Raw genomic sequence first — 55735 nt, 5'->3', positions numbered from 1 at the left:
CCTTTATGGTGGTCGTCATTGAGTAAGTTCTCCATGGCAAATAAAAGATATGTTCCGCCACCGACGCAACAAACAACGACTAACCTGATGGAGTTACGCCACAATGACTTGAATGTTACAATTGTGCAACAGGGTCGGTTGTCAGGAGAGAGGGACCAAGATGAAAAGTTCATTGCCGTTCGCCTTGAACTGTGGTTCCACGCTTGCTGCGGGAAGTCTGCGGAAGTGAATAACCATCCTGAGCCGGTCGGAATGCTCGCCGATGACCACATGCTTGACCGCCCCATCGGACCGGATCACGTTCTTGCCTCTATACTGCCAGTTTCCGCGCAGGTCGATGACCAGCCGTCTGGGATCGGTGAGGTTGAGGTAGGTCGTGTCGCTGATGCTTCCGTCGGCCACGAGCTTCAAGGTGAACCCGAGCGGGGTTTCTTCCAGGCTGATGGACTTGATGTGTCCGCCGGTGTCTCCTGTGGCAGGCTCGGGTGAAGGTTCGGTCTTGTTTTCAGATGTCTCCGGGGGGATTACCTCCGGCGGAACGGTAGATTCTTGGGCTGGTTCCGGAGCAGTGACTACGGGGGTGTCGGGAGGTGTGTCCGAAGGGGTTTGCCCATCGGGCAGGACCATGGGCAGAACCGTGAAGTCCACGGTCATACGCAGTTGGTTGCGCACCTCGTCCTTTGTCGTGCCAAGGGACGCGGACATGGCACTGACCATGAACCCGACCGCAACGCAAGCCGTAATGAAAAGGACCCATTGCTTGAATGTTCGTGACATGTTTACCCCTCGCTCAAAGTAGCCTTTGAGGGGTATACTGGAATCTTTGGCGAATAGCAAAGCCGTTGGGGTCAGAGGGATTCGTAGAAGGTTTCGAGGTGGCGGATGACCCGAGTGTCCGACCAGTGATTCTCCATGAACCTGCGGCTTTTTTCACCAGTCATTTCGCAGTACTTTCGATTCAGGGACAATTCCCTCAGGAGGGAAGTCAATTCTGTCTGGTCGGTTGCGGTGATCCACGGCAGGGCAGTGGTGCCTGCGAATTCCGTGACCTGTTTCCGGTTCCAGTCGTCGAGTCCGGCGATGACGACCAATCCTTGGGAGAGTCCTTCCAGGCTCGATACGCCGTAATACCCCTGCATGTGGTCGAACAGGACATGGTTTCGCCGTTTGCGGGCCAGGCATACATCGTTCGGGACATCGTCGATGAGGTCCACGGAGATGTGGGCCTTGCGCTTGTTCACTTCGCGGATGGCCGCCAAAAACTCGTCGGTATTCTTGAGATCCTTGCGTGTGGGCGAGTGGCAGACCTTGAGTTGGCCCGGATCGTCATAGCGGCCCCACATGGGCTTGAACAGCGGTTCGTCGACGGGTACCAGGTTGGGCTGCCAGCGCGCCTCGGGCAGGAGCTTCATTAGGTCCGGGGTGGAGACGAGCAGGTTGGTCCGTTTGAGCGTGCGGTATTTGTCGCGAAAGGACTTCGGGTCGGAGCGGAAGTCGTGGTGTCCGTGGTGGTGGTGAACGATGGCTTTGCCCTTGAGGCGGTCCGCGGGCCTGAGACCGCCGAAGGACTGGTGTTCGTCGCAGGTCATGTGAAAGTGGAACACGTCCGCTGCGTCCATGAGAATGCTGATTTCCTCCACGCCATCGGGGCCGAGGTCGGGCACATGCAGGTCCTTTTCCCAGGAGTGGGCGTATCGGGTCTCCAGTGTGACCAGCCGGGCCGAGTGGTCGGTGTGCCGGTTCAGTGCCTTGCAGAACTGGATGGCGGTGCCGGCCGGATCGTTGATGGCGAACATGAGAATGCGCATGGTCCAGTGCCTACTTTTTATATATGATATCGACGTGTTCGATATAGTCGCGAACGGATTTGCCCAGCTCCCTGGCAAAGTCCAGCTCCTGGCATCTTCCTGCGCCTTCAATGGCGGCTCCCAGTTCGGTCAGAAAATCGAATCCGTATGAGGCGCCGGTTCCCTTGAGTGTGTGGCCAAGCTCCCGGACAGCATCGCTGTCCCCGGCGTCCAGGGCTGCTTCGAGCTGTTTAAGCTCTTGTCGCCGGATTTCCATGTACCGGGTCATGATGGGTTCAAGCTCCGGGGCAACGGTTACCTGAAATCTGTCCATGGGTGTGGATTATTCCTTCTTGGCAGGTTCCCTTTCCACGGCGTCCAGTTCCTTTTTCTTGTCGCCAGTCAGGTCGAGGGCGTCAAAGGCCTTGGATTGGGGCAGTTTGACCGTGAAGGAGCGCAGTCCGTCCATTCGGGCCGCGGTGGGCTCAAAGGAGCAGTCGAGAACATGTCCGCCGCCGGTCCGGTCCTTGGTCAGGAAGTGCCAATGGAAGCCGGGAACATTGATGCCCTTGACGAACGGCGGCGAGTAGAATCCCACCAGGGTGCCTTCGCCGGTAAACTGCACCACGACCTGATGTTTGACCACCTCTGCCAGAGGGGCATAGGGCGGGTTCTGTTTGGGAATGGCCCGCGCCTTGACATAGTTGAACCGTGTGTCGATGCGGATGGCGTAAAAGGCATTTTGTGTAGGCAGTCCTGCGGTCACGGCCTTGTTCAGTTCTTCCAGGCTCGTGGTCCGTTCCAATTTGAGAATGGCGTCCTCCTCGAAAAAGGAGACAGCGGCAAACGGGGCCTTGGCCGAGTCGGCCGGGATATCCGCGGCGCCTCCGGCGGAAACGTGGTAGGCGGTTCCGTCCAGCACCACCAGTTCGCCGTCCAAGCCGTTCAGTGTTCCCAGTCCGAAATCACCCTTGTGTTTGAGCTCTTCCATGGTCATTTCCCCGTCATAGACCCCTGCCAGCAGTGCGTCGATGGTGGAGTACTGGAACAGCGTGTCGCCGGCGGCAGCTTGGACAACGGTGAACAGGACCAGAATAAGGCTGACTGCCAGGCGCCCTGTTCGTTGAAGGGAGAGTGTCATGATTGCTCCTAGAATTTGTTGCCTTTCAGGGTGTTGTTATCCTGATTGGAGGGTGCGCTCTTGTTCAGTTTTTTGATCCAGATGTTACCGGTGCCGGTGTTGAAGATGAGTTTGCGCCCCTGCGCCCCTCCCACGTCTTCGGCCTGGATGTCCAGTCGGGCGAATTTGAGCAGTTTCTTTGCCATTTCGATGTTGCGCCTGCCGATGTTGTATGAACTGGAAGGCTCTGCATAGTTCACGGCCACGCCGGACCCGCCGCCGAACATCTTGATGACCAGTTCACGCCGGGGAATCCCGATCTTGTCCATGGTTTCCAGCATGTTTTGCAGGGCTGTGTCCACGTACCGGCATATTTGCGGCTCTCCGCCGTGCCGGTGCTTGCCGTCCGAACTGTCGGGCAGAAACGCGTGGCAGATGGTGCCTATGCCCATCTTTGGGGCAAACATGGTCACGGCAAGGCATGAACCGAGTACCGTGTTGACCAATGTAGGCTGTACGCCGATGAAACAGTCGCCTGTCTGCAGAAAAACCTTTGGGAGTTCACGTTCTTTCATCCAAATACCTGCTGGAGAGTTCAAAAGGTCGAGTCGAGAAAATATAGAATAGAGGCTACCATTTTGTAGATTCAAGTCAACCGGCTGATTTCATCTTGCGTATCTGGCCGGGAATCAGTTGTGAAAGGAGCAGTGAAATGAGCGACAGGACCGCCGCCCCGATGAAGACCACCTGGTAGTCGGCTATCCAGATCAGGCCGCCCATGATCGGGATGAACACGGCGGAAATGTGGTTTATGGTGAAGCCCACGGCCATGCCCGAGGCGATGTCGCGAGGGTCCGCGATCTTCTGATAGAAGGTCTTGATGCCTATGGCCAGGTTGAAGACCAGGTTGTCCGCCACGTACAGCGCTGCCGCCAGGAGGCTGCTCTCGGTGAAGGCGTAGCCCAGGAAGACCAGGGTCAGGGTGGTGTATTCCACGGTCAGCAGGGACCGTTCGCCGAATCGGTTGATGGCTTTGCCGATGAGCGGGTTGGCAAAGTAGTTGATGACGTTGTTCAGGACAAAGAGCGTGGTCACTTCCTGGATGGTATAGCCGAATTTTTCCACCAGCAGAAATACGGCAAAGGCCACGAATATCTGACGTCTGGCGCCGCTCATGAAGGTCAGGGCATAATAGAGCCAGTACGCCCGCTTGAAGACCATCTTCTTGAGCTGGGGCGTCAGATCCTGCCTGGACGGGTCGCGGGTCAGGGCCCATATGCCTGCGGCCACGGCCACCCCGCCGAGGATGGCGAACATCTGCGTGTAGCCGAGGTAGCTGGCCAGGAGGTAGATGGCTCCGCCCACGGTGATGTTGGTCAGGGCGTTCATGCTTCGCAGCCGTCCCATGACCACAGGGGCCTCGGTATGATTGAAATACTGTAGGGTGAGGGACTGGTTCATGGTCTCGTAGTAGTGGAATCCGAAGCTCATGAGCAGGGTGGTCAGGATGATGCCTGTCAGCGAAGGCAGCAACCCGGTCAGAACTACGCCCAGGCCGAGAATGACCACGGACAGGGCTGCCAGGCGGTGCTCGCTTATGATCATGATGACGTAAATGGCCAGCAGGGCCAGGAATCCCGGTATCTCACGAACGGATTGAACGATGCCCATGCCCAGACCGTCCAGCCCGGCCACGTCCACGGCAAAGTTGTTGAGCAGGGTGCGCCACCCCTGGAAGGCCACCCCCGAGCCTATTACGAGCACGAGGAGAAAAATGTACATCCGGCGTTTCTTGAGCTGGTCGGTCATTGGGGTTCCTTGTTTGCGGGAAGGAGACAATAGGGCTTTGACTTGTGAAAAATCAAGTATAGAATCCTCACATGAAACATGCACCTATCATCGTTTCCGCCTGCCTGGCGGGCATCTACTGCCGTTACAGCGGCGAGGGCCAATCCTTCGAGCCTGTGGTGGACCTGATCCGACAGGGCCGGGCCATCCCGTTCTGTCCCGAGGTTTTCGGCGGCCTGCCCACGCCGCGTCTGCCTTGCGAAATCCAGGGCGGTTGCGTCGTTGATTCGGATGGAATCGACCGTACCGCCGAATTCAGGCGCGGCGCCGAGGAAGGGCTCAGACTGGCCCGGCTCGCGGGCTGCACCGAAGCCATTCTCAAGGCGTATTCCCCTTCCTGTGGCTCGGGCATCATTTACGATGGCACCTTTTCCTCTACCCGCATTCCGGGTGACGGTTTGTTCGCCGAGCTGCTCAAGAAAAACGGCATCCTGGTCCGCTCCGAGGAGGATGTGTTCGGGTGAAGACGTTTGCAGGTCTGCCCCTGACCGTCAAGGCCAACCCCCGTGCGAAAAGGGTGCTGGTCAAGCTGGTGCCTGGCCAGGGGGTGGAGGTGGTCACGCCCAACGGATTTTCATCGCATCTGGTGCCAGATATCCTTGAAGAAAAGCGGGGGTGGATAGAGCGGACCCGTGACAGGATGGTGGTGAGAGGCACGGACTTGTCCGGCAGGCTGCCTGATCTGCCGGATTCCATCGATTTCAGGGCGTGGGGCAGGACGGTCCGGGTGGACTACCTGGACCGCGGGGACAGGGCAAAGGTTGTGGAAAACGCGGTTCGCCTGCAAATCAGCGGACCTGTCGAGGACCGGGCCGCGATCCTCAAGGCCCTGCAATCCTTTACGCTCAAAAAGGCGCGTCAGGTGCTCCTGCCGTGGCTGGAAGCAGTCAGTGACCGAACCGGCCTGGCCTATTCGGCCCTGCGCGTGCGCCGACAGAAGACCCGCTGGGGCAGTTGCTCGTCCCGGGGAACCATCAGCCTGAACGCCAAACTCCTGTTCCTGCCCCCGGACCTGGTGGAACACCTGCTCCTTCATGAACTCTGCCACACGCGGCATCTCAATCATTCCAATGCGTATTGGGCCTGCGTGGCCCGGTTCCAACCGGACTACCGGCGCCTGGAGGACGAGGTCAGGCGCGGCGGGAAATTCGTGCCGAGCTGGTTTGCCTGAGTTTCGTTTTTTCGGTGTTGACATGGTGCTAAATCGAGAGCAGTGTTCGAAACATGTCGAAGACTGAAAGCGAAAACGGTTCCGGGCCGCTTGCGGAGAGCGAACTGGAACAGATGTCCCGCATGTTCAAGGCGCTGTCCAATCCGCACCGGTTGCGTATCTACCGGCAGCTCTCAGGCAATGGGAGCGGAGCCGTGAGCAAGTCCCCTGAGGAATTCCAGAATTGCCAATGCGGTTTTGCCGAGCGGTTTGGGCTGGCTCCGTCCACGGTGTCGCATCATTTCAAGGAACTGCGAGAGGCCGGGCTCATTCATATGAAAAGAGAGTCAAAGAATGTGCTGGTATGGGTTGACCGCGAAGCAGCCAGAAAGCTCGGCTGTGTGCTGAACGGATAGCGCTCTTTTTTTGCGGTCAGCCTTCGAAGCTTTTCGAATAATAAAACAACAAGGGCAGCTCGATCTGCCCCAAGAGACAGGGGAGTCACCATGAAATTGCTGGCATTCAACGGCAGTCCCAGGAAGAAGAAATGGAATACGGTCACCATGCTGGAGCACGCTCTGGAGGGCGCGCGCGAGGCGGGCGCGGAGACCGAGCTGGTGCACCTCTATGCGCTGGACTTCAAGGGGTGTGCGAGCTGTTTTTCCTGCAAGCGGCATGACCGCACGGCAACGGGCGTGTGCGTGCTCAAGGACGACCTGAAGCCGATCCTGGAGCAGGTCCGCACGGCGGACGCGATCATCCTGGGCAGCCCGGTCTACTATAGCTGCGAGACGGCCTGCGCCCGAGCCTTCCTGGAGCGGTTGCAGTTCCCGTACCTGAACTACGCCAACTACGAGGAGTCGCATTTTCCCCGACACATGCCCACCGGCTTGATCTACACCATGAACGTCCCGGCCGCCCATCACGCGGAGTGGGGCTATGACGTGATCTTCGAGCGCACCCGCAGCATCATGGCCCGCCACTTCGGCTCCTGCGAGCTGGTCATTGCCGACAACACGGTGCAGTACGACGACTACGACAAGTACGAGACCGGCTTCGACAAGAACAAGAAGGCCGCCCACCGCGCCGAGTTCTTCGCCAAACAATGCCAGCAGGCCAAGGAAATGGGCGCCCGCCTGATCACCGGCCAAAAATAGCACCCCGCTGAAGGCGGCACCAAAAAGTTTGGGAAAGGAGAGGGGAAGGGGGGCCGGAGGCATTAACTCTCGGCGTTTTCGAATTTTTCCCGGATGATGGCCGCATCCTGGTCGCGGGCAGCGAGTTCCAGGCCTTTGGACTGGCCGTGGCAGCGGAATCCATCGGGGCCGAAGGAGATGTATCCGGCCGACAGAGCCGTGGTGTAGGGCATCTGTTCGCGCATTTCGTCGAAGTTGATGCGGTTGGGGAATATGACCGGGACGGCAGCACCGGAAAAATCTTCGAACATGATATATTTCATGGGTCGTCTCCTTTGATGGGCTCAGCCTACTGACAAGACGCCCCCAGATCAAGATGTTGCCTGAAATTGTCGGACAAGGTAAACCTAGCGTGATGCAAGAATACAAGAAAATTGCCGTCTGGCAGACCGCGTTTCTGGGTGACGCCGTGCTGACCCTTCCACTGTTGCGGGCGCTCAAGGACCGTTTTCCCGGTGCCGAAATCCATTTCTTTGTCCGTGGCGGGGTCGAATCCGTTTTCCGGGGCCAGCCCGAGATCGTTTCTGTCCGCCCTTTTGCCAAGCGCGGCGCTCAGAAGTCGCTGAACGCAGCGGTCCGGTTCGGCTGGGAACTGGGGCGGGAAGGCTTTGACCTGTGGATTTCCGCCCACACCAGTCTGCGCTCTGCATTGATCGGCGGGGCCACGGGCATCAAGAGGCGCATCGGCTACAATCGACCATGGTTCAACCGTCTGGCCTACACCGAGACCGTGGACAGACGCTTCAGTGAACTGGAAGAGATCGAGCGGCTTATGGAGTTGGTCCGGCCGTTGGGTATTGATGGACCCGCGCCCGAAGCCCGACTGGTGCTTTCCCAAGAGGCGCGTGAGGCGGCGGACTGGTTTTGGCGCACCAAGAATTTCGACCGTCCGGTGCTTGGTATCCATCCCGGGTCCACCTGGCCCACCAAGTGCTGGCCCGTGGAATATTTCAGCGAGATTGTATCCCGGGCGTCTTCCGAAGGCGCGCATGTCCTTGTCTTTGCCGGTCCGGGTGAAGAAGCTGTCGCGGCGCGGGTGCTCGCGGAAGCGCAGGGGGACATTCGGAATGTCACCAACCTTGCAGGGCAGCTCCGGTTGCCGGAATTGGCGGCCTACCTCGGCAAGCTGGACTGCTATCTGACCAACGATTCCGGTCCCATGCATCTGGCCTGGACCCAGGGCACGCCGCTGGTGGCCCTGTTCGGTCCCACGGTCAGGTCTCTGGGCTTTTTTCCGCGCGGGGAGAATGCGACCGTCATGGAGACCGACCTGGATTGCCGCCCCTGCGGCCTGCACGGCCCCAAGGTCTGCCCCAAGGGACACTTCCGATGCATGAAGGAAGTAACCCCGGATCTGGTATGGGGTGAGTTGAAGGCAAAGCTCGGGCTGTAAGCGTCCCGTAGCTCGCTACGCTCGGAGACGGGCTTGTGTTGTCGTTCTTCGTGCCGGTTGGCGATTGGGCGCGGAAAAAAAGGAACCAGCCTTTCTCTTTATTTCGATACAGTCTGCAATATTTTTCCACCCACAACCCTTTTTGTTTCTCCAGAAAGTTTCGCTGAACCCACCTTTCCCCCCAAAAAAACAAGTTAGTTTACCCCGCCGAAGGCGCGATAAAAAGTTCTGAAGGGGGAGTCCAGAGGGGGAACCTCTTTCAAGAGGTTCCCCCTCTGGCCGCCGGAGGCCTTCCCCCCCCAAAGAAAAAGGGCGGTTCCGTGAGGAACCGCCCTTTATTTGTAGGGTGAGGATCAGTTCGATTTAGCAGGTTCCTGCGTTCTGTCCGTTGGACTTGCAGCTGATGCGCGATATGGCGCGCTTCAGAGCAGCCTGGTTGCGGACGGCTTCGAGCTTTTCCTTGGCGGCTGTAGCGCGCTGTTCGGCGCGCTCCTTGGCCTTTTGGGCGCGGGCAACGTCGATCTCGGTGGCCTTTTCAGCAACTTCGGCCAGGATGGTGACCTTGTTGTTGCTGACTTCGGCGAATCCACCGGAAACGAAGACGTAGTGCGCCTTGCCGCTTTGTTTATAATGAAGATTGCCGATTCCCAGTGCGGACAGGAAGGGAACGTGGCTCGGCAGTACACCGAATTCACCCAGGATACCGGGTGCGCCAACGTATTCCACGTCCTCGGAAAGTACTTTCCGATCGGGAGTGACAATTTCAAGTTTCAATGTTGCCATGAATTACCTCGCTTACTGCTTGGCTTTTTCGATAGCTTCCTCGATGCCACCGCACATGTAGAAGGCCTGCTCGGGCAGGTCGTCGTACTTGCCGTCAAGGATGTCGCGGAACGCCTTAACGGTGTCCTCGGTCTTGACGTAGACACCGGAAACACCGGTGAAGGACTCTGCAACGTGGAACGGCTGGGACAGGAAACGCTGGACGCGACGGGCGCGGGCAACGGTCAACTTGTCGTCGTCGGACAGTTCGTCCATACCGAGAATGGCGATGATGTCCTGAAGGTCCTTGTACTTCTGCAGTACGGACTGAACTTCACGGGCCGTTGCGTAGTGCTCTGCACCCAGAACTTCCGGGGAGAGGATACGGGAGGTGGAGTCCAGCGGGTCAACTGCGGGGTAGATACCGAGCTCGGCGATCTGACGGGAGAGAACCAGGGTTCCGTCAAGGTGCGCAAAGGTGGTAGCCGGTGCAGGGTCAGTCAAGTCATCAGCAGGAACGTAAACAGCCTGGACCGAGGTAATGGAACCCTTGTTGGTGGAGGTAATACGCTCCTGGAGGCCACCAAGGTCAGTACCCAGAGTCGGCTGGTAACCAACTGCGGAAGGCATGCGGCCGAGAAGTGCGGAGACCTCTGCGCCTGCCTGGGTGAAGCGGAAGATGTTGTCGATGAAGAGCAGCACGTCCTGGCCTTCGTCGTCACGGAAGTACTCTGCGCAGGTCAGTGCAGTCAGAGCAACACGGGCACGGGCTCCCGGAGGCTCGTTCATCTGGCCGTAGACCAGCACGGCTTTCTCCAGAACGCCTGCGTCCTTCATTTCGTGGTAAAGGTCGTTACCTTCACGGGTACGCTCACCAACACCGGCGAACACGGAGATACCACCATGCTGCTTTGCGATGTTGTTGATCATTTCCATCAGAATAACGGTCTTGCCAACACCGGCGCCGCCGAAGAGGCCCATCTTGCCACCCTTGGGGAAGGGGATGAGCAGGTCAACGACCTTGATGCCGGTTTCGAGCAGTTCAACCTTGGTGGACAACTCGGTGAAGGCGGGAGCTTCACGGTGGATGGGGAGACGCTTTTCGCAAGGAACGGGGCCCAGTTCGTCGCAGGGTTCGCCAATGACGTTCATGATGCGGCCAAGGGAACCCCTGCCCACGGGAACGGTGATGGGAGACTCAAGGTCGACTGCTTCCATGCCGCGGACGAGCCCTTCGGTGGCGTCCATGGCGATGGTGCGAACTACGTTGCTGCCAAGATGCTGGGCGGTCTCGCAGATGAGGACCGGTGCATCGACGTTGTTGGGGTTTTTAATCTCCAACGCAGACTGAATGTAGGGAAGATTCCCTTCGGCAAATTCGACGTCGACAACGGCGCCAATTACCTGGACGATTTTACCAATATTAGCCATTTCTCATAGCCCCCTTTTATCCTTTCAGCGCTTCCACGCCGCCGACAATGTCCATAAGATCGCCAGTGATGGCGGCCTGCCTTGTCTTGTTGTAAAGCAAGGTCAGGGTATCCGTCAGATCGTCACACGCCTTGGTGGCGTTGTCCATGGCAGCCATACGGGCCGCATGCTCGGAGCAGGACGTGTCGAGCAGGCCACGGTAGACCTGGACCTTGATGAACCGAGGCAGAAGCTCGGCCAGCAGGCCTTCGACGGACGGTTCATACAAATAGTCTCCACTGCCGCCAGAAGCGGCTTCGTCTTCGATCTCCGCCGCTGCCATGGGCAGGATGGTGAGGTCGACAGGAAGCTGCCTTGCCATGCTCTGGAATTCACCGAACACCACGTGGACCTCATCGAGATCCCCGCTGACGTAGCCGTCGATCAGCTCATTGCCGACACTGGCTGCCAGGGTGAAGTCGAAATGGGTCATGGCGTCGCCTTCGGCGCGCACCATTTCGTAGTCGGTTTTCTTGAAGGCGTCGCGGGCTTTCTTGCCGATGCAGTACATCTTGACTGTCTTGCCTTCCGAAGCCTTCATGTTGGCCAATTTCATGGCCTTGTTGATAATATTGCCATTGAATGCGCCACAGAGTCCGCGGTCTGAAGTGGTTACCATGATTCCCACGGTCTTCACTTCGTCCCGGACCTCCAGCAGCGGATGTACCGATTCGTCAGCGCCGGCTGCCAAGTCTCCGAGCATCTCATAAAACTTGTCCGCATACGGACGGAAGCGTTCGATACGCTCCTGTGCGTTGCGCAGTTTTGCCGAGGCCACCATGTTCATGGCCTTGGTGATCTGCTTGGTTTTCTTGACGCCAACGATCTGATTTTGGACGTCTCTTAACGAAGCCATTCAGTTACCCCTTAGTTAAGCGCTGAAGCTTTTCTTGAACTCTTCGATAGCTGCCCTGAGGTCTGCTTCGACAGCATCGTCGATCATTTGCTTCTCTGCAATGGAGTTGAGAACAGCGGATTTGGCGTTGTTCATGAACTCAAGGAATTCGGCCTCGAACTTCATAACGGCCTCAACCGGAACGTCATCCAGGAATCCGCGAGTACCGGCAAACAGAACAGCGACCTGTTCCTGAACGGTCTGCGGCTTGTACTGGGGCTGCTTCAGGAGCTCGACCATGCGGGCGCCGCGATTCAGCTTGGCCAGGGTACCTTTGTCCAGGTCGGAACCGAAGGATGCGAATGCAGCCAGTTCACGGTACTGGGCAAGGTCGAGGCGCAGAGTACCGGCAACCTGCTTCATGGCCTTGATCTGTGCGGCACCACCGACTCGGGAGACGGAGAGGCCGACGTTGATGGCCGGGCGGACGCCGGACAGGAACAGGTTGGGCTCCAGGTAGATCTGACCGTCGGTGATGGAGATAACGTTGGTCGGAATGAACGCGGAGACGTCACCGGCCTGGGTTTCGATGACGGGCAGGGCGGTCAGGGAACCGGCGCCGAGGCTGTCATTGACCTTGCAGGAACGTTCCAGAAGTCTGGAGTGAAGGTAGAAAACGTCACCGGGGTATGCTTCACGGCCCGGAGGACGGCGGAGCAGGAGAGACATTTCGCGGTAAGCGGTGGCCTGCTTGGAAAGGTCATCGTAGCAGATCAGGGCGTGCTTGCCGTTGTCACGGTAGAACTCCGCCATGGTGGCACCGGTGTAGGCAGCGATGAACTGCAGCGGTGCGGGCTCGGAAGCGGTGGCGGAAACGATGGTGGTGTATTCCATGGCGCCGTGCAGGCGAAGGATGTCGGCAACCAGTGCGACGGAGGCCTTCTTCTGGCCGATGGCAACGTAGAAGCAGTGCACATCGGTGGTCTTCTGGGCCAGGATGGCGTCGATGCAGACAGCGGTCTTGCCGGTCTGACGGTCGCCGATGACCAGCTCGCGCTGGCCGCGGCCAACCGGGGTCATGGCGTCAATGGCCTTGAGACCGGTGTAGCAGGGCTCGTGAACGGATTTACGGGAAATGATACCGGGGGCCTTCATTTCGACCGGACGGGTCTCGGTGGTGTCAATGGGTCCCAGGCCGTCAATGGGCTCGCCCAGGGGGTTGACAACGCGGCCCATGACGCCGTCGCCGACCGGAACGGAGTAAATCTTGCCGGTACGCTTGACGGGGTCGCCTTCTTTTACACCGGTATCAGCGCCCAGCAGGGCGACACCGACGTTGTCCTCTTCCAGGTTGAGAACCATGCCCATCAGGCCGCCGGGGAATTCCAGCAGCTCCATGGCCATGACGTTTTCTACGCCGTGCACACGAGCAATACCGTCACCAACGTAGAGGACGGTACCGGTCTCGCTCATTTCAACACGAGACTCATAATTCTGAATCTGGTCCTGAATGATTTTGCTGATTTCTTCTGCTTTGATCTGCATTGCCCTACTCACCCCTTTTAATATTTTCTTTCAAAATCTGCAGCTGAGCCTTGAGGCTGGCGTCCATGACTTTGTCCCCGACCTTAAGGACGATACCGCCGAGAATGGACTCGTCGGTAGCGAAAGACAGTTCCAGCTTCTTGCCGGCCTGTTTTTCGAGGTTAGCCTGGATTGCAGATTTTCTTTCCTCGTTGAGTGCGCTCACCGTGACGAGCTCACCGGAGATGACACCGGACACGGCGTCCATCATTGCCTTATAGTCATATGCGATGGTGGGAATCATCCCGACCCGGCCACGATCAGCCAGAAGGTCGCAGAAGTTCTTGACCATCGGATCGACCGAAACTTTTTCGAGCATCTGGTTGAGTACGGCTTTCTTCTCTTCGGCATTGAATGACGGGTTCTTGAAGAAGACCATGGCCTCGGGCGCATCTTCCAGAGAAGCACCGATGGCATTCAGCTGCTCGCCGTACTTTGCCTGCTCGGCTTCGCCCTTGGCTGCGCCAACGGAAAACAAGGCGTTGGCGTAACGGCGGGATACTACGTTACCGATCAATTGAGCACCACCTTTGTTAAATAGTCATCCACGAGCTTGTCGTGGTCATTGGCGCTCAACTTTTCGGCAATGATCTTTTCGGCAGCCGCGATGACCATGTCGGCCATTTCGCCGCGGATGGTCTTGATGGCAGCCTGCGCTTCGTTGGAAGCGGTACGCTTTGCCTGTTCGGTGAGAGCCTTGGCTTCATGTTGCGCCTTCTCGATGATGGCGGCCTTGAGAGCCTCGCCCTGAGCCTTGGCGTCGTCCAGGATCTGCTGCTTTTCCTGAGCCATGTTGGCAATGCTGCTTTCAACTTCCTTGAGCTTCTTCTCGGCCTCGACCTTGCGGGTCTGCAAGTCGTCGAGATTCTGCTTGATGCCGTCGCGACGGCCCACGAAGAAATCCTTAATCTTGGCACCGGCGAACTTGTAGATCACCCATGCGAAGATGGCGAAGTTGAGCATGCGCAGGCCATAGTCTTTCACGTTAGCGGCCGTGAAAACAGCATGACCTGCGGCTGCGCCTTCATTGGCAAAAGCGACAGAGGAGACAGCCATGGCGGTCAGCAGGACCGCAAAAAACACATTCTTCCGTTTCAAAATGAAACCCTCCTCTTGTCTAAGCCTGGCCCAGGATTTTGCCTGTTGCCTGCTCAGCGTATTTGTCCACGTCCTTGGTCAGCTGGTCCATGGCGGCCTTGACCTGAGACTGAATTTCGGCGCGTGCGGTCTGGATGGTGCTGGAAGCTTCTTCGCCAGCAACGGACAGCATGGCCTGCTCCTGGGCCACGCCCGCTTCCTTGGCGGTGTTGCGAATATCTCCGGCTTCCTTGCGAGCGGCGGCAAGTTGGGCTTCATAATCAGCCACTTTTTTCCCGGCGCTCTCGTTGAAGTCTTCGATTTTCCCCAGTTGATCAGCCATCAACCCCTTGCGCTTCTTGATGATTTCGCGAATCGGCTTGATAAGCACGACGTTCAGCAAGAAGACCATGACAACGAAATTCAGGCCTTGGATAAAAATTGTTTTGTCTGGTATAACCATACCATATGCCCCCGATGAGGTTGTGAATTTTGGCGCAAAGTCACTGGCAATTACCCAATTTCAAGGGTTGTGTCAAAGGCTTTTTGCCTTTGCACTCCTTGGAAATCGCGCCCTCAAAACCGATTAAGACTGATCGGAATCTTTTTCCGGCTTTGTGTCTGAAGCGGTGCCGAGGCTGCCCATGATGAGTTCGCCTTCAAGTACCGCACCTTCCTCGACAACCAGGACCGGAGTCCTGATATTGCCCTGCAAATTTGCTGTCTTGTGCAGGACGACCTTGTTTTTTGCCTCGACCTCGCCCTTGATTTTTCCTGACAGGACGAGCTGGCCGACCTTGATCTGCCCCTCTACAATGGCTTCCTGACCAATGACCAGCGTTCCTTCGGACACCACTTCACCCTGGAAGTTGCCGTCGATGCGGACAGCACCCTGAAAGTGCAACTTGCCGTGATAATTGGTTCCGGCCCCCAAAAACGCATTAATTTCATCTCTGGCCATGAAAACCGCTCCTGCAAAACCTGGTTGTGAAATCCGGGCTGTGTTCGGCGTGTCGGGATCAGGCCTGCTTGAACAGGAACCGACGCATTGACACATTAAGCACAAGCCCGACGAGACAAAAATTTACCAGCGTGGCACTGCCTCCGTAACTAATAAACGGAAGCGGTATGCCTACCACCGGCATCAGCCCGAGGACCATACCCGTATTTATCAGGATTTGCCAGAAGAAATAGAAGAACACGCCCGCCGCAAGATAGGATCCGAACAGCCCTCGGGCGTCGCGCGCAATGACCACCATCTGATAGAGAAATACGCAAAAGAGGGTCAGCAGGACCATGGTCCCCACGAATCCCCATTCCTCGCCGAAAACAGCCACGGCAAAGTCCGTGTGGCGCTCGGGCAAAAAACGGAGCTGTGACTGGGTGCCTTCCAGGAAACCCTTGCCCCAGAAGCCGCCGGAGCCGATGGCGATTTCAGATTGGATGATGTGATAGCCTGCCCCCAGCGGGTCTGTTGTGGGGTCCAGAAAGGTCATTATGCGCTGTTTCTGATAGTCGTGCATGAAAAACCAGGACAGCGGAAGCAGTGACGGGATGGCCACCAGGCATGTCTTGAACACGCGTGGAGTGACCCCCCTGAACAGGATCATGCCGCCCAGGATCATCAGTATGGACAGGCCGGAACCGAGGTCGGGCTGCTTGATGATCAGCGCGGCCAGGATCAGGCCCACGCCGAACACGTAGCCCAGCCGCAGGAAGTCCAGCGGCTCGCGTTCCTTGGACAAGATGCGCGCGCCCACCAGGAGGATGGCGATCTTGGCCAGTTCCGACGGTTGGAAATTCATGAATCCGAGGTCGAGCCAGCGCCGAGCCCCGTAGATGGTTTTGCCGGCGAAGAACACGGCGATAAGCAGGATCACCGTGGCCCAGAAGAGCGGCCAGGCCAGGGTTTTCAGGTGGCGGTAGTCGAAAAACATGAAGGCCACCATGCCCATGAGGCCCACGAGCCCCCACAGCAGTTGCCGGTGGTAGTATGCGGCGACGTTCATGCCTTCTTCCAGCCGGAATCCGCTGGCCGAGTAAAGGTTGAGCACGCCGATCAGGAAGAGGATGACGGCCAGGCCGAGGAGCGGCCAGTTGATGTAGAGCAGCAGTCTGCGGTCAATTGGCACGGGGCTTCTCCTTTTTCTTGAGGGAGAGGGCGCGGACAGCCTTGGCCTTGCTTTTTCTCTCTTCGGGGTTGGGGGTGACCTTGTCCAGGAACAGGTAGTCAATGACGGCCTTGACTATGGGGCCGGCCCCGGAGCCGCCGTGCAGTCCGTGTTCCACCAGCACGGCGATGGCGAACCGGCGTCCGTCCTTTTCCGCGATGGCGGCCATCCAGGCGTGGTCGCGGAACTTGTACGGGATTTGGTCATCCTTCAGTTCCTTGAGTTCGTCGGTCAACCGAACCACCTGGGCCGTGCCGGTCTTGCCGCCCACGACAACATCCTTTGTGCGTATCCGTCTACAGGTGCCGTGGGCATCGTTCACGGTCTCCACCAGGGCGCGCCTGAGGCGCTCGATCTGGCCCTGATCCAGAGGGATTTCGGCTTGAACTACAGTTTTTTCATCCTTGAGCAACAGCGGTTTGAGCAGTTTGCCGCCGTTGAGAATTCCGGCAAAGAAACGGACTACCTGGAGCGGTGTGACCAGGGTGTATCCCTGGCCGATTGCCATGTTCAGGTTGTCGCCTCCCTGCCAGCTTTCGCCGAACCGTTTCTGTTTCCACTCCTTGGTGGGCATGATGCCCGCCTTTTCGTGGGGCAGGCGGATGCCGGTCTTGTGGCCGAAGCCGACGGCCTGGGCGAATTCGCTCATGCGGTCCACGGTCAGCTTTTTGCCCATCTTATAGAAATAGACGTCGCAGGACTCCACCAGGGCGCGATCGAGATTGACGTTTCCGTGTCCGCCCTTGCGCCAGCAACGGAAAACTCTGCGGCCGAGTTTGGTGGACCCGGAGCAGAACACGGTCTCCTTGGGGTCGAGCATCCCGTAGTGCAGTCCGGCGCCGGCCACCACGTGCTTGAAAATGGAGCCGGGCGGGTACACGGATTGGATGACTCGATTCTGCATGGGGTGGAGCGGGTTGTCCCGGAGTTTGGCCCATTGATCCGGGGTCAGGCCCGAGGAAAAATCGTTGGAATTGTATGACGGTGCCGTTGCCAATGCCCAGAGTTGGCCGGTATCGGCGTCCATGACCGCCACGCCGCCCGCTTCCTCTTCCAGCCAATCCATGGCCAGCTTCTGCAAACCCAGGTCCAGGGATAGGGATATTTCGTGTCCGGCCTGCGGGTGCTTGAGGACGCGTTCCTTGAGCCGCCGGCCGTTGACGTCCACTTCGAACTGGGTCAGCCCCTTGATGCCGCGCATGCGGTCTTCCAGCATGAACTCGATGCCCTGCTTGCCCACGTAATCGCCCAGGGCCAGCTCGGGTTTTTTCCCCATGTCTTCCTCGTTGGCCTCGGCCACATACCCGAGCACGTGGGCGAACAGGGTGCCGTATCGGTAGAGGCGGCGGGGTCGGAACTGGATTTCCAGGCCGGGCCAGCGGAGTTTGTTGGTCTCAATGAGCGCGAGTTGCTCGAAGTCCAGGTCCGGGATGACGATGAGCGGCTCGAACGGCTTCACCCGCTTGCGGTTCTTGTTGTAGAGGGTCTTGAGCTCCAGGAAGTCCTTGCCGGTCCAATCCGCGATTTGCTGAACCAGTTTGTCTATGTCCGGGCAGTCTTCCCGGACGATGCCCAGGGCGTAGGCCGGCTCGTTCACGGCCAGGAGGTCTCCGTTGCGGTCGCGGATCAATCCGCGCGGAGAAAAGACCGCTTCCTGGCGGAGCTGATTATCCCGTGCCTTGAGGGCATACTCCTCGCCCCGGTGAATCTGGAGATACCAAAGCCGGACGGCAAAAAGACAGAAGACCCCCAGGATGAGCGTCTGAAGCAGGAGCAGGCCCGCGCGCGGCGGCTGCTGGTCGGATTCGTTATAGAGGTTTGACATCCTGCCTCAGTCTTTTGGGGTAGAAATAGTCTGCAATGGTCCAGATCAGCGGAAAGGCCACGGCCTGCATGGCCCCCTGAATGAAGATGGGCTTCAGGTTCACCTGCAGGTTTACCAGCGAGGAGAGGCCATAGACCAGTGCGGGATGAAGGAGGCCCAACCCAATGCCTATCAGGCCCATGAACAGGAAGGATCGGGCTTCGAACAACCAGCGGCCCATGAAATAGAAGGCGATCAGCAGTCCATACCATGCCAGCCCATAGCCGAAAGGCAGACTGCCCGTTCCTTCAACGAGCAGAATCCAGATCAGGCCCAGCAATGCGGTGCGTTGCCCGCTCTCCTCCTCCTGCAGGGAGAGGATGATGCCGGGGGCAAAAAAATCTATGCCGGGCAGGGTTCGCTGTGCCCATATGCCGAGAACTGTGTAGATGGACCACCACAGGATGGTCAGGACGCTATTGGTCGGACGCACCGTCAACATCCTCCTTCTGGGCAGGGGGGCCGTTTTCTTCTGCCGGAGAATCCGGTTCCCGATTGAGGAGGAGCACCTCTTCAAGGCCGGACATGTCCACCAGCGGCTCGGCCAGGACCGTCAGGAACAGGGATATGTCCGACCGCTGGATCTTTGTCACACGGGCTACGGGCAGTCCCTTGGGATAGATGCCGGACAGGCCGGAAGAAAGCAGCAGTTCGTCCGGATCAATGATTGCGTTCAGGTTGATGTAGCGCAGCAGAAGCTGCTTTCCATACCCTTGACCCGAGAGCATGCCCGGCGACCGGTTCTTTTCTCCGATGACCGCGATGCGGCTGTTGGGATCGGTCAGGAGCAGGACCGTGGAGGTGGCGGCTCCGGTGCGCAGGATGCGGCCGACCACGCCGCTCAGAGAGACCACGGGCATGTCGTCGACCACGCCTTCCGCACGGCCCTTGTCCACGGTCAGCGTGTCCAGAACACCCACCGGACCCATGCGGTGCCCGATGACGCGTGCCCCGGAGAAGGTCCATTGGTCGGGGGGGGTGAAACCCAGAAGGGCCTCCAGTCGTTTGGCAGAGCTGGCCTGGGCATTCATGAGCATGTTGGTGCGCCGCAGGTTCGAGGCCTCTTCCTTCAGGGCGTCGTTCTCCTGCTTGAGTCCCACCAGATAGATATAGCGGTTCCAGAAGTCCGACACCTTGTCCGAGACCCATATGCCGGGGCGCAGCACGACCCCGGAGATGTCCAGGCCGGTGTAGCTGGACAGGGCATCCAGGTGGCCGGTGCGCAGGTTCCAGGTGTACAGCGACAGGTACACGAACAGGCAGGCCACGATGAGGATGGCGAGTCTTTTTTGTCCTCTCATGTTGTTTCCCCTGCCAACTTATGAAAGCGCACAATTGCGGAATTCTGGCAATCGTGCGCTTTCGGATACCCGTTGTTTGGTCATATCGAGCCGGCTAGTCGGTGGTGATGTCCTTGTACAGGTCGATATTGTCCAGCGCCTTGCCCGAACCGAGAACCACTGCAGTCAGCGGGTCATCCACCACGGTGATGGGCAACTGGGTCTCGTGTTGGAGCAGTTGGTCCAGCCCCTTGAGCAGCGCGCCGCCGCCGGTCAGGACGATGCCCCGATCCACGATGTCCGCCGCCAGTTCGGGCGGGGTCTGTTCCAGCGCGATACGTACGCCCTGAACAATGCTTTCCACCTGTTCGCTAATGGCCTCGCGGACCTCTTCGGCGGTGATGGGGCGGTTCTGCGGGATGCCGGTGACCAGGTCGCGTCCCTTGACTTCCATGATCGGTTCTTCGTCCCCCAGGGGGTAGGCGGAGCCGATGTGGATTTTGATCTGTTCCGCAGTGGATTCACCGATGAGCATGTTGTACTTGCGTTTGACGTGCTGCATGATCGCTTCGTCCATCTTGTCGCCGCCGACACGGACAGAACGGGCGTAGACGATACCGGACAGGGAAATGACGGCGATCTCGGTGGTGCCGCCGCCGATGTCCACGATCATGTTGGAGGTCGGTTCGGTGATGGGCAGGTTCGCGCCGATGGCCGCGGCCATGGGCTCCTCGATGAGGTAGACCTCGCGGGCGCCTGCACTCTGGGCCGATTCCCTGACCGCGCGTTTTTCCACCTGGGTGATGCCGGTGGGCACGCAGATCATGATGCGGGGGCGGACCAGCCTCCGGGAGTTGTGGACCTTGGAGATGAAGTGGCGAAGCATGGCTTCGGTCACTTCAAAGTCGGCTATGACACCGTCTTTCATGGGTCTGATGGCCACGATGTTGCCCGGCGTGCGGCCGAGCATCTTCTTGGCCTCGGCACCCACGGCCAGGACGGTTTTGCCGCCGCGGGAGTCTTTTTTTACAGCCACTACGGACGGCTCGGAAAGCATGACGCCCTTGCCTTTGACATAGACCAGGGTGTTGGCCGTGCCCAGGTCGATGGCGAGGTCGTTGGAAAATGAGCCGATGATTCTGTTGAGCAGGTTACCCATGTACCCCCCGTTCAAAAATTCAAAACTTGTGTAAGAAACCTATGCGTGAAACGCGCTTCCCTTGGGGGAACTTCTGCGCTAGCGTACATTATCAACTGATGATTCGTACCAAATGAAACCCGGTCTAGCAATACGCCATTGTCGGTTTGGGTACTTTTTCTCAACTTTTTCTAAAAAACAGATGCAGCGCACCTTCGGACTGTCCACTTATATGCGTCAGCGGTTCGGCCGCAGGGTTCAGAAAATCCCTCTGGACGCCGGGTTTTCCTGCCCCAATCGGGACGGAACTCTTTCTCGGCACGGCTGTGTGTTCTGCAACCCCATGGGGTCCGGGTCCGGTTTTCTCGAAAAAGGGCTTTCCATTGCGGAGCAATGGGATTTTTGGCGGGACATCCACGTGAAAAAGCACGGTCTTTCGCTTTTCACCGCCTATTTGCAATCCTACTCCAACACGTTCGGTCCCGTCGAGAAGCTGGCCGATGCCCTGGCCGGACTTGACGGGCTGCCCGGTCTCACCTGCCTTGCGCTGGGCACCCGGCCCGACTGTTTGGATGCGGCCAAGCTCGATCTTCTGGCCGCGCAAAAGGAACGGCTCGGCCTGGGCGAGATATTCCTGGAGCTGGGGTTGCAGTCTTCGAACGACGCCACCCTGATACATATAAATAGGGGTCACGACAGTGCCGCCTTTGCCGAGGCCGCCGGGGCCGCTGCGGAACGGGGGCTGACTGTGGTGGCGCACGTCATGGCCGGACTGCCCGCCCCGGATGGCCGCGAGGGGTTGGAGGAGCTGCTGACCACCGTGGATTTCGTCAATGCGTTGCCCGTGCGCGGCATCAAGTTTCATAACCTGTTCGTCTGCCGGGGAACCCAACTGTCCAGGTGGTTCGAGGAGGGGCGGTACACCCCGCCCACCCAAGACGAATATCTGTCCTGGCTTGGGGAGGCGGTCATGCGCCTTGACCCGAAGACCGTCATCCACCGTCTCAACGGGAACCCGGCGCAGGGGGAACTGGTCGCGCCGGAGTGGGCGGGCAACATGCGTCGGCTGCACAATGCTGTGCGGGACCATTTCGAGCAAAACAACCTATGGCAGGGCAAGCGGAACCGGGCCGAACTCGGTCCGCCTGCGTGGTTCGAGGCCGGATTCGGACCGGGGGAGGACGTATGATGGATGGAAATGATCAGCGTATGGAATGTGTCGGAACCGGGCAGCTTGTCCTCTGTCTGCACTGGGCGGGGACCTTGATTCGCGGGATTCAGCTGCACCGTCCCGGTGAGGTGTCCATGTCCGAAAATCCTTCAGAACATGCCCGGCTCCTGGCAGAGGCCCTGGCCAGATACGAGGCGGGCGGACCGCCGGACTGGCCGGAACTCCCCCTGGATTTCTCCGGGGTGAGCGAATTTCAGCGGGCCACCCTTGAGGAACTCCGGCTGATAGCGCCCGGTACCACCCGGACCTATGGGGAACTTGCCGCGCGTCTGGGCAGGCCCGGCGGGGCGCAGGCAGTGGGCCGGGCCATGGCGGCCAACCCCTTTCCCGTCATCTATCCCTGCCACCGTGTGGTGGGCGCGAACGGTGCCATGACCGGTTTTTCCGCCGGGGGCGGCATTGAAATGAAAAAGTGGTTGCTGCGTCTCGAAGGGGCTATTCAGGGCGAGTTGCCCTTGCTTGCCGATTGAACCTGGGATGTGTCGCCAGGACGATGCCGCCCACGATGAGCAGGAATGAGGTCAGGTGAATCCAGGTAATGGGTTCTCCCAGAAAAAGGTACGCCTCGATGCCGGAAAAGAGCGGCAGCGAGTAATATATCAGCGATGCATTCACCGGCCCGATGGCGGTCACGGCCCGGGTCCAGAGCATGTACGATATGAGTGAAGCCCCGAGGCCGATGTAGAGTATGGACCCCAGAACCGGCAGCGTCATGTTCCACTGGGGGGCCAGTGTCTGTTCCAGGAGGGCGGCCGGAATGAGCGGGAGCACACCGATGAGGAAGGTGGAGCCGAGGTAGGCGGCCTGGGTCATGTCGGTCGGTTTTTTCCTGAGAATGATGGAGTATACTGCCCAGAGGAGTCCGGCCAGGAGCATCCACAGGTCGCCGATCCGAAATTCCAGTTCCAGCAGCGCCCCGAAATCGCCGCGGGTGACCAGGGCGACAATGCCCGCCACGGCCACGGACATACCTGCCATGCGCGGCATTGTCAGCGGCTCTCCCAGAAATATTCGGGACAGAATTATGGCGAAGACCGGCGTGGTGGTGGCAATGAGCGACATGTTCAATGCCTCGGTGGTGTGGGCTGCCGTGTAGATGACGGTGTTGAATACCGTCACGCCGATCAGGGCGGAGGCGAACAGGTGACGCCGGTGCCGGACAATGCGTTGCCGCTCCCGCCACATGACGGGCAGGGAAAACGGCAGGATGAAGCAGGTCGCGGTGGCCCAGCGCAATGCGGCCAGGGTGACGGGCGGGACCATGTCCCCCAGCCCCCTGGCCACGATGAAATTCCCGGACCAGATCAGGGTTGCGAGCAGGGCGCAGGCAGCGCCGATCAGGGAGGGGTTCAAGCGTTTAGCCTACGTACTCGAAGCCGATCTTGGTGATGGCATCCTTGATGACGTTCATGTCGATGGGCGTGTTTTCCGCATAGGTCACGTCGCCGGACAGGAGGTCGACGGACACGTCGGTTGCCCCGATTTTCTCCATGGTTTCGGTCACGGATTTCACGCAATGCTGGCAGCTCATGCCTTTGACTTTGATGACGGGCATAGGGTCGCTCCTTGTTTCTGAGTTGGTGCCGGTTTTGGCTTCGGGCTCCGAGGCTACAGCGCTTCAAGGTCCATGTTGTCCACAATGGCGGTCATGTCGGCGGCGGTCAGGTCGGTTTCCGATTCCATGCCGGGCATCAGCAGGATGGTCAGGCTCTTTTCCGTGTCGAGCAGGATCATCAGTCCGCCGGAACCGGGCATGGCTTCGAAGAAATAGGCTGTGCGGCCCTGGTAGTCCAGTTGCTCGGCATCCGCCATTTGCGGGTCCTGATCGGAGGCCAGGGTGAACTGGTAGTTGAGGTCGCCGGCCTGTATGCTTACGAAGGCTCCTGCATCGTCCGCCGAGGCGTTGGTCATCTGCCCGTCGGGCACGGCCTTGGCGGCTTGGGCCTTGAGGGCGGACAGATTCCAGGACTGTGCCAGTGCCGGGGCGCAGAGTCCGAGAAGGGCCAGGAATACCAGCGGGAGGGCTATTTTCTTCATTTCAACTCCGGTATGAAATTACATGGTGAACGGACAAAGCCTTGTTCATACAGAAGGCCGGGGAAGTTGCAAGACAAAAAAGTCCTTCCCTAGTCCCCCTTGAAGAACCGCAGCCTGAGTGCGTTGGACACCACGGTCACCGAGCTCATGGCCATGGCCGTGCCCGCGATCATGGGGTTGAGGGTGGGGCCGCCGAACAGGTGCAGCACCCCTGCCGCCACCGGGATGCCGATGACGTTGAAGGCGAACGCCCAGAACAGGTTCTGCTTGATGTTGCTCATGGTCGCCCGCGACAGGCGCAGGGCCGTGAGCAGGCCGCGCAGGTTCGACTGCATGAGCACCACGTCGCCGGATTCCACGGCCACGTCGATGCCGGAACCCATGGCAATGCCGATGTCCGCCTTGGCCAGCGCAGGCGCGTCGTTGATGCCGTCGCCCACCATGGCCACCTTGCGTCCCTCGTTCTGGAGCCGGGTCACCTCTTCGGCCTTGCGGTCGGGCATGACCCCTGCGATCACCGTGTCGATACCGGCCCGGTCCGCCACCACGCGCGCGTTCACTTCGTTGTCGCCGGTCAGCATGATCGGGGTCAGACCCTCTTTCTTCAGCGCGGCCACCACCTCAGGGGTCTCGTCGCGCATCTCGTCGGCAATGGCGAACAGGGCGTTGAGCTTGTTCTCGGAGGCGAAATAGACCACGGTCGCGCCCTGGTTCTCATAGTGTCCCACGGCCTCTTCGGCAAAGCCGTCCTCGCCGAAATCAAGCCCGTGCTCCTGCATGAAGGCCCAGTTGCCGATCATGACCTCGCGGTAATCGATGGTCGCCTTGATGCCTTTGCCGGGGATGGCCTCGAAGCTGTCCGGTGCAGGCGGGTCGAGGTTCTTTTCCTTTGCGTGTCGGACCATGGCCTGGGCCAGGGGGTGCTCGCTCTGGCTCTCGGCGGCTGCGGCCAGATAGATCGCTTCGGTCTGGGCCATGGTGCCCCGGACCATGGTGATGGCCGCCACTTCGGGCCGACCGTGGGTCAGGGTGCCGGTCTTGTCAAAGACCACGGTGTCCAGTCCGCCCGCTTCCTGCAGGGCCCGGCCCGACTTGATGAGCACGCCGAGCTGCGCGCCCCGTCCGGCGGAGACCATGATGGAGACCGGCGTGGCCAGCCCCATGGCGCATGGGCAGGCAATGACCATGACCGCCACGAAGATGCGTAGGCTGAACGGGAAGCCTGCATCGCCGATGAAATACCAGGCCAGGCCGGAGATCAGGGCAACGGCCATGACCGAGGGCACAAAATAGTAGCTGATGGTGTCTGCCAGGTTGGCGATGGGTGCCTTGGACCCCTGGGCTTCCTGCACCAGTTTGATGATCCGGGCCAGCATGGTGTCGCCCCCCACGCGCTCGGCCTTGATGGTCAGCGCACCCGAGGCATTGAACGTGCCGCCCGCCACGGTGTCGCCTGCGGTCTTGCCCACGGGCATGGGTTCGCCGGTGAGCATGGACTCGTCCACGGATGACCGACCGTCGGTGACCGTGCCGTCCACCGGGATGCGCTCGCCGGGTTTGATCAGGAGCAGGTCGCCCGGCTCCACCTCATCCACCGGGATGGTCGTCTGTTCAGACCCCTTGAGCAGGGTGGCCGTGTCCGGGGCGAGCTTCATCAGGGCCCGGATGGCGTCCGAGGTCTTGAGCTTGCTGTGGGCCTCGAAATATTTGCCCAGGGAGATCATGGCGATGAGCACGGCTGCGGATTCATAATAGAGGTCCATGGCCAGCATGTGCGGGTCGCCCAGGTTCAGGGCCAGGGCAATGGTGTTCCACAGGGAATAGAGAAAGGCCGCGCCCGTGCCCATGGCCACCAGGGAGTCCATGTTCGGGCCGCCCCGGAGCAGGGCCGGGATGCCCTGGAGATAGAAGTTCCGCCCGGTCAGGACCACGGGCAGGGTCAGTCCCAGCTGGACCAGGGCAAAGGTCAGGGGCGAATGCATGGGGTCGAGGAAGGAGGGCAGGGGCATGCCCCACATGTGGCCCATGGACAGGATGAGCAGGGGCAGGGCGAACAGGAAGGCGGGGATCAACGCCCGGCGTTGTGCGGTCAGACGATCCTCTGCCTCGCGGCGGCGCTGTTCGAAGATATTGGCACCGTCGACCCGCACTTCGGAGGTGAACCCGGCGTCGGCAATGGCCTGGCGGATGACCCTGCGGGAGACCTGGGACGGGTCGAAGGAGAAGTGGCCGGTCTCCGCGGCCAGATTGACCGTGGCCGAGTCCACGCCGTCCAGGTTCCCGACCACGCGTTCGATGCGGGCCGAGCAGGAGGCGCAGTGCATGCCGCCCAGGTCGAGGTCCAGGTTCGCGAGGCCGCTGTCATTGGCGAACTCGGCCTCGAAGCCGAGTTCCTTGATGCGTTCACCCACGGCCTGTTCGGTTATGGCGTCCGGGTCAAAGGAGAGGTCCATGGTCTCAGCGGCCAGGTTCACGCTGACCGTGTCCACGCCGTTCATGGTTCCGACCACGCGCTCGATGCGTCCTGAGCAGGCTGCGCAATGCATGCCCTTGATCTGTGCCGTTGTTCTTTTCATGTATAAATTGTCCCGTTTCGTGTTACCCTCGCGGCATATAATGCGCATGGAACCGCCCTTTGGCAAGGGACTAACCGACGAGAATTCCTTCTATGTCCGCCATGGCGGCGAGCAGTCTGTCTCGGGTGCGTTCGTCCAGGCGGGCGAGGACTCCTTGCGCCTGGCCAGCGGCCTGTCGGTGCAGCGAGGCCATGAGTCGGGCCCCCTTGTCAGTCAGGGTCATTTTCTTGATCCGGGCATCCTTTTTTGACGGTGTCGTCTCCACCCATCCCTGCCTGATGAAACCTTTGATAATCCGGCTGACATATCCCTTGTCCAGGCCGAGGCGGCTGCGCAGGTCTCTGGCTGACGAACCCGGGACCTTGTCCATCTCGAACAGGACGCGGGCCTCCGTCAGGCTGACCGGGCTATTGTACATGGTATCCGCCAGCAGGCCGAGATAGTTCGTATAGAACCGGTTGAAATGCCGGAATCGGTCGATCTGGGATGGGGTCGTCATGAGCGTATTTTGGGCAAATAGGTTGACAAAGTCAACCTATTTGCCCATGAACAGGACATGAAAGAGTGTGTCATTCATCCGTACAGTCCCGGCATCACGGAAGACGTGGTGCGGCATCACGCGGCCTATTACAGTAGTAACTGGGGGTTCGACCACCGTTTCGAGGCCCAGGTATCCCGCGAGTTGTCGGAATTCATCACCGGATTCAATCCGCAGTGTGACGGTTTCTGGTGGGCGGGGCTGGGCGACGACTTCGCGGGTGCCGTGGCCGTGGACGGCAGCCGGCACGGGGCGGGACAGGCCCGTGTGCGCTGGTTCATCGTGTCCGAAGCATGTCAGGGACACGGCATCGGCTCCCGGTTATTGGGCCGGGCCATGGATTTTTGCCGCAGCCGGGAATTCGAGGCAGTCCATCTTTGGACTTTTGCCGGTCTGGACGCGGCCCGGACGCTCTATGAGCGCAACGGGTTCCGTTTGACTGCAGAGGTGGAAGGCGACGGCTGGGGTGCCAGGATCATGGAACAGAAATTCGTTTTGCCCCTTACAGGCTTGCCCTGAGGAACCGGAGCAAATCAAAGGAATAGTGTTTGTCCAGGGCCTCGAACACCGGGGTCATGGAAACGATGCCCCGGGCCTGGAAATCCTTGAGGGTGTTGACCACGGTCTTCAGTTCATCATCGGGCAGGCTGACCACGTCCAGATAATCGACCCTGCCCAGCCGCGCGGCCTGACCCAGATGGTTCCAGATCGAAGCCGGTTTGAGGCCGCGCTTCTCGGCCACCCGGTCCAAGTCTCCCAGCTCGATAAACAGATCCAGAGAGGTCTGGGCCGTGGCGGAAAGCTCCTGATCCCTGATCATGCTTTTCTCGTGTCTTTCGCGCAACTCGTCGGGAATCTCGGGGATGGTCGCGGGGCGTCCGTGTTCCGCCTCATGTTCCTTCATGCAGGTCAGAAAGGCTTCGCCATAATGGTTGAGCTTGTTCGTGCCCACCCCGGACATGCATCCCAGGTCTCTGAGGTCTTTCGGGCGGTAACGGACGAATTCCAGCAGGGTCTTGTCCGCGAAAATGGCATAGGGCGGTACGGACTGCGCTTCGGCGACCTTCAGGCGCAGGTCGCGCAGCCGGTCGAACAGGGCTTCGGCCTCCCATGAGGTCAGGATATCCTCGGCCAGGGCCGCAGTGCGCCGCGTCTTCTTTTTGGTCTGCCTGGGCATGACCGGGTCGGTGCGCAGCCTGACTTCCTGCTCGCCCTTGAGCACGGGCCAGGACCGCTCGTTCAGGGTCAGGGCGTTGAACCGTTCCATGTCGACAGAGACCAGGCCCGAGGCCAGCAGCTGGCGGTAGACCGATTTCCATTCATCCTGGCTCAGGTCCTTGCCGATGCCGTAGGTGGACACCCGCTGGTGCCCGAACCGCTTGATGGCGTCGGTCTCGGCCCCGGTCAGCACCTGAACCAGATGGTTGACGCCGAACCGCTGTTCGGTGCGGAAAATATTGGACAGGGCCTTTTGCGCGGCCTCGGTGCCGTTCCATGTGTCCACCGGACTGAGGCAGTTGTCGCAGTTGCCGCACGGCTGTATGTGTTCCCCGAAATACCCCAGCAGGGACTGGCGGCGGCAACCGGCGGTTTCCAGAAAGGCGAACAGCGATCCGAGCTTGGCGTGCTCCACCCGTTTTCGCGTCTCATTGGCCTCGCCCGATTCGATCATGGAGCGCAGCACCGCGATATCCTGCATGCCGTAACACATCCAGGCCGAGGCGGGCAGGCCGTCACGTCCGGCGCGGCCTGTTTCCTGATGGTAGGCTTCCAGGGATTTTGGCGGTTCCAGGTGGCAGACGAAGCGTACGTTGGGCTTGTCCACGCCCATGCCGAAGGCGACCGTGGCCACCATGATCACGCCTTCCTCGCGCATGAACCGGTCCTGGTTTTCATAGCGGACCTGCGAGGACAGCCCCGCGTGGTAGGGCAGGGCGGTGAATCCGTTCTTTTGCAGGAATTCGGCGGTCGAATCCACCTTCTTGCGGCTCAAGCGGTAGACTATGCCCGCGTCTCCGGGGTGGTTGTCGGTGATGAACCGCTTGAGCATGGTGGTGGCGTTCTTCTTGGGCAGCACCGAATAGGTGATGTTGGGCCGGTCGAATCCGGTGGCGAAGACCTTTGCCTGCTCCAGTTGCAGGTTGCGGATGATGTCCGCCTGGGTGGGCTTGTCAGCGGTGGCGGTCAGGGCCAGGCGCGGCACATGGGGGAAACGTTCCTTGATGATGGAAAGCTGCATGTACTCGGGTCGGAAATCGTGCCCCCACTGGGACACGCAGTGCGCCTCGTCAATGGCGAACAGGGCCGGGCTGCTTTGGGAGAGCAGATCGAGAAAGCCGGGTTTGCACAGCCGTTCCGGGGCCACGTAGAGCAGGTCGAGCTGGCCGTTTACCAGCATCTGTTCGATGTCGTAGGCCGTATCCGGGTCCAGCGAGGAATTGAGGCAGGCGGCGCGGACGCCCATCTGGGTCAGCCCCTGCACCTGGTCCTGCATGAGCGCGATCAGCGGGGACACGCAGATTCCCACCCCGTTCCTGAGCATGGCAGGAATCTGGTAGCAGAGCGATTTGCCCCCGCCCGTGGGCATGAGCACCAGCGAGTCGCCGCCGCTCATGGTGTTGTCGATGATCGGTTCCTGCAACCCGATGAACTCGGTGAAGCCGAAGACAGAGGAGAGGATTTCGCGTGGTGAGGTGATGGGGCCTGACATGGGGAGTGAGGGTAGGGGAAAGGGCGTGGGAAGGCAATGAACATGATTCCCTGATTTTTCGGGGAGGGGCCTGTCCATGTTCCATGGACAGGGAAAGCTATGGCGGCTCCATGCGGATGCCGTCAGGGTGCCGACCCTCCGCTGCTTGCATCCGGCTGACCGTTGCTTCCCTCGTAATTCCATGACGGTGCCGCCTCGAACAAAAACAAAAGAATGTGTTTTTTTCGTAAAAAAACAGGGCTGGGGGGTTGGTTTTCGGGCAGTCCGCATTATTAGTGCGGAGGGCGGTGACGTTTGACGACTGCCCGAGATTCCGTGGCCCGAACCTCGGTCCTCTGCGGGACCAGCAGGTGTTGGAGGCTGGTAATAATTCGAATTCCCCGAGTTTGTTGTTATGGATGGGGATACGGGCAATGCCGGACGGCATTGGAAAAACGAGAGGTGTTTTTGGCTGCTTTTGACGAACGCACGACCGGTCTGTGGACCATCACCATATCCCAGTTCGCACTGGTCTTCATGCTTTCCGCCGTGGCCGTGGCGGTTCCTGCCCTTGGACAGGAGTTCGGAGCCAGCGCTTCCCAACTCGGACTGGTGGAATCAGGGTATATTTCAGCAGTGGCCATGCTGCTTTTCCCGGTGACGCGGCTGGCGGACATGATAGGGCGCGGCACCACGTTCGCCCTTGGCATGGCCCTGTTCACGGCGGTCAGTTCCGTGCTTCCCCTGTGCCAGAGCATTACCCAGTTCATTGCCTTGCGCGTCTTCCAGGGCGGAGGCGGAGCCATGATGGTCACCACCGGCCTGGCCATCCTTGCAGACCTGTATCCGGGGCCGGGACGGGCCAGGGCACTGGGCATAGCCTCGGCAGGGGTGTATCTGGGCCTGTCGGCCGGGCCATGGCTGGGCGGGATGATCGTCACCCATTGGGGATGGCGCTGGATTTTCTATGCCGGAGCCATTCCGTGCGCCCTGGCCTTGCTGCTCGCCCTCAAGACGCTGTCGGTCCGGCCCGTTTTCACCCGGGGCGTGAAGTTCGATTGGGGCGGGGCCATTTTCGTCGCCATAGGCATGATCCTGCTTTCGCAGGGCGGTTCGCACCTGCATGACCTGAGCGGCAAGCTGATGCTGGCAGGCGGCCTGCTGTCGCTGGCGAGCTTCGTCCTCTGGGAAAAACATGCCAAGGCCCCGTTGCTGGATATGGTGCTGTTCTCTGACAATCCGTCGTTTTCCCTGGGCAGCGCGGTGCAGTTCATCAGCTATGCCGCGACATTCGGCATCACGTTTCTGCTCTCGCTCTATTTGCAGGTCGCCAGGGGCATGACCGCGAGCGAGGCCGGTTTCATCCTCATGGCCCAGCCGGTCATGCAGGTGGTTTTTTCCCTGATCAGCGGCAAATGGTGCGAGCGCTGGCCGGCCCATCACGTGGCCACGCTGGGCATGTGCCTGGCCACCCTGGCCCTTGGGGGGGCCATGTTCCTCGGAGACAGCGCCTCGTTGCCGTACGTCGCCTGCATACTGGCCCTGTGCGGTGCGGGCAGCGCCATTTTTGCCACCGCCAACATGGCGGTCATCATGGGTGCCGTGACAAAGGAATATTACGGCGTGGCCTCAGCCGTGGTGGCCGGGATGCGGACCACGGGCATGACCGTCAGTCTCGTGTTCATCAGCGGGGTCCTGGCCCTTGTCGTTGGCCCGAAAGCCCTGAATCAGGACACTGCTCCGGCTTTCGTGGTCGCCATGCACATCGCCTTTGTGGTGCTGACCGCGTTCAGTTTTATCGGGGTGGGCATGTCGGCCCGCGCGCGGATGCGTTTGCGCAAAAAGGCATCGGCAGAAGATGCGGACGCGGAGCACGAATAAGAAATGAAGAAGGGCCGCCGGGAATGGCGGTCCTTTGTTCCCCTAGACCACGCTCGCCAGCATGTTTCCGGGCGGGGGAAGGATCTGGGCCGTTGCCTGGGCGTAGGCGTTCATGGCTGTCTTGATTCGGCTTTGAGCGGGTAGGCCGGAGGCGGTCCCGGTGGTTTGGGTCTCTCGATATCGTGCGCCGTCGGCACCGACCTGGGCGCGCAGGCCCTCCACTTCGGCTTCGGTCTCGAAGGCGCGGGCCTTTTCCTTCTTTTCGCGGACGTCGCGGGAAAGGGAGGGGTCGAGGACGGTCGTTTCCTCGCGGTAATCCAGGCCGAACTTGCCCAACCGAAAACCGAACGATGTGGTGGTCGTTCTGGCCTGGGGCTGTACCGATTTCTTCTCGCTGGGCTTTTCAACCAGCGCAGAAGTCTTGCGGTACTGTTCGTTCGCCTGGGAGGATATCCTCACGGGGTTCTCCTACGATCTCGGTGCCTAAGCCTTTTCCTGCGCACAAAAAAAGGCCGTGGCATTGCACATCGCAGCCCGGCCGTCCCTGTGACTTTCGTCACGCTCTGTCCAGAGGGACCCGTGGTTTTCCGCTTCCCGTCCGTGGGAATTGGCAAATCCAAATCTATCAGTCGCTGTGGGTACTATAAGCATTTGCGCAACTTTTGACAACCCGACCTGTTTGGAGCTACTAGCAATGTCCTTGTTGCCGAACATCTTTCGGTGCTTTGCGAGGGAAGGGTGAGATTTCAACCAGTGAGAGAGTCCGCATGGGTTACAAGATCCTGAAAAAAGTAGAGTTGATTCCGGGGCAGACCACCATGATGGTCATCGACGCGCCTCAGATTGCAAAAAAAGCCAAACCCGGCAACTTCGTCATGCTCCGCACCACCGAGCACGGCGAGCGCATTCCCCTGACCATTGCCGATTGCGATGCCGTCAGGGGAACCATTACCATCGTCTATCTGGTGGTGGGAAAGACCTCCGCCGAGATGAATACCCTGAAGGAAGGCGGCGAGTTCATGGATGTGTGCGGTCCGCTCGGCAAGGCCACCCACATCGAGAAGTCGGGCACCGTGGTCTGTGTCGGCGGCGGCACCGGCATCGCGGCCATGCACCACATCGCCAAGGGCCATGTGGCGGCGGGCAATCGCGTCATCGCCATCATCGGCGCGCGCTCCAAGAGCCTGCTGCTTTTCTGCTCCGAACTTTCTTCGTTCTGTCCCGAGGTCCGCATTGCCACGGATGACGGGAGCGAGGGCCATAAGGGGTTCGTCACCGAAGTGCTCAAGGATATTCTGGAGACCGAGGACGAGGTGGCCGAAGTGGTGGCCATCGGTCCGGTTCCCATGATGGAGGCGGTCTGCCGGGTGACCCTTCCGTTCGGGACCAGGACCACGGTGTCGCTCAATTCCATCATGGTGGACGGTATCGGCATGTGCGGTGCCTGTCGCTGCACCGTGGGTGGAAAAACATTGTTCGCCTGCGTTGACGGCCCGGAATTTGACGGCCATCAGGTGGATTTCGCGGAACTGAAGACCCGGCTGTGGCAGTTCAAGGAGCAGGAAGAGGAATCCATGGAATTGTTCAGCAAGGAGTGTCAGTGTCATGGCCGATAAAAAACAGAAGAAAGTTCGGGCCAGGACGCCGATGCCCCATCAGGACCCCGAGGAGCGGGCCCGGAATTTTGAAGAGGTGGCCCTGGGCTACAGCCGAGAACAGGCCATTGTCGAGGCTGAACGCTGTTTGCAGTGCAAGAGGCCCCTGTGTCAGCAGGGCTGTCCTGTCAACATCGACATCAGGTGGTTCATCGCCTGTCTGGTGGACGACGACCTGGAGGGCGCCTTCAACACCATCCGCAGGACCAACTCTTTGCCTGCGGTTTGCGGGCGTGTCTGCCCCCAGGAGACCCAGTGTGAAGGCAGGTGCATCCTCGGCAAGAAGCATGAGCCCGTGGCCATCGGTCGCCTGGAGCGCTATGTGGCCGACAACTACGCCGCGCAGAGCGCCTGCGAAGAGGTGACGGACCTGTCTGTCTGTGCGCTGGAACATGTACATGTGAAGGTCGCCTGCATCGGCTCCGGTCCCTCCTCCCTGACCGTGGCCGGATATCTGGCCGGACGGGGCATCAAGGTGGACGTGTTCGAGGCCCTGCACGAGCCGGGCGGCGTGCTCATCTACGGCATCCCGGAATTTCGTCTGCCCAAGAAGGTCGTTGCCCGTGAACTGGACGGCCTCCGGGAGCTGGGCGTGACCTTCCATACCAATTGGGTGGGCGGCAAGACCGTGACCATTCAGGATCTGCTCAGCCAGGGATACAACGCCATCTTCATCGGTGTGGGCGCAGGCCTGCCCCGTTTCCTGGGCGTTCCCGGCGAAAACCTGGTGGGTGTTTTTTCCGCCAACGAATATCTGACCCGCGTCAACCTGGGCCGCGCCTACGAATTCCCCAACTACGACACCCCGGCCTACAAGGCCCGTCGCGTGGCCGTGCTGGGCGCGGGCAACGTGGCCATGGATGCGGCCCGGACCGCCCTGCGCATGGGGGCCGAAGAGGTGTCCATTGTCTATCGTCGCTCCGAGGACGAAATGCCCGCCCGTCGCGAGGAGATCGATCACGCCATCGAAGAGGGCATCAAGATCCGCTGCCTGTGCGGTCCGGTCTCTTTTCATGGCGACAACCAGGGCCGTTTGAAGGCCCTCACCGTGCAGAAGATGACGCTGGGCGACCCGGACGCGTCCGGCCGCTGCGCTCCGGTCTGTATCGAGGGCGAAACCGAACAGTTCCCCTGCGACATGGCGATCATTGCGGTCGGCACCCGGCCCAACCCGATCCTGTTGGAGGCCACGCCCGATCTGGCCCTGAACAAATGGGGCTACATCGAAGCCGACCCCGAAACCGGCGAGACGAGCATACCCAACGTGTTCGCCGGCGGCGACATAGTCACCGGCGCGGCCACGGTCATCTCGGCCATGGGCGCCGGGCGCCGTGCCGCCAAGGAGATAGCCGACAGGTTGCTGTAGCAAATCCGGAAACTTACCGATCACTCTCCGCCAGTCCGAATCAATCGGGCTGGCGGTTTTTTTGGGCTTGCATAAAGGCGTTGCCGGTGATTGGTTCGTAACCATCAGGCCGAGTTCGGCGATTAAAACTGGATAGGAGATATGAAAATGCGCATCCTTGTTTGTTGGTTGGGGTTGGTCCTGATGGCCGGTCAGGCCTGGCCTGCCTCGTATCCGGTCGTGGACACCGGACAGAACGCCTGTTTCGATGATTCTCGCCAGATATCCTGCCCCCGGCCGGGGGAGGAATTCAACGGTCAGGATTCTCAGTATCAGGGGAATCTTCCACACTATAGAGACAACGGCGACGGCACGGTTTCCGATCTGGTCACCGGGCTTATGTGGGTCAAGGCCAGAGGCAATCCGGTGAGCTGGCAGGAGGGCATGGACGGCGCTGAAGATTGCCGGGCGGGCGGCCATGCTGATTGGCGCGCTCCCACCATCAAGGAATTGTATTCGCTCATGGATTTCAACGGCTGGGTGCAGGCGGACGAGGCCAGTTCCACCGCTTTCATCGACACCCGGTACTTTGATTTCAAGTGGGGGGATACGAAAGCGGGCGCCCGGATCATCGATTGTCAGGACTGGTCGTCGACCGAGTATGCCGGGACCACCATGGGCGGGGCGAAGACCGCGTTCGGCGTGAATTTCGCGGACGGGCGCATCAAGGGATATCCCGTCCGTTCCCGTCAGCAAAAGAGCCGGTACATGCGGTACGTGCGCGGCAACCCCGACTACGGCAAAAACGATTTTCACACGGACGGGGATGGGACAGTGGCCGACCGCGCCACCGGGCTGCTCTGGCAGCAGGCGGATGACGGCAAGACCAGAAACTGGGGGGAGGCCCTGGCCTATTGCGAGAACCTGAATCTTGGCGGGCGCCCGGATTGGCGGCTGCCTTCGGCCAAGGAGCTGCATTCCATAGTGGAGTATTCGCGCAGCCCGAAGACCTCGGATTCGGCGGCCATCGACCCGATCTTTTCGGTCTCGGAAGTGGAATCCTATTTCTGGACCTCTACCACGCATATGGATGGCCCCAAGCCGAGCCATGCGGTCTATATAGCCTTTGGCCGGGCCATGGGGTATTTTTCGCCTCCGAATTCCGGTCAGTCCAAGGCCTTTATCGACGTGCACGGTGCAGGGGCGCAACGCAGCGACCCCAAGTCCGGTGATCCGGGTCGGTATCCGCAGGGCCATGGCCCTCAGGGAGACGACATCCGCATTTTCAACTTCGTGCGTTGCGTGGCCGGGGGCGGGGTGGCCTATTATGAGCCGTCCAATCATCGCATTCCGGCATGGAAGGGCAGGCGCCAATCCATGGGCGATAGCCCGAATATGCGGCAGGGCGGGCAAGGTCAGGGTGTGGGACAGCGGGGGCAGCGTCGTGGACCGCCGCCCGAAGCGTTCACTGCCTGCAAAGGAGTGGCGGTTGGGGATGGTTGCACCGTGCAGACCCCGCACGGCCCGCTCAAAGGGGTCTGCCGCGACACGCCCGAAGGAACGGTTTGCGCCCCCGAAGGTGTGCGGGGCGGGCCGCCGCCCACGCAGTAACCCTTGGACAAAACAAAACCGCCGGATGTCGTCAGACTTCCGGCGGTTCTTGTTTTGGGGTCGGCAGGGGATCAGACCGTGTCCTGCTCCTTGATTTCGCCGGCGATCACTTTCAGCCGTTGTTCGATCATGCGGATATGCAGCCGCAGGGAGTATATGTAGTCGGTGTAGGAAAGGGGAACCGAGGTCTCCAGGACCATGCGGTCCATGTGTTCCAGTTGTTCCAGCATCTTCCGCGCTTCTGCGGGGTCGGTCAGCTCATAGGCTTTCATGTCGAGTTCTTTCAGGTGCTTGTACCACTTGAAAATACGCCGCCGGATCTGCCAGCGGTAGGCGGGCGGTGTGATCTTGAACAGCGGGAAGAGCAGGGTCAGCAGGGGGATGAGCAGGATCTTGAGCCGCTCCGCCGTGATGGCCAACTGGAAGGGAAGGTAGCGCATGAGAAAGGGCGGGCCGGATTTGTAGAAGTTCCGGGCCTCGTCGCTCAAGGGGAAGAGCAGGGCCTCCTTGTTGGGGAAATGGCCGGAGGGGGCGAACATGTCGCCGTCCTTGTGCACGTGATCCGCGGCCAGCAGGAAGAGGTATTTGAGGGCCGGGTGCAAATCCTCCCTGACCACCAGGTTGGCCGTGGGCGCGAGCAGGGTCACATCGCTGTCGGGCAGGTTGTTGATCAGGTCGATGCCGCCCGGGGGCAGTGTCAGCTTCTTGAGATAATGGTGTGTACGGACGTAGGTTTCGGCCCGGTCAAAGGAATACAGTTTGACGGTCTTGTGCGCCAGGCTTAGGTCTTCCACGGCTTGGGAGTTGATCCCGGAGATGGCGAAGAGCGCGTCGATCTTCCGGTCCTGGAGTTGGGGAGCCGCTTCGCTGATCCCTTCCGGTATCAGGGTCGCGGTCTCGGCGGTGATGTCGTTTTCCGCAAGCAGCGTGCTGACCAGATGATGGGTACCGCTGCCCTCTGCGCCTATGGCGACCTTGTGGCCCTTGAGGTCGGCCAGGGTCTTGAGCCGCAGCCGTTTGGAGTGGAAGACCCAGATCGGTTCGTAAAAGAGGCTGCCCAGGCTTTCAAGGTCGGGGTGTTGTTCGGCTGTGGTGATGCCGCCCTGCATGAGCGCGGCCTGCACGTCGGCTTCCGGGTCGTTTATCCGGTTCAGGTTGTCCATGGAGCCTTTGGAGGTGAGGACTTCAAGCTCATATCCGTGTTTCTTGAAGAACTGTGCGTACTGTTTGGCAAAGGCGTAGTAAGCCCCGCCTTCACCACCGGAGACCATGGTGACTTTTTTCGGAGGCAGCGGCTGCACGAATTGGAAGGTCACCCACAGGGCGCCGCCCAGCACGCTGACGGCAGCGCCGTAAATGATGAACGACATGAGGACGTGAGACCGCAGGAATCTGATCAGGCTGTTCAGGTAGGGATTCTTCATAATGGTTGAATGTAGAGAATTCACGGGGCTGGGGCAAGATGCAGCAGCCGGTTTTTTTCTAAAGCATGCATCGGAGGGGGGCAAATTAGAGCCGGATTGTTTGGTGTGTCTCCCAGTCTTGCGAACCCGCACGAATATGCGTAGGGATAAAGGTGCATTGGAGATTTCGTCTTCACCAAACACGGACAGACCAGAAATATGCCCAAGCTGAAAGCCCTGCTCATCCATCCAGACTCCGAGGTTCGCACCGCGTTGCGCGACGTGCTGTCCGAGGTCCCCTTTATCCAGGTGATGGGCGAAGCGGTCTCCGCGTTCGAGGCCATGGAAATGCTTGAATGCATCCACTACGGCGTGTTTTTCGTGGGTGTGGATCTGCCCTGCGATGTTTCGGGCATCGAGATGGCCCAGATGCTGGCTGGACGCAAGAACAAGCCCGCGCTGGTTTTCATCTCGGATTCGGAGAACCAGGCCTATGCCGCATTTGAGCTGGGGGCCACCGATTACCTGCTTTGGCCGCCCGCGCCCGGCCGCATGGCCCGAACCATGGACCGGCTTCAGACCTTCAAGACCCGGTTCCGCGAAGTGCCGCATCCGGCTCCGGCTGCTGACGCCTTCGAGGATGAGGTCGAGGATTCCGACGAGCAGACCGTGAAATTGCCTTTGCCCGAAGAGGAACAGGATTCCTTCCTGGCCGCATTGCAGGCGGCCTGGGGGCAGAGCACCGGGCGCAGGCCCGAGATCGAGAAGCTGGCCGTGACCCAGGACGGGCGCACCATTCTCATTCCCTACGACCAGATTATTTTCGTCGAGGCCTTTGAGGACTATTCCTACGTGCATACGGCCAACCAGAAATTTCTTTCGTCCTATCGGCTCAAGAACCTGGAGGACAGGCTCGGGCCTCACCGCTTTTTCCGTGTGCACCGCAAGTATCTGGTGAACCTGGACATGGTTACCGAAATAGCGAGCATGCCCGGTTCCAACTTCATGCTGCGAACCGCCGGGCGTACGCGTATCGAGCTGCCCATCAGCCGGAGGCGTATAGCTGAATTGAAAAAGATCATCGGCTTGTAACCGTTCAACTCGCCGCTGCTACCGCTGACCGAATAAGGCGGGAGTTGCGTGACGGAGTTGGTATGAATGAGACTCGCAAAACCGGTTTTTCCGGTTGTCGGCGAGGAGGATATATGGACCACTCAGGTGCGATAGATAGTTTGCTCATGGAAGAACGGGTTTTTCGTCCGCTTCCGCAGTTGGTCATTGAAGCCAATGTCAATCCCCAGGAGCTTGATGCGGCGCGCAAGTTCGCCCGCATGGACCCTGTGGGGTACTGGGAAGAGGCCGCCGACGAACTGGACTGGTTCAAGAAGTGGGACCAGGTTCTGGACGACAAGGACGCGCCGTTTTACCGCTGGTTCCCCGGTGCGCGTTGCAACATCGTGTACAACGCCCTGGACCGCCACATCGAGACCGCCAACAAGAACAAGCTCGCCCTGATATGGGAGGGCGAACCCGGCGATCAGCGCAAGTTCACCTATTTCGAACTCTATCGCGAGGTGAACCGTTTCGCCAACGCGCTCCGGTCGCTCGGCATCCGCAAGGGCGATCGGGTGGTCATCTACATGCCGCAGATTCCCGAGACCCTCATCGCCATGCTGGCCTCGGCCAAGATCGGGGCCGTCCATTCGGTGGTGTTCGCCGGGTTTTCGGCCAAGGCGCTGAGGCAGCGCATCAACGATGCCCAGGCCAAGCTGCTCATCACGGCGGACGGGTTCTACCGCAACGGCAAGATCATCAGCATCAAGGAGACCGCGGACGAGGCCCTGATCGGGGCCTGCGCCGACTGCGTGGAGTCCATGGTGGTGGTGCGCCGCTGCAACATCGGCGTGGACATGGTCGACGGCCGCGATTTTCATTACGAGGACCTGGTGCGTCAGGAACGCAACGAGGCTCCCACCGAGGTCATGGACGCGGATGACCCCCTGTTTCTGCTCTATACCTCCGGCACCACGGGCAAGCCCAAGGGCATCGTGCATTCCCACGCCGGATACATGGTCGGCGTGAACCGCACCCTGACCACCGTGTTCGACATCAAGCCCACGGATATTTTTTGGTGCACCGCCGATTCCGGCTGGGTCACCGGCCACAGCGCCGGAGTGTACGGCCCGCTCATGGCAGGCACCACCTCGGTCATGTACGAAGGTCATCCCAATTATCCCCAGGCAGACCGGCTCTGGTCCATTGTGGCCAAATACGGGGTGACCATCTTCTATACCGCGCCGACCATGATCCGCATGCTTATGCGGTTCGGCACCCAGTATCCCAAGCAGCACGACCTTTCCAGCCTCCGTCTGCTGGGCACCGTGGGCGAACCCATTTCGCCCGAGGCATGGATATGGCTCTACAAAGTAATCGGCCGCTCGGAATGCCCGGTGCTCGACACCTGGTGGCAGACCGAGACCGGCATGTTCATGATCTCGCCCCTGCCCATCTCCCTGCTCAAACCCGGTTCGGTGACCAAGGCCCTGCCCGGCGTGGAGGTGGACGTGGTGGACAAGGACGGGAAGCCCGTGCCGCCCGGCAAGGGGGGATTGCTCGTGGTCACTGCGCCATGGCCGTCCATGATGACCGGGTTGTGGAATGACGACGATCGCTACAAGAAGTACTGGGAACAGATTCCCGGTCTGTACTATGCGGGCGACGTGGCCAAGAAGGACGAGGACGGTTACATCTGGATTCAGGGCCGGGCCGACGATGTCATCAACATCGCCGGGCACCGCATCGGGTCCGCCGAGCTTGAGGCCGCCTTCGGCATGCACCCGGCGGTCTGCGAATGCGCGGTAATCGGCGTGCCGGACCAGATCAAGGGCGAGGCCGCCAAGGCATTCGTCCTGCTCAACAACGATTTCACGCCCAACGACGACCTGATCAAGGAACTGAAGAAGACCATCCGCAACGAACTCGGTCCCGTGGCCGTGATCAAGTCCATCGAATTCCGCGACAAACTGCCCAAGACCCGCTCGGGCAAGCTCATGCGCCGCGTGCTCAAGGCAGAGGAATGCGGTTTCGAGATAGGCGACCTGACCGGGCTTGACGACGATTAGAATCCCGGGGAAAGGGGAGGAAAAACTTTTTGAGAAAGGTTTTTCCTCCCCTTTCCCCGGACCCTCATCCCCTCCTTTTCCAAAACTTTCTGGTGCCGCTTCGCGGGGTGTGGCTGTTTTGGTTACAGGCCCAGTTCCTGATCTATCAACACCACTCTGATGCGGCCCTTGGGCCAGCTCTTTTCCGTGATCGTCCAGACGTTGCATATGCGTTCAGGGCTCTTGCATTCCATGCAGCGGCCGGTCTTGGCGCACGGGGTTTTTGCGTTGTGGCGCCTGGCGTTTTGCGGGGCCGCGACCGTGCGGATGCGCTGGATGGCCGCATTGGCGTCCGGCACGATCTTGTTCACGCCCACCGTGATGACGACGTGTTCCGGGCCGAACACAATGCCGCCCACCCGGTTGCCGACCATGTCCAGGTTGACCAGCTTGCCGTTTGTGGTGACCGCGTTGCTTCCTGTCAGGAAGAGGTCGGAAAGCAGGGCCTGGCGGCGGCGCTGGAGAATCTCCGGTCGGTCCACGCCTTGTTCGAAGGTGTCGATGAATTCGATTTCGGGGTCGGCGCGGAAGGCGTCCAGCACCCCTGTCTCCATCAGGGTCAGGGAGTCTCCGAAGGACACGACCCTGGGCATGATCCCAGGAAGGATTTCATTGAGGATGATATCCCGCGCCCCGTCCGGGTTCGGGGTTCGGTACACGGTGAAGCCGTTGGCCGTCAGGGCAGAGACGGTCTGTTCGATGTCGGGCATGTGCATGAGGGTCTCGCTTGATTTTTGATGCTGAACTGCACCGCAAGGACCGGCAAATTGCAAGCATTTTCAGCCGGTGTCTTGCGGTGGAGTCCTCGAAAGGATAGGCTTTTATCCATGACTCTCATCGCCATCATGTCCGATGTCCATGGCAACCTGGAAGCCCTGAAGCAGGTGCTCGACGACCTCCAATCCCATGAAGTGGAGGCGGCCTATTGCCTGGGCGACATGATCGGGTACGGGCCGCAGCCCCAGGAGTGCGTGGACCTGTTGCGCGAGCGCGGGGTGAACTGCACCATGGGCAACCATGAGCAGGGGCTGATCAACATCCATTATCTGCGCCAGTTCAACCAGCCGGCAGCGGATGCCCTGCGCAAGACCCGCGAGATGATCACCGAGGAGACCTACCAATGGCTCGTCTCCCGGCCCAAGGCGATAAAGGCCCATGGTTGCCGGATGGTGCACGGCCTGCCCCCGGATTCGGTCAGCGAGTATCTATGGAAGTACAAGGATGACATGGCCGGGGTGTTCGCCCGGTACAGTGAAGAAATCTGTTTTGTGGGGCACACCCACGCCCTCGTGCGCTTCACCTGCCGGGGGGGGGTATGCGAAAAGCGGCCCCTGCCCCAGGGCGACACCGGGCTTGCGCCCGGTATGCGCCATCTGGTGAATATAGGTTCGGTGGGCCAGCCGCGTGACGGCGACAACCGGGCCAAGTACGGGCTGTTCGATCCGAAGACCCGCATCCTGACCATGCGCTTCATCCCCTACGACATCCGGAAGACCGCCGATCTCATTACTGAGCACGGCTTCAATCGGGGTTTTGCCGACCGTCTCTGGTAGCGGATTATCTGACCAGCACTTCCACTCTTCTGTTTCTCGGTTCCGCCTTGCCGTCCGGTGTGGGAACAAGCGGGTTCTCTTCGCCGTGGGAAGTGGTTTCGATGATTTCTGCGGGTATGCCTGCGGCTTCGAGCAGCTCCTTGACCGCCGTGGCCCGTCGGACCGAAAGGTCATAATTGTACTGCTTTTCTCCGACCGTATCGGTGTGTCCAATGACGGAAACATCGGTGGAGGCGCGGGTGCGATAGCTTTCCATGATTTCGGGGATCAGTGCCTCGGATTCGGGCTTGAGTTTTGCCGAATCGCTGAAAAAGTGCAGCAGGAACCTGGCCGTGGGTTCGGGCTGTGCGGCCAGGGCCTCGCCAAAGGTGGACTGCAGCTCTTGGTCGGACACGGTATACACGTCGTCCTTTCCGCGTACAGCCTGGTTGGCCTGGTTCAGGGTCACGGTTTCACCGCTCTTGGCGGTCACGGTGACTTCGCCGACATGGCCGTCCAGATCGGGCATGAGTACGACGGTCTGGCCGCATCCGGCCAACAGCATGAGACACAGGGCGGTGAGTATGAGTTTCTTCATGATATGCTCCTAATCGACCTTGACGAGAAAACGGGTGCCCCGGATTCCGATGGTGGAGAGCGGCGTTTCAACGCTCATTTTTTCAGGCGAGAGCTTGGCGATCTGCCCGGAAATGTATTGGGCCGTGCCCTTGGTGACGTTGGTCAGAAAGTTCATGTTGTCCTGGGCCGGATCAAAGACGAAGGCGTCGATGCGGACCTGTGAACGCGAACCCAGTGAAAGGAGCGTGTCGTCCCGGAAAATGACCCCCATGGAGGAATCCGCACCCGTTATCAGCGTGTCGCCCTCAAGCAGGTAGTCGCCGACCTTGGCGGGCAACTGCTCTCCGTTGCGGCCGAGGCAGGCCGTGCCGGATACGGTTTTGACCGAGCCGATGGTCTGGGCTCGTTCTGCCGACCGGGCTTCGGTGACCATGGTCAAGGTCATGAGCAGAACAACGGCAAGGACTGCCGCGGTAAACTTTTTCCCAGGGGATGAACTGAAGTCAGGGCGAAGATGCGAAGACCAGCAATATGACATGGGAACCTCCGTGTGATGTTTAGGTATGAGTATGCATTGAAATAGCATTTATTGATAGTATGTCTGTTATTATTTGGGGCAAGGGGCTTGACACCTATACCCGGTATGGGTATATATGAAACGAACAACCCATACCGGGTTCAGGTTATAATATGCCTGATTGCGCATGGTCGATATGGTTCAAGAGTGGATAAATTGTGTTTAACACGTAACATATCAAAGTTGGAGGGAGCATGAAAAGCAAGCTCGTCCTGGCCGTGGCAACGGCCCTGATTACCATTTTCGCTGTTTCCATGGCCTTTGCCATGGGTGGTGGCAATGCCCGCAAGGGCAAGTTCCTTTATCGCAAGAACTGCCGTTCCTGTCATGGCAGTTCCGCCAGCGACATAAGCCCGGCGGACAAGACCCAGGCCGAATGGACGGCTCTGTTCTCCGATACCGGCAAGATCAAGTGCAGCCCCGAGTGGACCATTTCCGAAGAGGATCTGAACGACATTTTTACCTACCTGCATGATTACGCCAAGGACTCGCCGTCCCCGGCAAAGTGCAGTTAGCATGATGCAATGGGGCCGCGCCGGCCACGTCGGCGCGGTCCTTCGCCTCCTGCGTGGGAAGTGGGAGGCAAAGACCATCAAGTGGCTTCTCCCAACGCTTCGAGCCGAGGGAAATAGGGCGGTGGAGAAGCGCTGACGTACGACTGACCAATGGATATCCGGAGGTATTCAGTGTCGAATTCAAAGCAAACCATGTCCCGTCGAGATTTTTTCCGGGCTTCCGGCCTTGTAGCCGCGGGGGCTTTGGGCGGTCCTGTCCTGCTCGGCGGTTTGAAGAAGGCCCATGCCGCCGCTGTGGTCGAGCCTGCCTGGGATTCCAGGTTTTCTGTCTGCGACATTTGCTTCAACAAGTGCGGTCTCATTGCCCATGTTGAAGACGGAGTCGTCAGGAAGCTCGATCCCAACCCCAAATTTCTGAAGTCGCGCGGTATGCTCTGCGCCCGCGGCAATGCGGGCATTGCCCAGGTCTATGACCCGGATCGCCTCAAGCATCCCCTGCTGAGAAAGGGTGCGCGCGGCGAAGGCAAGTGGCAGCGCATTCCCTGGGACGAGGCCATTGACATGGCCGCGCAGAAGATGGAGGAGACCCGCAGGAAATACACCTCCTGCGGCCAGCTTTTCTCTGCCGGAACCGACCTGCATTCACAGTTCGTGGGCCGGTTTGCCGAGGTCTACGGTTCGTTCAACGTCACTTCGCACGAGTCCCTGTGTCTGGTGTCCGGCAGTCGTGCCTTCCTGGACACGTTCGGGGAGGTTCCCTTTGCGGACGTGCTCAATTCCAAATATGTAATGATGGTCGGGGCCAACCGCTTCGAGGCCCTGGTCACCCCGGATTCCATAGACCTGATGACCGCCATTCGCGAGAACGGCTGCAAGCTGGTGACGCTCGATCCCCGTTACACCAAGACCGCGGCCCTGTCCCACGAGTGGTATCCGGTGCGTCCGGGCACGGACATGGCCTTCATGCTCGCCCTGGCTCACGTCATCATCAACGAACAACTTTTCGACCCCCGGTGGATCGAGGAAAAGACCTACGGCATGGAACAGCTCACCGAGCATGTTCAGCAGTACACCCCCGGCTTTGCCAGCGAGCAGTGCGGCATTCCGGCCGAGGATATCACCCGCATGGCCCGTGAACTGGCAGCCGCTGCTCCGGCGGCCATGGTCTATCCCGGCCGCCGCACCTCCGACTACGAGGACTCCACCCAGATTCGCCGCAGTTTTGCCATAGTCAACGGCCTGCTCGGCAACTGGGACAAGCCCGGCGGTTTGCTGGCGGCCCGTCAGGTGGGTCTCAAGGGTGTTTCCTATGATGCTCCCTGGTACGACGAGAACCAGGAGGATCGTATCGACGCCGAAAAGGTGCCCATGATGTTCGAGCACGAAGGCTCCTTCCTGGTCACCCGCGACTCGGTCTTGGCCGACGACCCCTACCCCATCCGGGGCTGGTTTATTTACAAGACCAACCCCATGGGCACGGCGCCCAACCGCAAGAAGACCATGGAGATGATGAACAAGATGGACTTCGTCACCGTGGTGGACATCGCCATGTCCGACACCGCCTGGATGGCCGACCTGGTCCTGCCCTCCCAGAGCTATCTGGAACGCACGGACCCGTGCTCCGGCTTGCAGGGTTCCGTGGCCTGCGCCTGCGTGGTCAAGCGCGATCCGGTCATTGAGCCGCTGTATGAATCCAAGCCGCTCTTCGAGATCATGAAGGGCATAGCCGGGAAGATGGATCTGGGCGAATACTTCGACTTCACCATCGAGGAATATCGCGAGAAGCAGACCCGCGATATCCCCGAGGCCCTGGGGGTCATGGACCGCGACGGCGTCTATTACAATCCGTCCAAGGTCTACGGCATCTACGATGGCCGAATCTACAAGACTTTGTCCAAGAAGGTGGAACTGTATAACCAGCGGTACGAGCAGATGGGTCTTGACCCGATGCCGGTCTATACGCCGCCCGTCAATCCGCCGAAGAATCAGTTCCGTATGGTCATCGGCCGCAACGCCATGGTCACCCAGACCTCCACGAACAACAATGCGCTCCTGCACGAGATGGTGCCCACCAACACCCTGTGGCTCAACACCGAGTCCGCACGGGAGCTGGGCATCGCCGACGGCGAGCTGGTCGAGGTGACCAGCCCTGTGGGCAGGCAGGAACTCAAGGCCGAGGTCACGGACAAGATTCGCAGCGACACGGTGTTCATGCTCTCGGGTTTCAACACCCTGTCCACCATGCAGCATCTGTCCCATGGCAACGGCGCGTCCATCAACGAACTACTGGACGATGATTACGACGTTGTCACCGGCAATGCGTCCATGCATACGACATTTGTTACGGTAACAAGGAAGGTGGCGTAATGGCTCAACAATTCGCCATGGTCATCGATGCGGCCAAGTGCATCGACTGCAAGGGGTGCGTGGCTTCCTGCAAGGTGGCCAATGATGTGCCCGAAGGCCAGTTCCGCAACTGGATCAAACAGACCGGCGAACCGGCGGTTCCCGGAAAATCCGACGGCAGGGCCAGGTTCCAGCCCGGAGCCTGTATGCATTGCGAACGGCCCACCTGCGTGGAGGCCTGTCCCACAGGTGCCACCTACAAGGACCCGGAGACCGGTATCGTGGTCATTGACGAAACCCTGTGCATCGGCTGCGGCAACTGTATTCCGGCCTGTCCCTACGATGCCCGTTTTCGCAACACGGTTTCGCGCAAGGCGGACAAGTGCAATTACTGTCCCGAACGCCGGGCAGCAGGCCTTCAGCCCGCGTGCGTGGACACCTGTCCGACCAAGGCGCGCGTGTTCGGAGACATCAACGACCCTGCGAGTGCGGCGGGTATCCTGTATAATGCGAACAAGGCGCGGCTGACCCGCGTGGCCGCCAGGACAGACACCAAGCCCAACATGTATTATATCGGCGACCCCGGACCGGGCGAGTGGGGCCGCGAGGCCGTGGTGCCCGCGTCCATGGTGGCCATGAAGGAGTCCGCTCCGTTCATCAAGGGCATTGTGGCCCTGTCCGGCCTGGGCGTACTCGCCATGCTCGGTCGTCAGTTGCTGGTCGGTTCGAGCGATGATCACAAGGAGGACACAGATGCCTAACACGCTCTTCAAACGGCATGACAAGTCCGATATCTTCATTCACTGGTTCAATGCGGCCTGCTGGCTGCTGCTCCTGCTCACCGGCGTGGGCTTGATCCGGAATCCTGCCATCGATCCGTTCGGTTCGGGGTATCCCGAGGCCATGCGTTCCCTGGTGGGCGGCGGCGGAAACCTGCTGACCATCCATGAGGGCATCGGGATCGTCTGGATATTGGGGTTCCTGTTCTATTTGCTGGTCAACTTCAGGGGAGCGAGGTTCTTCCTGGCCGAGGTCTTTGCAGTCAGTCCGGCCCGCGACATGGCCTGGCTGCTCAAGAAGATGGTCCTGATGACCCTGGGTCCCAAGGCCTTGAAAATGGTCGGCATGGACCCGGAGTTGCCTGACCAGGGATACTACAACATGGGTCAGAAGGCATTTGCCCAGGCATCCGTGGTGGGCGGTGTCGTCATTGCCGTCACCGGCGTGATCATGTACCTGTCCGACCGCACTTTCGGGGCCGAGGCCACCGGCATGGTCGGCTGGTCCGTGGCCCTGCACTTCATCAGCGTGGGCCTGGTTTTTGCGGGCCTGCTGGTGCATATCTACATGGCGGCCATTTCGCCGGAGGAACGGCCCGGCTTCAAGTCCATGTTCACCGGCGTGGTCCCCGGGAATTACGCCAAGCATCATCATCGTCTGTGGTGGAACAAGGTCAAGTCCGAGGGTGAGCAAGTCTCGGAATAGGATAGAAAAGAGGGTCCTGTCTCAACCGGCAGGAAGGGAAAAAATCCTTTAGGTAGGGAGTGTGTTATGTACAAGAGAATGTTTGCCGTTGCCATGATGCTGGTCTTCGCCGTGGTGGCGATGGGCGGCGTGGCCGTGGCCGAAGAGGCCAAGAAGCCCGTGTTCAAGGAGTTCCACTCCATTGTTGATTACAAGTTCGTGGCCAAGTATGCCAAGATGCCCCAGCCCAAGGGCGTGATGATCGTCGACTCCAGGCCCTACAAGCCCAAGTATGTCGATGGGTACATTCCTACAGCAGTGTCCATTCCGACCAGCCAGTTCGACAAGATGGTCGACCAGCTGCCTGCCAAGAAGGACGATCTGCTGATCTTCTATTGCGGCGGATTCGATTGCCCCCTGTCTCACAAGTCCGCGTATGCGGCCGAGGCCCTGGGGTATACCAACGTCAAGGTCTATGCCGCCGGTTTCCCGGATTTCAAGAAGAACGCACCTTACTATTCCATCGGTCTCGAGAACCTGAACGCCAGGATTTCCGCCGGTGAAAAGTACATGCTCATCGACGCCCGTCCGTACAAGAAGTTCCTGGACGGGGCCATCCCGTCCGCCATCGGTATTCCCGAGAAGGATTTTGCGGACAAGCGCGGCCTGCTGCCCATCGACAAGGTGGAGACCACCCTGGTCTACTACTGCGGCGGATATGCCTGTGCCCTGTCCCACAAGTCTGCAATCAAGGCCCGTTACCTCGGCTACAAGAATGTCGTGGTCGCCGAATCCGGATACCCCGGCTGGAAGGAGATGTTCGGCGGCGCCGACACCGCGGTCAAGGCCGGGGAAGCTGAAGGCGCGGTGGACACCGAGTGGTTCCTGAAGACCATCAAGGAAAACCCGGAGGCCATCCTGCTCATCGACGTGCGCGACCCCGAGGAGTACGCCGCAGGGCACTTTCCGTCCGCCATCAACATGCCGGTCAACATGGTTGAGAAGAAGGCCGGCGAAATTCCGACCGACAGGCCCATCGTCTTTTCCTGTGCCACCGGAGCCAGGGCCGGCGAGGCGTTCTACCTGTTCAAGGATCTTCGTCCCGACGTCAAGGATGTCTTCTATCTCGAAGCCACCAACGCCTTCGGCGAAGACAACAGCTACGAGGTTCATCCCAACAAGTAGGGGATGATCGAAATAGCCGGAACCCGTTCCGGCAGGCCGTCACGATACTACAAAGGCGGGGAGTGCATATGCCAAGAACATATTCCTATGTTGCATGTCTGCTCCTCGCCTTGTGCTTTGTGGGCTTCCGGCCCGCATGGGCGGATGAAAACGAGGCATGGTGGTCCTCTGCCAAGGCCGAGGCGGAGCGTGAGGGGTATGCCCTGCTGGACGACGCGGGGCTCAAGGCGCTCATCGAGAGCGGCGGGGACATGGTCCTGCTCGATGCGCGGGCCGATTATGAGTTCGCGGCCGGGCATATTCCGAAAGCCGTCAACCTGGAATTCGACCTGGGCGACAACATGGACCTGCCACAGGCCAAGGGCCAGGCCCTGGAAGCCCTGACCGGCGACAAGAAGCGGGCCTTGGTCATCTATTGCCGGAGCTTCAGGTGACTGCGCAGCTCCATTGCGGCGCGCTGGGCAGTGCGTCTCGGTTATTCACGGGTATACCGATATCCGGCAGGGTTCCACGGCTGGAAGGCGCGGTATCCCGATCTCGTGGTCGGAGTGAAGGAAGAAAAGCATATCCTGACCGTGGGGGATTCGTTCCCAACCTGTCGGGTGGCGGTGTTGAACGGGGACGAGGACCGGGCATACCTGGACCTGCCCGAAGGGACCAGGTTCCTGCAACTCTCGGAATTGAAGGCCCGGTTCCTGCTTATCCAGCTCTACAACACCCTGTGCAGCGATTGCGTGGCCGAAACCAAGAAGCTGACGCGGTTTTTCAAGCAGGTGGAGGCGGACCCGGTGCTGGCCGGGCGGCTCAAGATCATCGGCCTTGGGGTCTACGATTCCAACAGGGCCGTGGTCAGCTTCAGGAAACATTACGATGTGGCCTACCCTCTGTTCTCGGACAAGGGCGGACAGATTTTCGAGTGCCTGGGCCAGGCAGAACTGCCGTTGGCCTATCTGGTGCGCGCCGAAGGCGACGGCACCTGGACCATAGAACTGATCAAGCGCGGGTATTTCGAGCCGGACGAGCGGTTCCTGAGCGTGCTCCGTGCAGCCGTTGTCAAGGCCGAGGGGACTGACTAGGTCTTGACCAGGGCTTCGAGCATGACCACGGCGATGTCCGCCGTGTGCAGGAAAACAGGGTGCGGATCGGCTGCGGCCACGGCGTTGCGGAAACGGCGCACCCAGGGCAGCATGACCGTTGAGGCGAAATCAATACCCCGGCCGGCACGGGAAGCGTCCCGGAACCATTCTTCGGAGAGCAGGAAGAAAAGGTATTCGAGTTCGATGGTCAGGTGGTCGGGCGGTTCGTTGGAAGGCAGGGAAATTTCAAGGCCAGCTTCATCGAGGCGGGACTGCATGTCCAGGGCGCTTTGGCCCATGGTTCGGGGTTGCGTGTCCTGGTGGCAGGACTGGTAGAGCGGGGCGGGGACGCCGCCCGGACACGCAATGAACAGGCGGACATATTCGGTCTCCAGGGGCGAGAATCCCCCGGTCCGGCGACAGTCCGACAGGGCTTTTGCGAGTCCCCGGACAGGAGCGGCCGGGAAGCCGGGAATTCCCTGGACACGGTCGAGGAGTTCAGGCAATCCAGAGTCTGCCATTTTTGACCATGTGTCTGCATCGGGTCCGCGAAAGACGGTGACGCACAGCTCCACGAGGTTGAGCAGGAAGGTCTTGGTGTCGGAAACAGTCATGGATGAACCTCCGTAGGTGCAATGGGAAATACCCTACGACAGTAAGGTAAAGAATGTTGCAGGGCAACGGGAACATGGTGAGATAGCAAGGAGAGCATGATGGACGAGACGACAACCATGGAAGAAGAGGCGATCAAGAAAAACGTCCTGTCCCGTATGAAACGGATTGAAGGTCAGGTCCGTGGTATACAGGGCATGATCGAGGCGGGCAAGGAATGTGAAGACATACTGGTTCAGGTCAAGGCCGTCCGGTCGGCACTTCAGTCGGCCAACAAGCTGATCCTGAAACGGTATTTGCTCAGGTGTTATGCCGAATCCATTGAGGCGGGCCATGATGCGAAGGAATCCCTGAATAAGTTTATCAATGTCGTGACCGGTTTTATTGAAGGTTAGTTGATTGAAATATATGGAGTCTAAATGAAAAAACTGTTTTTTGTCCTGATCCTGGTCTGCTTCATGTGTCAGCCTGTGGCGGCACAGACCAATTACAATGTCTGTTTCTTCTCCCTGGATGCCGACGTGGATGGCTGCATGTCCAAGAGTGAATTCCTGGTGGCCTTTTCCGATGGAGACACTTCTGTCTTTGAACAGGCCGATGCCGACAAGAATGGCGATGTGACCCATGAGGAATGGGAAGCCTATAAGGCAGGGCAGGGATTCGACGAAGGCCATTAGTCCCGATGGCAGACAGGAAAAGGCCGCTGTTCCAATGCCGGAACAGCGGCCTTTTCCTGTCTATCGGCACGGGTGATCACGTTCCGAGCAGTTTGTCCAGACAGGCCTTCAATTTTTCCAGGCTGATGGGTTTGGACAGGTAATCGTCCATTCCCGCCTTGATGAACGCTTCCCGGTCCCCGGACATGGCATGGGCCGTAAGTGCGATTATGGGAATGTACCTGACTTTACGGAACTTGTGCAGGGTGCGGATGGCGTGGGTGGCCTCGATGCCGTTCATGACGGGCATTTGGATGTCCATGAGAATCAGGTCGAACTCCTCCGACAGGAGCGTGTTCAGGGCGATTTCTCCGTTGTAGGCTGTAACCGGGGTATGGCCGATCCGTTCCACGAATTTTGAGAGGGCTATCTGGTTGATCCGTTCATCCTCCACGACCAGGATGCGCTTTGAGCGGTCGTCAGTGCTGACGATGCGTTGTCCCTGATGGGTGTCGGGCAGGCCGTTGTCGGCGATGCGGAAGGCGGCGCTGAAATGGACCGTGGTGCCCTGCCCCACCTCACTCTCGATGCTGATGTGCCCCTTCATCAGGTCGGCCAGTCGTTTTACGATGTGCAGTCCGAGGCCGGTTCCCTGGAATTTCCGGTTGTAAGCGCCGTCCACTTGGATGAACGCGCCGAAGACCTTGTCGACGAAATCGTCAGGTACGCCGATGCCGGTATCGATCACGGAAAAAAGCAGTCGGCAGAGGCCGGATTTGTCTTGGGCCACCTTGGAGACCTCCAAGGTGACCGATCCGGTTTCCGTGAATTTGATGGCGTTGCCAATCAGGTTGAAAAGCACCTGCCGAAGCCGGGCCGGATCGCCGATCATGTATTCGGGAATGTCTTCCGCGACCAGCATGTTGAGCGTGATGCCTTTGTCCTCAGCCGTTCTGTTGAAGGTGTCGTGCACGGACTTTATGAGATCCCTGGGACGGATCACCACGGGCGAAAGTTTCAATTTCCCGGCCTCTACCTTGGATAGATCCAGAATATCGGAGATAAGCTGCGTCAGGTTCCTGCAGGAAAACAGGGCGGTCTCCACATAATCCCTTTGGGTGGGGTTGAGCTCATCCAAGGCCATGAGTTGCAGCATTCCCATGGCTCCGTTGAGGGGCGTCCTGAGTTCGTGGCTCATGTTGGCCAGGAATTCGCTCTTGGCCAGACTGGCGGTTTCAGCTTTCTCCTTGGCTTGGCGCAGCTCCCTTTCTCTGAGCTTGCGTTCGGTGATGTCCTGTATGGCACCGAATCTCTTGATGGGGATGCCGTCGGGAGAGAATTCGTGGGTGTAGCAGTAGGTGGCATGGCGGTATTCATCCTGGCCATGCGGCTTGAATCGGAATTCACCGGTGTGGTGGGGGCTCTCGGGCGTGAGCAGGTTGATGGCCAGCAAGTACGCCTCGCGGTCATCCGGGTGGATGATGTTGACGAAGGAGCCTATGGGCGGGGCCTGTTTGTCTACGGGAAATCCCAGAAGCTTGTGAAGTCCTTCGGACCAGTGGCCCACTCCTGTTAATAGATCGCGTTCGAAACTGCCGATGGTTGTCAGTGCCTGTGCCCGGTTGAGGCGCGTCTCGCTGGCTTTTTGACGCTCCAGCGCTTGCTGGCGTGCGGTCATCGTTTCCTTGAGTTCGCGATTGAGTGAGTCCAATGATCGGTAACGCCAGAAGGCAAAAGCCATGGCAGTCGAGATCAGGGCGGCAAGTCCTCCGATGGCGATCTTGCCGCTGCTCCAGAAGGGCTGCGGCCGAACCCACCATTTTTGATATATGCGTTGAAAGGTGGGAGAACCGACAAAGGAGTCCAGCGCGGAGTCCAGCTTTTGGCCCAGCAATACATCCTCTTTTCGCAGCAGGTATCCGCGCTTGAGTTCCATGAGCGGCTGCCCTACCTGTGCGATCCTGTCGTCCAGGGAGACGGCCTGGGCCATTTTCCAGACCACCGGAGCCGGGGCCACGAGGATGTCCGTCTTGCCTGACAGCAGGCTGAGCAGGGCTTCATCCAGGGTTGCATATGGTGTGAGAGGCACCGAACCCGCTTTGCTGAGCATGGACTGGGCCGCGCTTGACATCAAGACGGCAGTCCGGTTGTCGGGCAGGTCGTCGATGCCGTGGATGTTGCTGTCCTTGCGGACAAAACAGGAAACCGGAGTGGTTTCGAAGACGCTGGTGAACTGGAATTCCTTTTGGCGGGCCGGTGAAATGCCGATGCCTGGGATGACGTCGGCCTTGCCTGTGCGGATGGCGTCGAGGGCTTCTTCCCAACTTTTGACCACCAACAGATCGTAGTCAAGGCCGGCTAGCTCGGTTACCTTGGAGAAGACATCCAGAGCGAACCCGTCGGGCAGGCCGTACTTGTCCATGGCATAGAGCGGAGAGAAGTCGGCCAGAACCACGGCGGTCAGGGAGTTGCCGGTATGTTCGGCAAAAGCGGGTCGCAAGATAAGAATCGCTGTAAACAGGACGATGGCGGCCAACGGACCGGCAAGCATACGGGGCGCATGCCCCGTAGACTTGAGGATGCATGCTGTTATGCTCACCACGACACCATGCCAGAATGTGAAAATCTTACAAGTGCGTTATTATATACAGTCGGCTATTCGCCCAAGCCAAGCGCTCGCAGGAAGCCTGGGTCCTCGGTCCACCCTTCGCGTACCTTGACCCACATCTCCAAATGCACCTTTCTGCCTGTCAATTCGGCGATGTCTATTCTGGCCTGGGTGCCGATCTGTTTCAGGTTCGCGCCCTGTTTGCCGATGATCATGCCCTTGTGGCTCTTGCGCGAGGTGTAGATGACCGCGTTGATGATGATCATGTCCTTGCGCGACTCTTCATCCCATTGCTCGATTTCCACGGCCGTTGAGTATGGAAGCTCCTGCTGGAGGGAGAAGAACAGTTTTTCCCGGATGATTTCCGAGGCCATGAAGCGCATGGGGACCGTGGAGATTTGGTCTTCCGGGAACATCTGGGGTCCTTCGGGGGTGAAGGCGAGGATGCGCTCCAGGAGTTTGTCCGTTCCTTTGCCACGCAAGGCGGATACCGGGATGTATTCGGCATCGGGCCACAGTTCGGCGATACGGGCCATGAAGGGCAGGAGCTGGTCCTTTTCCTTGACCCGATCGATCTTGTTCACGGCCACCAGCACGGGCCGGTTTGCCTCACTGACGGGCTTGACCAGCGGTGCTATTTCCTTGTCCAGCAGATGAGGTTTGGAGCAGTAGAGCGCCGCGTCGAGGAGGACCACCACTGCGTCGGCAGAGGCAAGGGCGTTCCATGCCGACTCCAGCAGGAAGCGGTTCATCTTGCCGCGCAGCCTGTGGATGCCGGGTGTGTCCAGAAAGACCAGTTGGGCATCGTCAGTGGTCAGGATGCCGCTGATCCGGTTGCGGGTGGTCTGCGGTTTGGGTGATACGATGGCCACCTTTTGCCCCAGATAGGTGTTCATCAGGGTGGATTTTCCCGCATTGGGCGGTCCGATCAGGGCGATCATTCCAAATTTGTGCATATATTACTCTTTGTTGTCGTGTTGCATTGGTTTATTGAATCGTTCTTCGGCGATCCGGACTTTTTCCACGATGCGCCGGTAGTATTCGTCCGAGCTGTCCAGATTCACCGGGCGGTTCCTCTGTTCATTCATCTTCATGATCATGACGTTCAGTTTTTGTATCTGGAGATACCGCTCCCGTTCGTCCTTCATATAGGCCAAAAGGTCAATGGTGCGTATGATTTCCTTTTCTTCAGCGATATCCGCCGGGATATAGCCCGAGCTTCTCAGCACACGATAGGCCATGCGCAGGTCAGCGGGCAGATTCTCGGCTTCGTCGGGCGGCAGCGGTTTGCCCTTACCCTCAAGGTTGTCGAATTTACCCTCGCGCTGGGCGCGTTTGATATGCTCCTCGGCAATCAATTGCGTGACGTTGAACATGGGGGCAATTTCCCACACCGCCGTCGGTGTGTCAAAGGGTGGTTCGCTTCGGGCAGCGGGCTGACGTTGCACTGGCTTTCGCTTTGGGCAGCGGGCCTGAAGAAATAAGGAAGGCCGCCCAGGGGGGCGGCTTCTTCTTTTGGGATGTGCGCCTTTGGCGCGGGAGGCATTGTTTGGGGCTTGCCGCCCCAAAGGCATTCCATGTCCTTCTTCGCGGATGTGTGCGTGTTCCCCTTTCAGCAAGTCTGAAGAAGAGCCGTCGCTCATCGCTCCTCCATGTTTTTTTTCTGCCCTCCCGGCGGGGTTCTTTTTTGGCTGAGCCGCCCCAAAAAAGAACCAAAAAAATGCGGCATTGGATTTTGGCCGCCCGGTGATCGGCGGCAAGAAGCTGATCGATTCGGGGTGGC

The 55735-nt window shown here is 59.5% G+C and carries 59 protein-coding genes (1 of these 59 cut by a window edge); 23 read left to right on the top strand and 36 right to left on the bottom strand.

What is annotated here, in order from left to right; genetic code table 11:
* The 7 genes from pstB to DWB63_RS12345 all read right to left on the bottom strand — a co-directional run.
* Positions 1–19 carry the 5' end (the start) of a phosphate ABC transporter ATP-binding protein PstB gene (pstB, locus tag DWB63_RS12375; RefSeq protein ID WP_128329153.1) on the bottom strand. It extends 743 nt beyond the left edge of the window, so 19 of the gene's 762 nt are visible here — the first part of the coding sequence; the start codon lies at positions 17–19; the stop codon falls past the left edge of the window.
* 122 nt (positions 20–141) lie between these two features.
* Positions 142–777, bottom strand: a complete 636-nt coding sequence (locus tag DWB63_RS12370; protein WP_128329152.1) for an AMIN domain-containing protein — start codon at positions 775–777, stop codon at positions 142–144.
* Between the two features lie 71 nt (positions 778–848).
* Entirely contained in the window at positions 849–1808 is a 960-nt protein-coding gene (locus tag DWB63_RS12365) for a glycosyltransferase (protein ID WP_128329151.1), read from the bottom strand.
* 10 nt (positions 1809–1818) lie between these two features.
* Positions 1819–2121, bottom strand: a complete 303-nt coding sequence (locus DWB63_RS12360) for an Hpt domain-containing protein (RefSeq protein WP_128329150.1) — start codon at positions 2119–2121, stop codon at positions 1819–1821.
* A gap of 9 nt (positions 2122–2130) precedes the next feature.
* On the bottom strand, positions 2131–2928 hold the full coding sequence (gene budA / locus DWB63_RS12355) for an acetolactate decarboxylase (protein ID WP_128329149.1): 798 nt from the start codon (positions 2926–2928) through the stop codon (positions 2131–2133).
* Between the two features lie 8 nt (positions 2929–2936).
* Complete coding sequence (locus DWB63_RS12350; protein WP_128329148.1) at positions 2937–3482, bottom strand: chemotaxis protein CheD; 546 nt, start codon at positions 3480–3482, stop codon at positions 2937–2939.
* 76 nt (positions 3483–3558) lie between these two features.
* Positions 3559–4716 carry an MFS transporter gene (locus tag DWB63_RS12345; protein ID WP_128329147.1) on the bottom strand — a complete coding sequence of 386 codons (1158 nt, stop codon included), beginning with the start codon at positions 4714–4716 and terminating at the stop codon, positions 3559–3561.
* 71 nt (positions 4717–4787) lie between these two features.
* Here DWB63_RS12345 and DWB63_RS12340 point away from each other — a divergent pair, with 71 nt between their 5' ends.
* The 4 genes from DWB63_RS12340 (at position 4788) to DWB63_RS12325 (ending at position 7062) form a co-directional block, all read left to right on the top strand.
* A complete protein-coding gene (locus DWB63_RS12340) occupies positions 4788–5219 on the top strand; it encodes a DUF523 domain-containing protein (protein WP_128329146.1) in 432 nt (143 codons plus the stop codon).
* Positions 5216–5926, top strand: coding sequence for a YgjP-like metallopeptidase domain-containing protein (locus DWB63_RS12335; RefSeq protein WP_128329145.1), 711 nt, complete (start codon positions 5216–5218; stop codon positions 5924–5926). The genes DWB63_RS12340 and DWB63_RS12335 overlap by 4 nt, the downstream gene beginning before the upstream one ends.
* 53 nt (positions 5927–5979) lie before the next feature.
* Positions 5980–6321: a metalloregulator ArsR/SmtB family transcription factor gene (locus DWB63_RS12330; protein WP_128329144.1), complete on the top strand. Its 342-nt coding sequence runs from the start codon at positions 5980–5982 to the stop codon at positions 6319–6321.
* Positions 6322–6411: 90 nt separating this feature from the next.
* The gene (locus DWB63_RS12325; RefSeq protein ID WP_128329143.1) at positions 6412–7062 is read left to right on the top strand and encodes a flavodoxin family protein; all 651 of its coding nucleotides are present in this window, start codon (positions 6412–6414) and stop codon (positions 7060–7062) included.
* Positions 7063–7124: 62 nt separating this feature from the next.
* Here DWB63_RS12325 and DWB63_RS12320 read toward each other — a convergent pair whose 3' ends face one another.
* Positions 7125–7364: a hypothetical protein gene (locus DWB63_RS12320; RefSeq protein ID WP_128329142.1), complete on the bottom strand. Its 240-nt coding sequence runs from the start codon at positions 7362–7364 to the stop codon at positions 7125–7127.
* A gap of 92 nt (positions 7365–7456) precedes the next feature.
* Here DWB63_RS12320 and waaF point away from each other — a divergent pair, with 92 nt between their 5' ends.
* Positions 7457–8494 carry a lipopolysaccharide heptosyltransferase II gene (gene waaF / locus DWB63_RS12315; protein WP_128329200.1) on the top strand — a complete coding sequence of 346 codons (1038 nt, stop codon included), beginning with the start codon at positions 7457–7459 and terminating at the stop codon, positions 8492–8494.
* A gap of 363 nt (positions 8495–8857) precedes the next feature.
* Here the strand turns inward: waaF and DWB63_RS12310 are convergent, their stop codons facing one another.
* The 13 genes from DWB63_RS12310 to DWB63_RS12250 all read right to left on the bottom strand — a co-directional run bounded on the left by DWB63_RS12310 (position 8858) and on the right by DWB63_RS12250 (position 20696).
* The gene (locus DWB63_RS12310; protein WP_128329141.1) at positions 8858–9277 is read right to left on the bottom strand and encodes a F0F1 ATP synthase subunit epsilon; all 420 of its coding nucleotides are present in this window, start codon (positions 9275–9277) and stop codon (positions 8858–8860) included.
* A gap of 12 nt (positions 9278–9289) precedes the next feature.
* On the bottom strand, positions 9290–10687 hold the full coding sequence (gene atpD, locus DWB63_RS12305; protein WP_128329140.1) for a F0F1 ATP synthase subunit beta: 1398 nt from the start codon (positions 10685–10687) through the stop codon (positions 9290–9292).
* Positions 10688–10703: 16 nt separating this feature from the next.
* Positions 10704–11582: a F0F1 ATP synthase subunit gamma gene (locus DWB63_RS12300; protein WP_128329139.1), complete on the bottom strand. Its 879-nt coding sequence runs from the start codon at positions 11580–11582 to the stop codon at positions 10704–10706.
* Between the two features lie 15 nt (positions 11583–11597).
* A complete protein-coding gene (atpA, locus tag DWB63_RS12295; protein ID WP_128329138.1) occupies positions 11598–13106 on the bottom strand; it encodes a F0F1 ATP synthase subunit alpha in 1509 nt (502 codons plus the stop codon).
* 4 nt (positions 13107–13110) lie between these two features.
* On the bottom strand, positions 13111–13662 hold the full coding sequence (atpH, locus tag DWB63_RS12290; protein WP_128329137.1) for an ATP synthase F1 subunit delta: 552 nt from the start codon (positions 13660–13662) through the stop codon (positions 13111–13113).
* On the bottom strand, positions 13659–14243 hold the full coding sequence (gene atpF / locus DWB63_RS12285) for a F0F1 ATP synthase subunit B (protein ID WP_128329136.1): 585 nt from the start codon (positions 14241–14243) through the stop codon (positions 13659–13661). The genes atpH and atpF overlap by 4 nt, the downstream gene beginning before the upstream one ends.
* Before the next feature lie 19 nt (positions 14244–14262).
* Positions 14263–14685 (bottom strand): ATP synthase F0 subunit B, encoded by a 423-nt coding sequence (locus DWB63_RS12280; RefSeq protein WP_128329135.1) that lies wholly within the window; start codon positions 14683–14685, stop codon positions 14263–14265.
* A gap of 123 nt (positions 14686–14808) precedes the next feature.
* Positions 14809–15183: a polymer-forming cytoskeletal protein gene (locus DWB63_RS12275; RefSeq protein ID WP_128329134.1), complete on the bottom strand. Its 375-nt coding sequence runs from the start codon at positions 15181–15183 to the stop codon at positions 14809–14811.
* A 58-nt stretch (positions 15184–15241) separates the two neighbouring features.
* Entirely contained in the window at positions 15242–16354 is a 1113-nt protein-coding gene (gene rodA, locus DWB63_RS12270) for a rod shape-determining protein RodA (RefSeq protein WP_128329133.1), read from the bottom strand.
* On the bottom strand, positions 16344–18218 hold the full coding sequence (gene mrdA / locus DWB63_RS12265; protein WP_128329132.1) for a penicillin-binding protein 2: 1875 nt from the start codon (positions 18216–18218) through the stop codon (positions 16344–16346). The genes rodA and mrdA overlap by 11 nt, the downstream gene beginning before the upstream one ends.
* A complete protein-coding gene (locus DWB63_RS12260) occupies positions 18202–18699 on the bottom strand; it encodes a hypothetical protein (protein ID WP_241648840.1) in 498 nt (165 codons plus the stop codon). Before DWB63_RS12260 ends, mrdA begins: the two co-directional genes overlap by 17 nt.
* On the bottom strand, positions 18674–19558 hold the full coding sequence (gene mreC / locus DWB63_RS12255; RefSeq protein ID WP_128329130.1) for a rod shape-determining protein MreC: 885 nt from the start codon (positions 19556–19558) through the stop codon (positions 18674–18676). The genes DWB63_RS12260 and mreC overlap by 26 nt, the downstream gene beginning before the upstream one ends.
* 94 nt (positions 19559–19652) lie before the next feature.
* Complete coding sequence (locus DWB63_RS12250) at positions 19653–20696, bottom strand: rod shape-determining protein (protein ID WP_128329129.1); 1044 nt, start codon at positions 20694–20696, stop codon at positions 19653–19655.
* Positions 20697–20877: 181 nt separating this feature from the next.
* Here DWB63_RS12250 and DWB63_RS12245 point away from each other — a divergent pair, with 181 nt between their 5' ends.
* Positions 20878–21864, top strand: a complete 987-nt coding sequence (locus DWB63_RS12245) for a TIGR01212 family radical SAM protein (protein ID WP_128329128.1) — start codon at positions 20878–20880, stop codon at positions 21862–21864.
* Entirely contained in the window at positions 21861–22376 is a 516-nt protein-coding gene (locus DWB63_RS12240) for a methylated-DNA--[protein]-cysteine S-methyltransferase (RefSeq protein WP_241648839.1), read from the top strand. The genes DWB63_RS12245 and DWB63_RS12240 overlap by 4 nt, the downstream gene beginning before the upstream one ends.
* On the opposite strand, the gene DWB63_RS12235 is transcribed toward DWB63_RS12240, so the two are convergent.
* From DWB63_RS12235 to DWB63_RS12215, 5 genes are all read right to left on the bottom strand, one after another.
* Entirely contained in the window at positions 22342–23259 is a 918-nt protein-coding gene (locus tag DWB63_RS12235; protein WP_241648838.1) for a DMT family transporter, read from the bottom strand. The two genes, DWB63_RS12240 and DWB63_RS12235, sit on opposite strands and share 35 nt — an antisense overlap.
* A gap of 4 nt (positions 23260–23263) precedes the next feature.
* Positions 23264–23461 (bottom strand): cation transporter, encoded by a 198-nt coding sequence (locus DWB63_RS12230; RefSeq protein ID WP_128329127.1) that lies wholly within the window; start codon positions 23459–23461, stop codon positions 23264–23266.
* Between the two features lie 53 nt (positions 23462–23514).
* Complete coding sequence (locus DWB63_RS12225; RefSeq protein WP_128329126.1) at positions 23515–23943, bottom strand: hypothetical protein; 429 nt, start codon at positions 23941–23943, stop codon at positions 23515–23517.
* Between the two features lie 89 nt (positions 23944–24032).
* Entirely contained in the window at positions 24033–26519 is a 2487-nt protein-coding gene (locus DWB63_RS12220; protein ID WP_128329125.1) for a heavy metal translocating P-type ATPase, read from the bottom strand.
* 70 nt (positions 26520–26589) lie between these two features.
* Positions 26590–27018: a MarR family winged helix-turn-helix transcriptional regulator gene (locus tag DWB63_RS12215; protein ID WP_128329124.1), complete on the bottom strand. Its 429-nt coding sequence runs from the start codon at positions 27016–27018 to the stop codon at positions 26590–26592.
* A gap of 57 nt (positions 27019–27075) precedes the next feature.
* Here DWB63_RS12215 and DWB63_RS12210 point away from each other — a divergent pair, with 57 nt between their 5' ends.
* Positions 27076–27576, top strand: a complete 501-nt coding sequence (locus DWB63_RS12210) for a GNAT family N-acetyltransferase (protein ID WP_128329123.1) — start codon at positions 27076–27078, stop codon at positions 27574–27576.
* Here DWB63_RS12210 and recQ read toward each other — a convergent pair.
* Positions 27560–29767, bottom strand: coding sequence for a DNA helicase RecQ (recQ, locus tag DWB63_RS12205; protein ID WP_128329122.1), 2208 nt, complete (start codon positions 29765–29767; stop codon positions 27560–27562). The two genes, DWB63_RS12210 and recQ, sit on opposite strands and share 17 nt — an antisense overlap.
* A gap of 447 nt (positions 29768–30214) precedes the next feature.
* Between recQ and DWB63_RS12200 the strand changes: the two genes are divergently transcribed.
* Entirely contained in the window at positions 30215–31627 is a 1413-nt protein-coding gene (locus tag DWB63_RS12200; protein ID WP_241648837.1) for an MFS transporter, read from the top strand.
* A 42-nt stretch (positions 31628–31669) separates the two neighbouring features.
* On the opposite strand, the gene DWB63_RS12195 is transcribed toward DWB63_RS12200, so the two are convergent.
* A complete protein-coding gene (locus tag DWB63_RS12195) occupies positions 31670–32086 on the bottom strand; it encodes a hypothetical protein (protein WP_128329121.1) in 417 nt (138 codons plus the stop codon).
* A 308-nt stretch (positions 32087–32394) separates the two neighbouring features.
* On the opposite strand from DWB63_RS12195, the gene DWB63_RS12190 reads away from it, so the two are divergent.
* The 3 genes from DWB63_RS12190 (at position 32395) to DWB63_RS12180 (ending at position 36238) form a co-directional block, all read left to right on the top strand.
* Entirely contained in the window at positions 32395–33243 is an 849-nt protein-coding gene (locus tag DWB63_RS12190; protein WP_128329120.1) for a sulfide/dihydroorotate dehydrogenase-like FAD/NAD-binding protein, read from the top strand.
* A complete protein-coding gene (gene gltA, locus DWB63_RS12185; protein WP_128329119.1) occupies positions 33233–34648 on the top strand; it encodes an NADPH-dependent glutamate synthase in 1416 nt (471 codons plus the stop codon). The genes DWB63_RS12190 and gltA overlap by 11 nt, the downstream gene beginning before the upstream one ends.
* Before the next feature lie 147 nt (positions 34649–34795).
* Positions 34796–36238 (top strand): DUF1566 domain-containing protein, encoded by a 1443-nt coding sequence (locus DWB63_RS12180; RefSeq protein ID WP_241648836.1) that lies wholly within the window; start codon positions 34796–34798, stop codon positions 36236–36238.
* A gap of 71 nt (positions 36239–36309) precedes the next feature.
* Here the strand turns inward: DWB63_RS12180 and DWB63_RS12175 are convergent, their stop codons facing one another.
* The gene (locus DWB63_RS12175; protein WP_164879880.1) at positions 36310–37662 is read right to left on the bottom strand and encodes a TAXI family TRAP transporter solute-binding subunit; all 1353 of its coding nucleotides are present in this window, start codon (positions 37660–37662) and stop codon (positions 36310–36312) included.
* 198 nt (positions 37663–37860) lie between these two features.
* Here DWB63_RS12175 and DWB63_RS12170 point away from each other — a divergent pair, with 198 nt between their 5' ends.
* Positions 37861–38733: a LytTR family DNA-binding domain-containing protein gene (locus tag DWB63_RS12170; protein ID WP_128329116.1), complete on the top strand. Its 873-nt coding sequence runs from the start codon at positions 37861–37863 to the stop codon at positions 38731–38733.
* Between the two features lie 113 nt (positions 38734–38846).
* Positions 38847–40763 carry an acetate--CoA ligase gene (gene acs, locus DWB63_RS12165; RefSeq protein WP_128329115.1) on the top strand — a complete coding sequence of 639 codons (1917 nt, stop codon included), beginning with the start codon at positions 38847–38849 and terminating at the stop codon, positions 40761–40763.
* A gap of 122 nt (positions 40764–40885) precedes the next feature.
* Here acs and DWB63_RS12160 read toward each other — a convergent pair whose 3' ends face one another.
* Positions 40886–41512: a lactate utilization protein gene (locus tag DWB63_RS12160; protein WP_347231972.1), complete on the bottom strand. Its 627-nt coding sequence runs from the start codon at positions 41510–41512 to the stop codon at positions 40886–40888.
* A 117-nt stretch (positions 41513–41629) separates the two neighbouring features.
* On the opposite strand from DWB63_RS12160, the gene DWB63_RS12155 reads away from it, so the two are divergent.
* Positions 41630–42355, top strand: a complete 726-nt coding sequence (locus DWB63_RS12155) for a metallophosphoesterase family protein (RefSeq protein ID WP_128329113.1) — start codon at positions 41630–41632, stop codon at positions 42353–42355.
* Between the two features lie 4 nt (positions 42356–42359).
* Here the strand turns inward: DWB63_RS12155 and DWB63_RS12150 are convergent, their stop codons facing one another.
* Together DWB63_RS12150 and DWB63_RS12145 are read right to left on the bottom strand one after the other, a co-directional pair.
* Complete coding sequence (locus DWB63_RS12150; RefSeq protein ID WP_128329112.1) at positions 42360–42932, bottom strand: OmpA family protein; 573 nt, start codon at positions 42930–42932, stop codon at positions 42360–42362.
* A gap of 9 nt (positions 42933–42941) precedes the next feature.
* Positions 42942–43451 carry a FecR domain-containing protein gene (locus tag DWB63_RS12145; RefSeq protein WP_164879879.1) on the bottom strand — a complete coding sequence of 170 codons (510 nt, stop codon included), beginning with the start codon at positions 43449–43451 and terminating at the stop codon, positions 42942–42944.
* A 233-nt stretch (positions 43452–43684) separates the two neighbouring features.
* Between DWB63_RS12145 and DWB63_RS12140 the strand changes: the two genes are divergently transcribed.
* The 6 genes from DWB63_RS12140 to DWB63_RS17530 all read left to right on the top strand — a co-directional run bounded on the left by DWB63_RS12140 (position 43685) and on the right by DWB63_RS17530 (position 50076).
* The gene (locus tag DWB63_RS12140) at positions 43685–44005 is read left to right on the top strand and encodes a cytochrome c (protein WP_128329110.1); all 321 of its coding nucleotides are present in this window, start codon (positions 43685–43687) and stop codon (positions 44003–44005) included.
* A 171-nt stretch (positions 44006–44176) separates the two neighbouring features.
* On the top strand, positions 44177–46372 hold the full coding sequence (locus DWB63_RS12135) for a molybdopterin-dependent oxidoreductase (RefSeq protein WP_241648835.1): 2196 nt from the start codon (positions 44177–44179) through the stop codon (positions 46370–46372).
* Positions 46372–47112 carry a 4Fe-4S dicluster domain-containing protein gene (locus DWB63_RS12130; RefSeq protein ID WP_128329108.1) on the top strand — a complete coding sequence of 247 codons (741 nt, stop codon included), beginning with the start codon at positions 46372–46374 and terminating at the stop codon, positions 47110–47112. Before DWB63_RS12135 ends, DWB63_RS12130 begins: the two co-directional genes overlap by 1 nt.
* Entirely contained in the window at positions 47105–47836 is a 732-nt protein-coding gene (locus tag DWB63_RS12125; RefSeq protein WP_128329107.1) for a cytochrome b/b6 domain-containing protein, read from the top strand. The genes DWB63_RS12130 and DWB63_RS12125 overlap by 8 nt, the downstream gene beginning before the upstream one ends.
* A 66-nt stretch (positions 47837–47902) precedes the next feature.
* Positions 47903–49000, top strand: coding sequence for a rhodanese-like domain-containing protein (locus tag DWB63_RS12120; RefSeq protein ID WP_128329106.1), 1098 nt, complete (start codon positions 47903–47905; stop codon positions 48998–49000).
* A 68-nt stretch (positions 49001–49068) separates the two neighbouring features.
* Positions 49069–50076: a rhodanese-like domain-containing protein gene (locus DWB63_RS17530; protein WP_271121212.1), complete on the top strand. Its 1008-nt coding sequence runs from the start codon at positions 49069–49071 to the stop codon at positions 50074–50076.
* Here DWB63_RS17530 and DWB63_RS12105 read toward each other — a convergent pair.
* Complete coding sequence (locus tag DWB63_RS12105) at positions 50073–50690, bottom strand: molecular chaperone TorD family protein (protein ID WP_128329103.1); 618 nt, start codon at positions 50688–50690, stop codon at positions 50073–50075. The two genes, DWB63_RS17530 and DWB63_RS12105, sit on opposite strands and share 4 nt — an antisense overlap.
* A 99-nt stretch (positions 50691–50789) precedes the next feature.
* Between DWB63_RS12105 and DWB63_RS12100 the strand changes: the two genes are divergently transcribed.
* Positions 50790–51083 carry a metal-sensitive transcriptional regulator gene (locus DWB63_RS12100; protein ID WP_128329102.1) on the top strand — a complete coding sequence of 98 codons (294 nt, stop codon included), beginning with the start codon at positions 50790–50792 and terminating at the stop codon, positions 51081–51083.
* A 24-nt stretch (positions 51084–51107) separates the two neighbouring features.
* Positions 51108–51365: a hypothetical protein gene (locus tag DWB63_RS12095; RefSeq protein ID WP_128329101.1), complete on the top strand. Its 258-nt coding sequence runs from the start codon at positions 51108–51110 to the stop codon at positions 51363–51365.
* Between the two features lie 76 nt (positions 51366–51441).
* Here the strand turns inward: DWB63_RS12095 and DWB63_RS12090 are convergent, their stop codons facing one another.
* The 3 genes from DWB63_RS12090 to DWB63_RS17485 form a co-directional block, all read right to left on the bottom strand.
* Positions 51442–53943: a transporter substrate-binding domain-containing protein gene (locus tag DWB63_RS12090; protein WP_128329100.1), complete on the bottom strand. Its 2502-nt coding sequence runs from the start codon at positions 53941–53943 to the stop codon at positions 51442–51444.
* A gap of 56 nt (positions 53944–53999) precedes the next feature.
* The gene (gene era / locus DWB63_RS12085; RefSeq protein WP_128329099.1) at positions 54000–54908 is read right to left on the bottom strand and encodes a GTPase Era; all 909 of its coding nucleotides are present in this window, start codon (positions 54906–54908) and stop codon (positions 54000–54002) included.
* Between the two features lie 3 nt (positions 54909–54911).
* A partial coding sequence (locus DWB63_RS17485) for a DnaJ family domain-containing protein (RefSeq protein WP_241648834.1) occupies positions 54912–55735 on the bottom strand: 824 nt, incomplete at its 5' end.

This window comes from Pseudodesulfovibrio sp. S3, from assembly GCF_004025585.1.
Lineage (GTDB): Bacteria > Desulfobacterota > Desulfovibrionia > Desulfovibrionales > Desulfovibrionaceae > Pseudodesulfovibrio.
This window is presented reverse-complemented; position numbering and strand designations above follow the sequence as displayed.

Bases quoted from the DNA above. Each gene is read 5' to 3' on its own strand.
- DWB63_RS12370 (WP_128329152.1), bottom strand. From the start codon at position 777: ATGTCACGAACATTCAAGCAATGGGTCCTTTTCATTACGGCTTGCGTT.
- DWB63_RS12365 (WP_128329151.1), bottom strand. From the start codon at position 1,808: ATGCGCATTCTCATGTTCGCCATCAACGATCCGGCCGGCACCGCCATC.
- DWB63_RS12360 (WP_128329150.1), bottom strand. From the start codon at position 2,121: ATGGACAGATTTCAGGTAACCGTTGCCCCGGAGCTTGAACCCATCATG.
- budA (WP_128329149.1), bottom strand. From the start codon at position 2,928: ATGACACTCTCCCTTCAACGAACAGGGCGCCTGGCAGTCAGCCTTATT.
- DWB63_RS12350 (WP_128329148.1), bottom strand. From the start codon at position 3,482: ATGAAAGAACGTGAACTCCCAAAGGTTTTTCTGCAGACAGGCGACTGT.
- DWB63_RS12345 (WP_128329147.1), bottom strand. From the start codon at position 4,716: ATGACCGACCAGCTCAAGAAACGCCGGATGTACATTTTTCTCCTCGTG.
- DWB63_RS12340 (WP_128329146.1), top strand. From the start codon at position 4,788: ATGAAACATGCACCTATCATCGTTTCCGCCTGCCTGGCGGGCATCTAC.
- DWB63_RS12330 (WP_128329144.1), top strand. From the start codon at position 5,980: ATGTCGAAGACTGAAAGCGAAAACGGTTCCGGGCCGCTTGCGGAGAGC.
- DWB63_RS12325 (WP_128329143.1), top strand. From the start codon at position 6,412: ATGAAATTGCTGGCATTCAACGGCAGTCCCAGGAAGAAGAAATGGAAT.
- DWB63_RS12320 (WP_128329142.1), bottom strand. From the start codon at position 7,364: ATGAAATATATCATGTTCGAAGATTTTTCCGGTGCTGCCGTCCCGGTC.
- waaF (WP_128329200.1), top strand. From the start codon at position 7,457: ATGCAAGAATACAAGAAAATTGCCGTCTGGCAGACCGCGTTTCTGGGT.
- DWB63_RS12310 (WP_128329141.1), bottom strand. From the start codon at position 9,277: ATGGCAACATTGAAACTTGAAATTGTCACTCCCGATCGGAAAGTACTT.
- atpD (WP_128329140.1), bottom strand. From the start codon at position 10,687: ATGGCTAATATTGGTAAAATCGTCCAGGTAATTGGCGCCGTTGTCGAC.
- DWB63_RS12300 (WP_128329139.1), bottom strand. From the start codon at position 11,582: ATGGCTTCGTTAAGAGACGTCCAAAATCAGATCGTTGGCGTCAAGAAA.
- atpA (WP_128329138.1), bottom strand. From the start codon at position 13,106: ATGCAGATCAAAGCAGAAGAAATCAGCAAAATCATTCAGGACCAGATT.
- DWB63_RS12280 (WP_128329135.1), bottom strand. From the start codon at position 14,685: ATGGTTATACCAGACAAAACAATTTTTATCCAAGGCCTGAATTTCGTT.
- DWB63_RS12275 (WP_128329134.1), bottom strand. From the start codon at position 15,183: ATGGCCAGAGATGAAATTAATGCGTTTTTGGGGGCCGGAACCAATTAT.
- mrdA (WP_128329132.1), bottom strand. From the start codon at position 18,218: ATGTCAAACCTCTATAACGAATCCGACCAGCAGCCGCCGCGCGCGGGC.
- DWB63_RS12260 (WP_241648840.1), bottom strand. From the start codon at position 18,699: ATGTTGACGGTGCGTCCGACCAATAGCGTCCTGACCATCCTGTGGTGG.
- mreC (WP_128329130.1), bottom strand. From the start codon at position 19,558: ATGAGAGGACAAAAAAGACTCGCCATCCTCATCGTGGCCTGCCTGTTC.
- DWB63_RS12250 (WP_128329129.1), bottom strand. From the start codon at position 20,696: ATGGGTAACCTGCTCAACAGAATCATCGGCTCATTTTCCAACGACCTC.
- DWB63_RS12245 (WP_128329128.1), top strand. From the start codon at position 20,878: ATGCAGCGCACCTTCGGACTGTCCACTTATATGCGTCAGCGGTTCGGC.
- DWB63_RS12240 (WP_241648839.1), top strand. From the start codon at position 21,861: ATGATGGATGGAAATGATCAGCGTATGGAATGTGTCGGAACCGGGCAG.
- DWB63_RS12230 (WP_128329127.1), bottom strand. From the start codon at position 23,461: ATGCCCGTCATCAAAGTCAAAGGCATGAGCTGCCAGCATTGCGTGAAA.
- DWB63_RS12225 (WP_128329126.1), bottom strand. From the start codon at position 23,943: ATGAAGAAAATAGCCCTCCCGCTGGTATTCCTGGCCCTTCTCGGACTC.
- DWB63_RS12220 (WP_128329125.1), bottom strand. From the start codon at position 26,519: ATGAAAAGAACAACGGCACAGATCAAGGGCATGCATTGCGCAGCCTGC.
- DWB63_RS12215 (WP_128329124.1), bottom strand. From the start codon at position 27,018: ATGACGACCCCATCCCAGATCGACCGATTCCGGCATTTCAACCGGTTC.
- DWB63_RS12210 (WP_128329123.1), top strand. From the start codon at position 27,076: ATGAAAGAGTGTGTCATTCATCCGTACAGTCCCGGCATCACGGAAGAC.
- recQ (WP_128329122.1), bottom strand. From the start codon at position 29,767: ATGTCAGGCCCCATCACCTCACCACGCGAAATCCTCTCCTCTGTCTTC.
- DWB63_RS12190 (WP_128329120.1), top strand. From the start codon at position 32,395: ATGGGTTACAAGATCCTGAAAAAAGTAGAGTTGATTCCGGGGCAGACC.
- gltA (WP_128329119.1), top strand. From the start codon at position 33,233: ATGGCCGATAAAAAACAGAAGAAAGTTCGGGCCAGGACGCCGATGCCC.
- DWB63_RS12180 (WP_241648836.1), top strand. From the start codon at position 34,796: ATGCGCATCCTTGTTTGTTGGTTGGGGTTGGTCCTGATGGCCGGTCAG.
- DWB63_RS12175 (WP_164879880.1), bottom strand. From the start codon at position 37,662: ATGAAGAATCCCTACCTGAACAGCCTGATCAGATTCCTGCGGTCTCAC.
- DWB63_RS12170 (WP_128329116.1), top strand. From the start codon at position 37,861: ATGCCCAAGCTGAAAGCCCTGCTCATCCATCCAGACTCCGAGGTTCGC.
- acs (WP_128329115.1), top strand. From the start codon at position 38,847: ATGGACCACTCAGGTGCGATAGATAGTTTGCTCATGGAAGAACGGGTT.
- DWB63_RS12160 (WP_347231972.1), bottom strand. From the start codon at position 41,512: ATGCCCGACATCGAACAGACCGTCTCTGCCCTGACGGCCAACGGCTTC.
- DWB63_RS12155 (WP_128329113.1), top strand. From the start codon at position 41,630: ATGACTCTCATCGCCATCATGTCCGATGTCCATGGCAACCTGGAAGCC.
- DWB63_RS12150 (WP_128329112.1), bottom strand. From the start codon at position 42,932: ATGAAGAAACTCATACTCACCGCCCTGTGTCTCATGCTGTTGGCCGGA.
- DWB63_RS12145 (WP_164879879.1), bottom strand. From the start codon at position 43,451: ATGTCATATTGCTGGTCTTCGCATCTTCGCCCTGACTTCAGTTCATCC.
- DWB63_RS12140 (WP_128329110.1), top strand. From the start codon at position 43,685: ATGAAAAGCAAGCTCGTCCTGGCCGTGGCAACGGCCCTGATTACCATT.
- DWB63_RS12130 (WP_128329108.1), top strand. From the start codon at position 46,372: ATGGCTCAACAATTCGCCATGGTCATCGATGCGGCCAAGTGCATCGAC.
- DWB63_RS12125 (WP_128329107.1), top strand. From the start codon at position 47,105: ATGCCTAACACGCTCTTCAAACGGCATGACAAGTCCGATATCTTCATT.
- DWB63_RS12120 (WP_128329106.1), top strand. From the start codon at position 47,903: ATGTACAAGAGAATGTTTGCCGTTGCCATGATGCTGGTCTTCGCCGTG.
- DWB63_RS12105 (WP_128329103.1), bottom strand. From the start codon at position 50,690: ATGACTGTTTCCGACACCAAGACCTTCCTGCTCAACCTCGTGGAGCTG.
- DWB63_RS12100 (WP_128329102.1), top strand. From the start codon at position 50,790: ATGGACGAGACGACAACCATGGAAGAAGAGGCGATCAAGAAAAACGTC.
- DWB63_RS12095 (WP_128329101.1), top strand. From the start codon at position 51,108: ATGAAAAAACTGTTTTTTGTCCTGATCCTGGTCTGCTTCATGTGTCAG.
- era (WP_128329099.1), bottom strand. From the start codon at position 54,908: ATGCACAAATTTGGAATGATCGCCCTGATCGGACCGCCCAATGCGGGA.